General features: G+C 73.4%; 52 protein-coding genes and 3 tRNA genes (2 of these 55 cut by a window edge). 29 read left to right on the top strand and 26 right to left on the bottom strand.

The genetic code is table 11. The features are described from left to right. The 4 genes from ATL31_RS07865 to ATL31_RS07850 all read right to left on the bottom strand — a co-directional run. A protein-coding gene (locus ATL31_RS07865) for a purine-cytosine permease family protein (protein ID WP_101395281.1) crosses the window boundary here: on the bottom strand, positions 1-452 show its 5' end (the start). It extends 1,090 nt beyond the left edge of the window; 452 of the gene's 1,542 nt are visible here — the first part of the coding sequence; the start codon lies at positions 450-452; its stop codon lies off the left edge, out of view. A gap of 111 nt (positions 453-563) precedes the next feature. Continuing rightward, positions 564-752, bottom strand: coding sequence for a DUF3073 domain-containing protein (locus ATL31_RS07860; RefSeq protein WP_101395280.1), 189 nt, complete (start codon positions 750-752; stop codon positions 564-566). Between the two features lie 228 nt (positions 753-980). Beyond that, positions 981-2,090 carry a Glu/Leu/Phe/Val family dehydrogenase gene (locus tag ATL31_RS07855; protein WP_101395279.1) on the bottom strand — a complete coding sequence of 370 codons (1,110 nt, stop codon included), beginning with the start codon at positions 2,088-2,090 and terminating at the stop codon, positions 981-983. A gap of 26 nt (positions 2,091-2,116) precedes the next feature. After that, a complete protein-coding gene (locus ATL31_RS07850; RefSeq protein ID WP_101395278.1) occupies positions 2,117-2,743 on the bottom strand; it encodes a DUF1345 domain-containing protein in 627 nt (208 codons plus the stop codon). Between the two features lie 265 nt (positions 2,744-3,008). Between ATL31_RS07850 and fgd the strand changes: the two genes are divergently transcribed. From fgd to ATL31_RS07820, 6 genes are all read left to right on the top strand, one after another. Beyond that, entirely contained in the window at positions 3,009-4,046 is a 1,038-nt protein-coding gene (fgd, locus tag ATL31_RS07845) for a glucose-6-phosphate dehydrogenase (coenzyme-F420) (protein ID WP_101395277.1), read from the top strand. A gap of 23 nt (positions 4,047-4,069) precedes the next feature. Then, positions 4,070-5,206: a CaiB/BaiF CoA transferase family protein gene (locus ATL31_RS07840; RefSeq protein ID WP_101395276.1), complete on the top strand. Its 1,137-nt coding sequence runs from the start codon at positions 4,070-4,072 to the stop codon at positions 5,204-5,206. 87 nt (positions 5,207-5,293) lie between these two features. Further along, a complete protein-coding gene (locus ATL31_RS07835; RefSeq protein WP_101395275.1) occupies positions 5,294-6,055 on the top strand; it encodes an enoyl-CoA hydratase-related protein in 762 nt (253 codons plus the stop codon). Between the two features lie 92 nt (positions 6,056-6,147). Then, complete coding sequence (locus ATL31_RS07830; RefSeq protein WP_245862105.1) at positions 6,148-6,582, top strand: GNAT family N-acetyltransferase; 435 nt, start codon at positions 6,148-6,150, stop codon at positions 6,580-6,582. A gap of 165 nt (positions 6,583-6,747) precedes the next feature. Further along, on the top strand, positions 6,748-8,283 hold the full coding sequence (locus tag ATL31_RS07825) for an ATP-dependent DNA ligase (RefSeq protein WP_101395274.1): 1,536 nt from the start codon (positions 6,748-6,750) through the stop codon (positions 8,281-8,283). A 16-nt stretch (positions 8,284-8,299) separates the two neighbouring features. Further along, complete coding sequence (locus ATL31_RS07820) at positions 8,300-9,022, top strand: HpcH/HpaI aldolase family protein (RefSeq protein ID WP_101395273.1); 723 nt, start codon at positions 8,300-8,302, stop codon at positions 9,020-9,022. 73 nt (positions 9,023-9,095) lie between these two features. On the opposite strand, the gene ATL31_RS07815 is transcribed toward ATL31_RS07820, so the two are convergent. Then, entirely contained in the window at positions 9,096-10,283 is a 1,188-nt protein-coding gene (locus ATL31_RS07815) for an IS30 family transposase (protein ID WP_425440338.1), read from the bottom strand. Positions 10,284-10,413: 130 nt separating this feature from the next. Between ATL31_RS07815 and ATL31_RS07810 the strand changes: the two genes are divergently transcribed. Beyond that, positions 10,414-11,298 (top strand): alpha/beta hydrolase, encoded by an 885-nt coding sequence (locus ATL31_RS07810; RefSeq protein WP_211283985.1) that lies wholly within the window; start codon positions 10,414-10,416, stop codon positions 11,296-11,298. Between the two features lie 18 nt (positions 11,299-11,316). Here the strand turns inward: ATL31_RS07810 and ATL31_RS07805 are convergent, their stop codons facing one another. Beyond that, positions 11,317-12,285: an aldo/keto reductase gene (locus ATL31_RS07805; RefSeq protein ID WP_101395272.1), complete on the bottom strand. Its 969-nt coding sequence runs from the start codon at positions 12,283-12,285 to the stop codon at positions 11,317-11,319. 249 nt (positions 12,286-12,534) lie between these two features. On the opposite strand from ATL31_RS07805, the gene ATL31_RS07800 reads away from it, so the two are divergent. From ATL31_RS07800 to ATL31_RS07780, 5 genes are all read left to right on the top strand, one after another. Next, positions 12,535-13,860: an ABC transporter substrate-binding protein gene (locus tag ATL31_RS07800; protein WP_101395271.1), complete on the top strand. Its 1,326-nt coding sequence runs from the start codon at positions 12,535-12,537 to the stop codon at positions 13,858-13,860. A gap of 81 nt (positions 13,861-13,941) precedes the next feature. Further along, positions 13,942-14,832: a carbohydrate ABC transporter permease gene (locus ATL31_RS07795; protein ID WP_158239813.1), complete on the top strand. Its 891-nt coding sequence runs from the start codon at positions 13,942-13,944 to the stop codon at positions 14,830-14,832. Then, entirely contained in the window at positions 14,832-15,719 is an 888-nt protein-coding gene (locus tag ATL31_RS07790) for a carbohydrate ABC transporter permease (RefSeq protein ID WP_101395269.1), read from the top strand. The genes ATL31_RS07795 and ATL31_RS07790 overlap by 1 nt, the downstream gene beginning before the upstream one ends. 23 nt (positions 15,720-15,742) lie before the next feature. Then, positions 15,743-16,825 carry a lactonase family protein gene (locus tag ATL31_RS07785; RefSeq protein ID WP_101395268.1) on the top strand — a complete coding sequence of 361 codons (1,083 nt, stop codon included), beginning with the start codon at positions 15,743-15,745 and terminating at the stop codon, positions 16,823-16,825. Between the two features lie 153 nt (positions 16,826-16,978). Further along, the gene (locus ATL31_RS07780) at positions 16,979-17,788 is read left to right on the top strand and encodes a DeoR/GlpR family DNA-binding transcription regulator (RefSeq protein WP_101395267.1); all 810 of its coding nucleotides are present in this window, start codon (positions 16,979-16,981) and stop codon (positions 17,786-17,788) included. Here the strand turns inward: ATL31_RS07780 and ATL31_RS07775 are convergent. Next, positions 17,714-18,853, bottom strand: a complete 1,140-nt coding sequence (locus ATL31_RS07775) for a lysylphosphatidylglycerol synthase domain-containing protein (RefSeq protein WP_158239812.1) — start codon at positions 18,851-18,853, stop codon at positions 17,714-17,716. The two genes, ATL31_RS07780 and ATL31_RS07775, sit on opposite strands and share 75 nt — an antisense overlap. 278 nt (positions 18,854-19,131) lie before the next feature. On the opposite strand from ATL31_RS07775, the gene ATL31_RS07770 reads away from it, so the two are divergent. Further along, positions 19,132-20,667 carry a CehA/McbA family metallohydrolase domain-containing protein gene (locus tag ATL31_RS07770; RefSeq protein WP_211283984.1) on the top strand — a complete coding sequence of 512 codons (1,536 nt, stop codon included), beginning with the start codon at positions 19,132-19,134 and terminating at the stop codon, positions 20,665-20,667. 22 nt (positions 20,668-20,689) lie between these two features. Here ATL31_RS07770 and ATL31_RS07765 read toward each other — a convergent pair whose 3' ends face one another. The 5 genes from ATL31_RS07765 to ATL31_RS16430 form a co-directional block, all read right to left on the bottom strand. Next, a complete protein-coding gene (locus ATL31_RS07765) occupies positions 20,690-21,616 on the bottom strand; it encodes an alpha/beta hydrolase (RefSeq protein WP_101395265.1) in 927 nt (308 codons plus the stop codon). Between the two features lie 38 nt (positions 21,617-21,654). Continuing rightward, positions 21,655-22,518: an alpha/beta hydrolase fold domain-containing protein gene (locus ATL31_RS07760; RefSeq protein WP_158239811.1), complete on the bottom strand. Its 864-nt coding sequence runs from the start codon at positions 22,516-22,518 to the stop codon at positions 21,655-21,657. A gap of 64 nt (positions 22,519-22,582) precedes the next feature. Then, positions 22,583-23,422 carry an ATP-binding cassette domain-containing protein gene (locus ATL31_RS07755; RefSeq protein ID WP_101395263.1) on the bottom strand — a complete coding sequence of 280 codons (840 nt, stop codon included), beginning with the start codon at positions 23,420-23,422 and terminating at the stop codon, positions 22,583-22,585. Positions 23,423-23,427: 5 nt separating this feature from the next. Then, on the bottom strand, positions 23,428-24,399 hold the full coding sequence (locus ATL31_RS07750; protein WP_158239810.1) for an ABC transporter permease: 972 nt from the start codon (positions 24,397-24,399) through the stop codon (positions 23,428-23,430). Between the two features lie 149 nt (positions 24,400-24,548). Next, positions 24,549-25,517 carry a substrate-binding domain-containing protein gene (locus ATL31_RS16430; RefSeq protein WP_245862658.1) on the bottom strand — a complete coding sequence of 323 codons (969 nt, stop codon included), beginning with the start codon at positions 25,515-25,517 and terminating at the stop codon, positions 24,549-24,551. A gap of 286 nt (positions 25,518-25,803) precedes the next feature. On the opposite strand from ATL31_RS16430, the gene ATL31_RS07740 reads away from it, so the two are divergent. Then, positions 25,804-26,901 carry a PucR family transcriptional regulator gene (locus ATL31_RS07740; protein ID WP_101395261.1) on the top strand — a complete coding sequence of 366 codons (1,098 nt, stop codon included), beginning with the start codon at positions 25,804-25,806 and terminating at the stop codon, positions 26,899-26,901. A gap of 139 nt (positions 26,902-27,040) precedes the next feature. On the opposite strand, the gene ATL31_RS07735 is transcribed toward ATL31_RS07740, so the two are convergent. The 4 genes from ATL31_RS07735 to ATL31_RS07720 form a co-directional block, all read right to left on the bottom strand. Beyond that, positions 27,041-27,117, bottom strand: a tRNA-Phe gene (locus ATL31_RS07735). A 47-nt stretch (positions 27,118-27,164) separates the two neighbouring features. After that, positions 27,165-27,238: transfer RNA gene (locus ATL31_RS07730), tRNA-Asp, on the bottom strand. A 19-nt stretch (positions 27,239-27,257) separates the two neighbouring features. Further along, positions 27,258-27,330: transfer RNA gene (locus tag ATL31_RS07725), tRNA-Glu, on the bottom strand. Between the two features lie 125 nt (positions 27,331-27,455). Continuing rightward, entirely contained in the window at positions 27,456-28,508 is a 1,053-nt protein-coding gene (locus ATL31_RS07720) for a PHP domain-containing protein (RefSeq protein ID WP_101395260.1), read from the bottom strand. Between the two features lie 80 nt (positions 28,509-28,588). Here ATL31_RS07720 and ATL31_RS07715 point away from each other — a divergent pair, with 80 nt between their 5' ends. Then, positions 28,589-29,140, top strand: a complete 552-nt coding sequence (locus ATL31_RS07715; RefSeq protein WP_101395259.1) for a DUF1990 domain-containing protein — start codon at positions 28,589-28,591, stop codon at positions 29,138-29,140. Here the strand turns inward: ATL31_RS07715 and ATL31_RS07710 are convergent. Together ATL31_RS07710 and guaB1 are read right to left on the bottom strand one after the other, a co-directional pair. Then, entirely contained in the window at positions 29,121-30,344 is a 1,224-nt protein-coding gene (locus ATL31_RS07710; RefSeq protein WP_101395258.1) for a cysteine desulfurase-like protein, read from the bottom strand. The two genes, ATL31_RS07715 and ATL31_RS07710, sit on opposite strands and share 20 nt — an antisense overlap. A gap of 41 nt (positions 30,345-30,385) precedes the next feature. After that, a complete protein-coding gene (gene guaB1 / locus ATL31_RS07705) occupies positions 30,386-31,822 on the bottom strand; it encodes a GMP reductase (protein ID WP_101395257.1) in 1,437 nt (478 codons plus the stop codon). 225 nt (positions 31,823-32,047) lie between these two features. On the opposite strand from guaB1, the gene ATL31_RS07700 reads away from it, so the two are divergent. Together ATL31_RS07700 and ATL31_RS07695 are read left to right on the top strand one after the other, a co-directional pair. Then, on the top strand, positions 32,048-33,295 hold the full coding sequence (locus ATL31_RS07700; protein WP_342749483.1) for a DUF445 domain-containing protein: 1,248 nt from the start codon (positions 32,048-32,050) through the stop codon (positions 33,293-33,295). Between the two features lie 100 nt (positions 33,296-33,395). After that, on the top strand, positions 33,396-33,575 hold the full coding sequence (locus ATL31_RS07695) for a YegP family protein (protein ID WP_101395256.1): 180 nt from the start codon (positions 33,396-33,398) through the stop codon (positions 33,573-33,575). Positions 33,576-33,645: 70 nt separating this feature from the next. Here the strand turns inward: ATL31_RS07695 and ATL31_RS07690 are convergent, their stop codons facing one another. The 3 genes from ATL31_RS07690 to ATL31_RS07680 are packed head-to-tail and all read right to left on the bottom strand — an operon-like array spanning position 33,646 to position 36,833. Further along, positions 33,646-34,443, bottom strand: coding sequence for a DUF1295 domain-containing protein (locus tag ATL31_RS07690; protein WP_101395255.1), 798 nt, complete (start codon positions 34,441-34,443; stop codon positions 33,646-33,648). After that, entirely contained in the window at positions 34,443-35,744 is a 1,302-nt protein-coding gene (locus ATL31_RS07685) for an SAM-dependent methyltransferase (RefSeq protein ID WP_101395254.1), read from the bottom strand. Before ATL31_RS07685 ends, ATL31_RS07690 begins: the two co-directional genes overlap by 1 nt. A 45-nt stretch (positions 35,745-35,789) precedes the next feature. After that, a complete protein-coding gene (locus tag ATL31_RS07680) occupies positions 35,790-36,833 on the bottom strand; it encodes a MerR family transcriptional regulator (protein ID WP_281256277.1) in 1,044 nt (347 codons plus the stop codon). Between the two features lie 101 nt (positions 36,834-36,934). Here ATL31_RS07680 and ATL31_RS07675 point away from each other — a divergent pair, with 101 nt between their 5' ends. The 10 genes from ATL31_RS07675 to ATL31_RS07630 all read left to right on the top strand — a co-directional run bounded on the left by ATL31_RS07675 (position 36,935) and on the right by ATL31_RS07630 (position 47,109). Continuing rightward, entirely contained in the window at positions 36,935-38,221 is a 1,287-nt protein-coding gene (locus ATL31_RS07675; protein WP_101395252.1) for an NAD(P)/FAD-dependent oxidoreductase, read from the top strand. Further along, a complete protein-coding gene (locus tag ATL31_RS07670; RefSeq protein WP_245862100.1) occupies positions 38,218-38,973 on the top strand; it encodes a DUF1365 domain-containing protein in 756 nt (251 codons plus the stop codon). The genes ATL31_RS07675 and ATL31_RS07670 overlap by 4 nt, the downstream gene beginning before the upstream one ends. Beyond that, a complete protein-coding gene (locus ATL31_RS07665; protein ID WP_101395251.1) occupies positions 38,970-40,214 on the top strand; it encodes an SAM-dependent methyltransferase in 1,245 nt (414 codons plus the stop codon). Before ATL31_RS07670 ends, ATL31_RS07665 begins: the two co-directional genes overlap by 4 nt. Positions 40,215-40,221: 7 nt before the next feature. Beyond that, entirely contained in the window at positions 40,222-40,653 is a 432-nt protein-coding gene (locus tag ATL31_RS07660; protein WP_101395250.1) for an SRPBCC family protein, read from the top strand. Then, positions 40,650-41,675 (top strand): NAD(P)H-binding protein, encoded by a 1,026-nt coding sequence (locus ATL31_RS07655; protein WP_101395249.1) that lies wholly within the window; start codon positions 40,650-40,652, stop codon positions 41,673-41,675. The genes ATL31_RS07660 and ATL31_RS07655 overlap by 4 nt, the downstream gene beginning before the upstream one ends. A 59-nt stretch (positions 41,676-41,734) precedes the next feature. Beyond that, positions 41,735-42,448 (top strand): CPBP family intramembrane glutamic endopeptidase, encoded by a 714-nt coding sequence (locus tag ATL31_RS07650; protein ID WP_101397367.1) that lies wholly within the window; start codon positions 41,735-41,737, stop codon positions 42,446-42,448. 12 nt (positions 42,449-42,460) lie between these two features. Then, a complete protein-coding gene (locus ATL31_RS07645; protein ID WP_101395248.1) occupies positions 42,461-43,831 on the top strand; it encodes a cryptochrome/photolyase family protein in 1,371 nt (456 codons plus the stop codon). Positions 43,832-44,017: 186 nt separating this feature from the next. Next, positions 44,018-45,079 carry a TerC family protein gene (locus ATL31_RS07640; RefSeq protein WP_101395247.1) on the top strand — a complete coding sequence of 354 codons (1,062 nt, stop codon included), beginning with the start codon at positions 44,018-44,020 and terminating at the stop codon, positions 45,077-45,079. Positions 45,080-45,118: 39 nt separating this feature from the next. Next, the gene (locus ATL31_RS07635; RefSeq protein WP_101395246.1) at positions 45,119-45,946 is read left to right on the top strand and encodes a D-hexose-6-phosphate mutarotase; all 828 of its coding nucleotides are present in this window, start codon (positions 45,119-45,121) and stop codon (positions 45,944-45,946) included. Beyond that, positions 45,943-47,109: an AGE family epimerase/isomerase gene (locus tag ATL31_RS07630; protein WP_158239807.1), complete on the top strand. Its 1,167-nt coding sequence runs from the start codon at positions 45,943-45,945 to the stop codon at positions 47,107-47,109. The genes ATL31_RS07635 and ATL31_RS07630 overlap by 4 nt, the downstream gene beginning before the upstream one ends. A gap of 13 nt (positions 47,110-47,122) precedes the next feature. On the opposite strand, the gene ATL31_RS07625 is transcribed toward ATL31_RS07630, so the two are convergent. From ATL31_RS07625 to ATL31_RS07605, 5 genes are read right to left on the bottom strand one after another with little or no spacing between them, the layout of a single operon-like run. Continuing rightward, positions 47,123-48,061: a sulfotransferase family protein gene (locus ATL31_RS07625; protein WP_101395245.1), complete on the bottom strand. Its 939-nt coding sequence runs from the start codon at positions 48,059-48,061 to the stop codon at positions 47,123-47,125. After that, positions 48,058-49,632, bottom strand: a complete 1,575-nt coding sequence (locus tag ATL31_RS07620; protein ID WP_101395244.1) for an oligosaccharide flippase family protein — start codon at positions 49,630-49,632, stop codon at positions 48,058-48,060. Before ATL31_RS07620 ends, ATL31_RS07625 begins: the two co-directional genes overlap by 4 nt. After that, positions 49,629-51,098: an O-antigen ligase family protein gene (locus ATL31_RS07615; protein ID WP_101395243.1), complete on the bottom strand. Its 1,470-nt coding sequence runs from the start codon at positions 51,096-51,098 to the stop codon at positions 49,629-49,631. Before ATL31_RS07615 ends, ATL31_RS07620 begins: the two co-directional genes overlap by 4 nt. Next, positions 51,095-53,260 carry a glycosyltransferase gene (locus tag ATL31_RS17090; protein WP_101395242.1) on the bottom strand — a complete coding sequence of 722 codons (2,166 nt, stop codon included), beginning with the start codon at positions 53,258-53,260 and terminating at the stop codon, positions 51,095-51,097. The genes ATL31_RS07615 and ATL31_RS17090 overlap by 4 nt, the downstream gene beginning before the upstream one ends. Further along, the gene (locus ATL31_RS07605; RefSeq protein ID WP_158239806.1) at positions 53,257-54,309 is read right to left on the bottom strand and encodes a YveK family protein; all 1,053 of its coding nucleotides are present in this window, start codon (positions 54,307-54,309) and stop codon (positions 53,257-53,259) included. The genes ATL31_RS17090 and ATL31_RS07605 overlap by 4 nt, the downstream gene beginning before the upstream one ends. A gap of 182 nt (positions 54,310-54,491) precedes the next feature. On the opposite strand from ATL31_RS07605, the gene ATL31_RS07600 reads away from it, so the two are divergent. Both ATL31_RS07600 and ATL31_RS07595 read left to right on the top strand, forming a co-directional pair. After that, positions 54,492-55,400, top strand: coding sequence for an SdiA-regulated/phytase-like domain-containing protein (locus ATL31_RS07600; protein ID WP_101395240.1), 909 nt, complete (start codon positions 54,492-54,494; stop codon positions 55,398-55,400). Between the two features lie 11 nt (positions 55,401-55,411). Next, positions 55,412-55,646 carry the 5' portion of a cellulase family glycosylhydrolase gene (locus ATL31_RS07595; RefSeq protein ID WP_101395239.1) on the top strand. It continues 878 nt past the right edge of the window, so 235 of the gene's 1,113 nt are visible here — the first part of the coding sequence; it begins with the start codon at positions 55,412-55,414; its stop codon lies off the right edge, out of view.

Here is a 55,646-nt window from a genome sequence, read left to right as displayed (position 1 = left end):
GCGACGACCTTGGTGGCCGCGCCGCCGCTGAACCCGAGGCGCTGGAAGACCGTGGCGGTGGCGAGCACGGCGGTGATGGCCAGGAAGGTCTCCCAGCCGATCGAGGTCAGCCACGAGATGACGCCCGGCACCTTCTGGCCCACGACCCCGAAGGAGGCTCGCGACAGGATCATCGTGGGGGCCGAGCCGCGCTTGCCGGCGACGGCGACGACGCCGCACAGCAGGAAGGACACCACGATGCCGAGGACGGCGACCACCACCCCCTGCCCGACGGAGATGCCGAAGCCCAGCACGAAGGCCGCGTAGGAGATGCCGAAGACCGACACGTTGGCCGCGAACCACGGCCAGAAGAGGTCACGGGGCGACGCGGTGCGCTCGGCCTCGTCGATGATCTCGATGCCGGTGGTCTCGACGCCGAGGCGGCGGGTCTCGGCGGCAGTGGGCGTGCTCATGACCGGAGCATGTCAGACGGCGCGCAGGCATGACCACCAGGGTGCACAGGAGGTGCGGCCCGAGGGCACACCACGAGGAATGGCGGGAGCCGGAGGGGGTCCCGGCCGACGTCAGCGCCGGCCGGTGGCCCAGGAGTCGTAGTCGTCGTCGTCGTCCCGGTCGCGCTCGGCGGCGCCGCCACCGGGACTGGTCTGCGTGTGCAGTTCTCGCTCAAGTGCCGAGAGGTCGGTGTCCGGGCTGAAGTACTTCAGCTCGCGGGCGACCTTCGTCTGCTTGGCCTTGGCTCGGCCGCGCCCCATGGCGTGACCCCCTCGTGCGTCTGCCGGGGCGGCATCGCTGGTCGGAGGACCCCGGCGAAGGGGTCATCCGGCGTCGCGGAGCGGCTCCGGGAATGGTTGCAATCGTGATGGCAACGATACATGGCGGGGGGGCCGTCCGCTGACGCAGGGCGACGCCGGCACCACCGGCGTGGAGGCCGCGGGCGGCGCCCCGCCGGTTCTCCGCCGTGTGGCTCGGCCGGGGGCGTCTCACGTGGTGGACGGCAGCCAGGGGGTGCGCCCACCGGCGGCCATCCGGCGCTCGGCCAGCCGGTCGGCGGCCTCGGCCGGGGTGGTGCCCTCCGCCTCGGCCGCCCGCAGCACCTCGAGGGTGCTGTCGAAGATCGCGCGGGTGCGCCCGGCCGCGCGCTCCATGTCGAAGCCGTGCAGCTCGTCGCTGACCTGGATGACGCCACCGGCGTTGACCAGGAAGTCCGGGGTGTAGACGATGCCCCGGCCGGCCAGCCGCGCGGCGGTGCCCGCGTGGGCCAGCTGGTTGTTGGCCCCCCCGCACACCACGCGGGCGCGCAGGGCGTCGACGGTGGTGTCGTCGAGGGCGGCGCCCAGGGCGTTGGGGCTGAAGACGTCGAGGTCCTGGGCGGCCAGGGTGGCGGCGTCGGGGGCGGTCCCGACCTCCGGGTGGCGCCCGGTGACCCGGGCCACGGCGGCCGCGTCGACGTCGGTGACGACGACCTCGGCCCCGTCGTCGAGCAGGCGGTCGGCCAGCCGGGAGCCCACCTTGCCCACTCCGGCGATGCCGACGCGCCGCCCCGCCAGGGTGGGCTCGCCCCAGACGTGCTGGGCGGCGGCGCGCATCCCCTGGAAGACCCCGAGGGCGGTCAGCTCCGAGGAGTCGCCCGCCCCGCCGCGCTCGGGCGAGCGGCCGGTGGCCCACCGGGTCTCCTCGGCGACGACGTCCATGTCGGCGACGTAGGTGCCGACGTCGCAGGCGGTCACGTAGCGGCCGCCGAGCGACTCGACGAAGCGGCCGTAGGCGCGCAGCAGCTCGGGCGTCTTGTCCGTGGCGGGGTCGCCGAGGATGACGGCCTTGCCGCCGCCGTGGTCGAGACCGGCCAGCGCGTTCTTGTACGACATCGCGCGCGAGAGGCGCAGCGCGTCGCCCAGGGCCGCGGCCATCGAGGGGTAGGGGTGGAAGCGGGTGCCGCCGAGGCCTGGCCCGAGGGCGGTGGAGTGCAGCGCGATGACGGCTCGCAGCCCCGTGGCGGCGTCGGTGCAGAACACGACCTGCTCGTGGCCGCTCAGGGCGGCGAGATCGGTGAGGTCGGCGGCGGCGGCGGGGTCGCGGGGGTCGGAGGCCATGACCTCCACGCTAGACCGGCGCCGCCTCAGCCGCCGGAGGCGAGTCCCACGACGAGGTTGATCGTCGCCGCCACGATGACGGTGCCGAAGAGGTAGCTCAGCAGCGTGTGCCGCAGCACGATGCGCCGGACCTCGGAGGTCTGCAGGTCGGTGTCGGAGACCTGGTAGGTCATGCCGAGGGTGAAGGACAGGTACGCGAAGTCGGACAGCCGCGGCGGGTCGGACCCCTCGAACTGGATGCACCCGGGCTCGTTGACGAGGTAGTGGCGGGCGTAGCGCAGGGTGTAGACGCTGTGGATGGCCAGCCAGCTGGCGCCGACCGCGAGCATCGTCACGCCGGCCTCGAACGCCCGGCTCCCCCCGCTGCCGCCCAGCATCACGCCGATCGCGCCCAGGCTGGCGAAGGCCGCCAGGACCACGATCACGTCGGTCTCGGTGCGCCCCCCGTCCGCCCCCTCGAACAGGTCGGCGGTGGCCCCGGCGCTCATCCGGTGGCTCAGGACCAGCACGGGGACGCTGAACGCGACGGCACCGACGGACCATCCGAGCAGGACGTGGGCCGGCCACGAGGCGGCAGCGGGGAGCGGCACGAGCAGGGCGGTGAGCGCGAGCAGCAGCCCGGCCACGAGCAGATGACGTCGGGGGTGGCGCACGACGTCACGCTAGCCCCCGGTGGGCGCACCGGGGGCGGCATCCGGCGCGGCCGCGCAGCGGATTCGCAGCGAGCGCGTAGCGGCCTCCTCCACAGTGGTCGCATCGCGCCACCGGGGGACGGTGGTGCGGTACCCGGGCCATCGGGGGGCTGATGGCCCGGGAACGCACCACCGGCAGGCGGGGTGCGGACCGTTCGAGGGGGACGGTCCGTTCCCGTCGCGGTCGCCCCTCCCGTCGGCCCATCGGCTGTAGCAGGATGGAGCGATGACGACGTCGCAGCGACTCCGGGTCGGGTACAAGGCCTCCGCCGAGCAGTTCGACCCCGCCGGCCTGGCCGGCTTCGCGGTCCTGGCCGAGGAGCTCGGGCTCGACTCGGTCACCATCTCCGACCACTTCCAGCCGTGGCGCCTCGAGGGTGGCCACGCCCCCAACTCCATCGCCTGGATGTCGTGGGTGCTCGCGCGCACCGAGCGGATCATGCTCGGCACCTCGGTGATGACGCCGACCTTCCGCTACAACCCGCCGGTGGTCGCGCAGACCTTCGCCACGATGGCGTGCCTGGCTCCCGGCCGCGTCATGCTCGGGGTCGGCACCGGTGAGGCCCTGAACGAGATCGCGGTGGGCTCGGTCACCGAGGGCGAGTGGCCCGAGTTCAAGGAGCGCTTCGCCCGCCTGCGCGAGGCCGTCACGCTGATGCGGCGGCTCTGGACCGAGCCGCGGGTCACCTTCGAGGGCGAGTACTACCGCACCGAGGACGCCGCGATCTACGACCGCCCCGACCAGCCGGTGCCCGTCTACGTCGCCGCCGGCGGACCGATGGTGGCGCGCTACGCCGGGCGCCACGGCGACGGCTTCATCTGCACCTCCGGCAAGGGCGAGGAGCTCTACCGCGACCAGCTGGTGCCGGCGGTCGACGAGGGGCTCGACAAGGCCGGCCGCGGCCACGACGACATCGACCGGATGATCGAGATCAAGGTCTCCTACGACCCCGACCCCGAGCAGGCCCTCGAGAACACCCGCTTCTGGGCGCCGCTGTCGCTGAGCGCCGAGCAGAAGCACTCCATCCACTCACCCGAGGAGATGGAGCGCGCCGCCGACGAGCTGCCGATCGAGCAGGTCGCCAAGCGGTGGGTGGTCACCTCGAAGCCCGAGGACGTCGTCGAGGCGCTGCGGTTCTACACCGACCTCGGCTTCGACCACCTCGTGGTGCACGGGCCGGGCCACGACCAGGAGCGTTTCCTGCGCACCTTCACCGAACAGGTCGTGCCCGGGCTGCGCGAGCTCGTCCCCGCCGCGCGGTGAGCGGAGCCGGGGCCGACCCGAGGATGACGACCGGGCCGCTGGCCGGCGTCCGGGTGGCCGAGCTCGGCGGCATCGGGCCCGGGCCGTTCGCCGCGATGGTCCTGGCCGAGCTCGGCGCCGACGTGGTGCGCGTCGACCGGCCGGGGGAGCGCAACGTGCTGGCGCTCCAGGGCGGCCTGCGGCGCTCGCGGCCCAGCATCGCGGTCGACCTCAAGCATCCGGATGGCGTGGCGGTGGTGCGGCGGCTGCTCGAGGATGCCGACGTGCTCCTCGAGGGCTTCCGCCCCGGTGTGCTCGAGCGGCTCGGGCTCGACCCGGCCGCGCTGCTGACCGCCAACCCCCGCCTGGTCGTCGGCCGGATGACCGGCTGGGGGCAGGACGGGCCCTGGGCATCGCGGGCCGGGCACGACATCACGTACGCGGCGCTGTCGGGGACCCTGCACGCGCTCGGGCCGCGCGAGCGCCCGGTGGCGCCGGTGCCGCTGGTCGGCGACTTCGGCGGCGGCGCGATGTACCTCGTGGCCGGGGTGCTGGCGGCGCTGGTGTCGCGGGGCGTCACCGGGCGCGGGCAGGTCGTCGACGCCGCCATGGTCGACGGCAGCGCCCACCTGCTGTCGATGGTGCACGGGATGCTCGGCGCCGGCGCCTGGCGTGACGAGCGGGCCGCCAACCTGGTCGACGGGGGTGCGCCCTTCTACGACGTGTACGAGTGCGCCGACGGCCGCTTCGTGGCGGTCGGGGCCTTGGAGCCGCAGTTCTGGGCGGAGCTCGTGGCCGTGCTGGGCGTCGGGGGCGAGTTCGAGCAGGCCGACCGCGCCACCTGGCCGGCCCAGCGCGCGGCGTTCACCGCGGCCTTCGCGTCGCGCACCCGGGACGAGTGGGCGGCGGTCTTCGAGGGCACCGACGCGTGCGTGGCGCCGGTGCTGTCGCTGGCCGAGGCGTCGGCGCATCCCCACCTGGCGGCCCGGCGCACCTTCGTCGACGGTCCGGGCGGCACGCCGGTGCCGGCACCCACGCCGCGGTTCTCGGGCACCCCGCAGGCGGGGCCGGGCCCGGAGCCCGTGCCCGGGGCGGACACCACGACGTACCTGAGCGCGCGGGGTTTCACCGCCGCCGAGGTCGACGCGTTGCTGGCGTCGGGGGCGGTCGCCCAGGCCTGAGCCGGAGGTCCGTCCCGTCGGGGCGGTCCCGCGGACACCCGCGGCCGTGGCGCGCCGTGGCGGCATCCGGTGGGGTTGGATGTGGGCATGAGCAGCGAGCGGGTCCGCGTCGAGGCGGACGGCCCCATCGGACGGATCACCCTCAACGCCCCGGAGCGGCTCAACGCCGTCGACCCGGACATGTGCGCGGCCGTGGTCGAGGCCGTGCGCGCCTTCGACGCCGACCCGCAGGTGCGCGTCATCGCGCTCGGCGGCGAGGGCCGCGGGTTCTGCTCCGGCGCCCCGCTGACGGCCGAGGGCGCGCAGATGGGTGTGCTCGACGCCGGCGCCGAGCTGGTGCGGGCGCTCCTGGCCACCCGCACGCCGGTCGTCGCGCTGGTCCACGGGGTGGCGGCCGGCATCGGGGTGCCCATGGCCCTGGCCTGCGACTACGTGCTGGCCGCCGACGAAGCCCCGTTCGTGCTGGCCTTCGCCCGCATCGGCCTGATGCCCGACGGTGGCTCGACCGCGCTGGTGGCGGCGTCGGTGGGCCGGGCCCGCGCAATGCGCCTGGCCCTCACCGGTGAGAAGCTCGACGGCGCCACTGCGGCCGACTGGGGGCTGGTGGCCGAGTCGGTGCCGGCGGCGGGGTTCGCGGCCCGGGCCGACGCCCTGCTCGCGGCCTTCGCCGGCGGGGCCACCCTGGCGCTGGCCGAGACCAAGGCGGCCATCAACGCGGCGAGCGTCGACGTCGAGGGCGCGCTGGGTCGCGAGGACACCGGCCAGCGGATGCTCGGCGGAACGGCCGACCACCGCGAGGGCGCCGCGGCGTTCGTCGCCAAGCGCCCGGCGGAGTTCCGCGGCCACTGACCCTGCTTTCCCCGAACGTGTGTGAAGAACGTCGGCATACCGACGTTCTTCACACACGTTCGTGCGTGGTGGCGGTGCCTAGGGTGGAGGGCGTGCCCACCGTCCGTTGCGCCCCCACGCGCGAGCTGTCCGCCGAGACCCTGTACGCGCTGATGCGGCTGCGCCAGGACGTGTTCGTCCTCGAGCAGGCGTGCCTGTACCCCGACCTCGACGGGCGCGACCTCGAGGCGGCCACCGTGCAGTGGTGGGCCGAGGGGGCGGACGGGTCGGTCGTGGCGACGCTGCGGGTGCTCGACGACGGCGCCGGCGTGGCGCGCATCGGGCGGGTGGCGACGGCGGCGTCCGCGCGGGGGGCCGGGGTGGCGGCCGAGCTCATGGGCGGGGCGCTCGCGGCGGCGCGGGGCCCGGTGGTGCTCGACGCCCAGCCCTACCTCGAGGGGTGGTACGCCCGGTTCGGGTTCGCGCGCGACGGCGACGAGTTCGTCGAGGACGGCATCCCGCACGTGCCGATGCGCCTCGCTCGCTGAGGCCGGTCGCGGCCTCGGTGGGAGCGGGCCGGCGCGCGAGACAAGACCTGCTGCACGGGACCCCGGCTCGCAGCTCGTGTCTGGTGCGCTTTTCGGGGTCACCCCGAAAAGCCGAGGGGGGTCCGGGGGGAGCGGGCTGTCGGTGGGCGCGGGCAGGATGGCCGGATGGACGTCGCCCTCGCCGACCTCGTCGCGGTCTCCCACCAGGTCGCGGCCACCCGATCGCGCACGGCCAAGACCGAGGCCATCGCCGGGCTGGTCGCCCGGGCCGACGCCACCGAGGTCGGCACCGTCGTCGCGTTCCTCTCCGGGGTGCTCCCGCAGAGGCGCCTCGGGGTCGGGTACCGCTCCCTCGGGTCGCTGCCCGCGCCCGCGGCCGAGTCGTCGCTGACGGTGGCCGAGGTCGACGCCGCCTTCGACCGGCTCGCCGCCACGGCCGGCGCCGGCTCCACGGCATCCCGGCGAGGCGCCCTGGTCGAGCTGATGGCGCGCGCCACGGCCGACGAGCAGGCCTTCCTCCGCGCCCTGATGACGGGCAACCTCCGCCAGGGCGCTCTCGACGGCGTGGTGCTGGCCGCCCTCGCCCGGGCCTTCGACGTCCCCGACGCCGTGGTCCGCCGGGCCGTGATGCTCGCCGGCTCCACCCACGTCGTCGCCGGGCTCGCGGCCGAGGGGGGCCGGGCGGCGCTCGAGCAGGTCGGGCTGGTGGTCGGGCGCCCGCTGCGCCCGATGCTCGCCGGCTCGGCCAAGACCACCGCGGAGGCGGTCGAGGGGTTCGCCGGCGCCGAGATGCTGGTCGACGGCAAGCTCGACGGCATCCGCGTGCAGGTCCACCGGCGCGACGGGGCCGTCACCGTCTTCACCCGCAGCCTCGACGAGATCACCGACCGGGTGCCCGAGGTCGTCGAGGCGGTCGCGGCGCTGCCCGGCGGCGACCTCGTGCTCGACGGCGAGGCCATCGTCCTCCACGACGACGGGCGGCCGGCGCCGTTCCAGGTCACCGGGGCCCGCACGGCCAGCTCCGCCGACGTCGAGCGGCTCCGGGCCGAGGTGCCCCTGACCACCTACCTCTTCGACGTGCTGCACGCCGACGGTCGCGACCTGGTGGATGCCCCCGCGCTCGAGCGGCATGAGGTGCTCGAGGCGCTGGCGCCGCACCTGCTCGTCCCGCGGGTGCGCACCACGGACCCCGCCGAGGCCGCGTCCTTCTTCGGCGGCCTGGTCGCCGCCGGCCACGAGGGCGTCGTCGTCAAGGACGCGGCAGCGCCGTACGCCGCGGGCCGCCGGGGGAGCGGCTGGGTCAAGGTCAAGCCCACCCACACCCTCGACCTGGTCGTGCTGGCGGTCGAGCGCGGGTCGGGGCGGCGCCAGGGCTGGCTCTCGAACATCCACCTCGGCGCGCGCGACCCCGAGACCGGCGGCTTCGTGATGGTCGGGAAGACCTTCAAGGGGATGACGGACGAGATGCTCGCGTGGCAGACCGAGCGTTTCACCGCGCTGGCCGACGGCCCGGCCGACGGGTACGTGGTCACGGTGCGCCCCGAGCAGGTCGTCGAGATCGCGATCGACGGCATCCAGCGATCGTCGCGCTACCCGGGCGGCATCGCGCTGCGCTTCGCGCGGGTCCTGCGCTACCGCGACGACAAGACGGCCGACGAGGCCGACACCATCGACGCGGTGCGCGCGCTCGGGCCCGGCTGACCGGCAGGATGGCGGGATGGAGACCTCCCGCGGCATCTGGACCAGCACCACCGACGTCGACCTGCTGCTGAGGCTGGCCTCCGGCGGCTTCGACTGGCTGGCGCTCGACGCCCAGCACGGCCCCGTCGACCGGGCGGCCCTGCACGTCATCGGCCGCGCCCTGGCCGGGGCGCCCACACCGTTCCTGGTGCGGGTGCCCGCGGTCGACGCCGCCTGGATCGGGGCCGCCCTCGATGCCGGGGCCGCGGGCGTCATCGTCCCGTCGGTCGAGGGGGTGGCCGACGCCGGGCGGGCCGCCCTGGCCACCCGGTACCCGCCGCTGGGCGACCGCAGCTGGGGCCCCTTCGCGCCGCTCTGGGGCGGCACCACCACCACACCCGAGGAGGCCAACCAGGCGGTGCAGTGCTGGGTGATGGTCGAGACCTCCGGCGCGCTCGACGACGTCGACGTCATCGCGGCCACCCCCGGTGTCGACGGGCTGTTCGTCGGGCCGTTCGACCTGTCGCTCTCATTGGGCACCACCCCGGAGGCGCTGCTCGCCGACCACGACCCCACCGGCCCGCTCGCGCGGGTGGTCGCGGCCGCAGAGCGCCAGGGCATCCTCGTGGGCGGGTTCGCCGGTGCCCCCGAGCGGGCGCGGGCGCTCGTCTCCCACGGCATCCCGTTCGTCGCCGTCACCTCGGACGCGGGGGTGGTCGAGGCCGGCGTCCGGGCGGTGCTGGGCGACCTCGACGCCTGACACCCGGTCGAGAGGAGGCGACACGCAGAGCATCCGGCGGGCGGTCTCAATCGGTGAGCGCAACGGGTTGGTTTCAGGCTACTTCGGCGAGGGCTTCGGCTGGGGTACGCCATCCCAGGGTCATGCGGGGTCGGGCGTTGAGTCCGTCTGCGACGGTCTCGAGGTCTTCTTGGGTGTACACGGACAGGTCGGTGCCCTTGGGGAAGTACTGGCGAAGGAGCCCGTTGGTGTTCTCGTTGCTGCCGCGTTGCCAGGGCGAGGCGGGGTCGCAGAACCACACGCTCAGCCCGGTCTCGGCACGGACTCGTTGGTGGGAGCCGACCAGCTCGACGCCTTGGTCCCAGGTCAGGGAGCGGGCCAGGTGCTCGGGTAGGGCGGTGATCTGTTGCGCGATGGCGTCGGCGACGGATTCGGCGTCGTGCCGCCCTGGTAGGTGAAGCAGGATCACGAACCGGGTGGTGCGCTCGACCAGGGTCCCGATCGCCGAGGCGCTGTTCTTGCCGATGATCAGGTCACCTTCCCAGTGCCCGGGCACGGTGCGGGCGTCGACGTCCTTGGGTCGATTCGCGATCAGCAGCTCCCCGGGCACCCGGGGCCGTTTGGCGGCCTTGCGCGGGGCCCGACGGGCCCGACCGGTGCGAAGCGCGTGGTGCAGGTCAGCGCGCAGGTGGCCACGGCCTTGGACGTACAGCTCCTGGTAGAGCGTCTCGTGGGAGACCCGCATCGACTCATCATCGGGGAAGAGCACCTTGAGCCGGTTGCTGACCTGCTGAGGGCTCATCCGCTCGGTCCCGCCGATCCACGCCTGCACCGTCGCCGCGAGCACCCGGTGCCCGGACAGCTTGGTCGGTTTGGGCCGGCGGGCCCGCTGCTCAGCCTTCAGCTGCGCGATCCGCGCCGAGTACGGCCGCATCCGCACCGTCCCGGCGCTGGTGCGGCCCTTGGGGCGAAGGTTGCGCGCGATCTCCCGACTGATCGTCGACCGCGCCCGCCCGATCTCGCGCGCGATCTCCGCCTGGGTATGGCCCCGGGCGAGCATCTCCTCGATCGCCTCACGCTCCTCGAAGCTGAGCCGGTGGCCAGAGTCCGCAACCCGCATCCTGATCACGCCACCAGACTCGCGGACCCACCGCCCCGCGATGCTCGATCCGACCCCAGCCACAGCCGCGGACCGCAGCACGTCACCATCGAGCCGGTACTCACGCCAGAACGCGTCCTCAAACCGACGAGCCAACTTCAATGTCACAACACACCTCCACAGGTCGTGTTGCGTTCACCCCCTGAGGCCGCAGCGGTGGAAGCCTGCGTGTCGCCTCCTCTCGACCCGAGCGCGTCCATCCGGCGCCCTACCCGCGTCCATCCGGTGCCAGCTCCCGCCACGAACCACCCCCATGACCCTGCTCGACGACGCCCGTGCCTGGATGATGCAGAAGTCGGCGCCCCTCACCGTCCGGTACGGGGAGCCCCTGCGCTTCGCCGGCCGCGACCTGCCCGCCCCCGAGCGGCTGCGCGTCCCGACCCGGCACGGCGACGTCCGGGTGGACCTGTACCGGCCGCCGCGGGCCGGCACCGCGCCACCGGTCGTCGTGCACTTCCACGGCGGCGCCTTCGTGATGCGCTACCCCCAGATGGACGACTTCTGGTGCCGCTACCTCGCCGCCACCGCCGGGGTCGCCGTCGCCAACGTCGACTGGTCGGTGGCCCCGCAGGTGCGCTACCCCGTGGGGCAGGAGGAGGGGCACGACGTCGCCGCCGCCCTGGCCGCCCACGGCACCGAGTACGGCGTAGACGGCTCGCGGCTGGTGGTCTCGGGCTTCAGCGCCGGCGGCCAGGTCGCGGCCTCGGTGTGCCTCCAGGCCCGCGACCGCGCGTCCTTCACCCCGGTGCTGCAGGTGCTCGGTGTCCCCGCCCTCGACCTCGCCTCCGAGGTGCCCGAGGGCGCCGGGATGATCGACCCCGCCCTGCGCCGGATGGTGCGCCGGGTGTACTTCCCCGATGTCGAGCGGCGCCGGGAGCCTTACGCCTCACCGCTGTTGGCCGACGACCTCTCGGGCCTGCCGCCGACCATCGTGATGACCGGTGAACGCGACGCCCTGCGCCCGGACGGCGACACCTACGCGCGGCGGCTGCGCGAGGCCGGTCTCGAGGTCGTGCACGACGTCACGCCGGGTGCCGACCACTACTTCCTCACCGACGACCCGGTGCGGGCCCGCACGACGATGGCGATGGTGGCCACGCGCGTCCGGGCCGCCTGCGGCCTGACGACCGACGCCTGACCGCCCCCGACCGCCGGCTCAGAACCCGGTGTTCGGGCGCGGCGTGTAGTGCTCCTCGAGCGCGGCCACCTCGGCGTCGGTGAGCTGGATGTCGAGGGCGGCCACGGCATCCGTGAGGTGGTGCGGCTTGGTCGCGCCGACGATGGGCGCGTCGACGACCGGGTTGCGCAGCACCCAGGCCAGCCCCACGCTCGCCATCGCGACCCCGCGCTCGGCGGCGATCCGCTCGACGGCGCCCACGATGGCCGCGTCGGAGTCCTGGTACAGCCGCTTGCCGAACTCGTCGGTGCCCGAGCGGTCGGTCTGCTCGCCCCACGGCCGCGCCACCCGGCCACGCGCCAGCGGGCTCCACGGGATGGCGCCGACACCCTGGGCCGCGAGCAGCGGCAGCATCTCGCGCTCCTCCTCGCGCATCAGCAGGCTGTACTGGTCCTGCATCGAGACGAACCGGGTCCAGCCGTTCAGGTCGGCCGCGTGCTGCATCGACGCGAACTGCCAGGCCCACATCGACGACGCCCCGATGTAGCGGGCCTTGCCGGCGCGCACGATGTCGTGGAGCGCCTCCATCGTCTCCTCCATCGGCACCTCGGGGTCGAGGCGGTGGATCTGGTAGAGGTCGACGTAGTCGGTGTCGAGGCGCCGCAGCGAGGCGTCGACCTGCTCGAGGATGGCCTTGCGCGACAGCCCGGAGCCGCCGGGCCCGTCGTGCATCTTCCCGTGCACCTTGGTGGCCAGCACGATGTCCTCGCGCCGGCTGTAGCGCCGGATCGCCCGGCCCACGAACTCCTCGGACGTGCCCGCGCTGTAGACGTTCGCGGTGTCCCAGAACGTGATCCCCAGCTCGACGGCCTGCCGGAAGAACGCGCCGGAGGTCTCCTCGTCGAGCGCCCACGGGTGGTTCCCCCGCGACCCGTCGGCGTAGCTCATGCACCCCAGGGCGATGCGGCTCACGCGCAGGCCGGTGCTACCGAGACGGGTGTACTCCATGCGGATGCTCCTTGGGTCGGGTCGTTCCCTGCATCATGCGCCAGAGCCGGGGCCGCCGGGGCGCTGGGGGCCCCGGAGGTGGCCGACCGGGCCCGGAGCGGTCCGCCCCGAAGGGGGCCCGTCACCAGGGCGAGGGGCCGTTCCGCGAGCCTTCGAACGCCTGTGATAGTCCGCCAACATGCTATGTAAATAATCCAACAGTCATGGTAAGTTCGCGCCACTCAGTCAGGTGCACGAGAGGATCAAGCAATGAGGCTTCGAATCAGCGTTCTCACTGTGGGCGGAGTGGTCACCTGCCTCGGGCTGACCGCGTGCGCCGGCGGCGCGGCCCCGGCGTCCGACAGCGGCGGAGCGACCAATGCCGTGTCGTTCGAGTCGTGGAGCCCGATCCAGCAGACGACGGACCAGATGGTCGCCGCCGTCCAGGCGGCGAACAAGGGCGTCACCGTGAAGGCCACGATCTACAACGCGCCTGACTACCTCGTCGACCTCCAGACGCGCGCGGCGTCCAACACGATGCCCGACGTCGTGGGGCTGCAGTCCGGTGCCTACACCCAGCAGTTCCGCGCCAAGCTCATGCCGCTGCAGGACTGTGCAGCCAAGACCTGGGGCGCCGACTGGAAGACCAAGTTCTTCCCGATCGGGCTCACCGAAGCCCAGCTGGGCAACCCCAAGGGCGACACCAACTTCTACTCGCTGCCCCTGATGAACGAGACCGTGAACCTCTGGGCGAACACGGACATCCTCAAGGCGAACAACGCGACGATCCCGCAGACCTGGGACGAGCTCGTCGCGTTCTCCAAGAACCAGAAGGGCAAGGACTTCGCCCCGTTCCTGATGCCTGCTCTCCAGGGCTGGAACCGCAGCATCGTCTTCCTGCAGATCGTCAACAACGTGAACCCGGGACTCGTCTACAAGGCCGAGGGCGGGACGGACAAGTGGACCAACCCGGACATCGTCAAGGCGTTCGACTACTGGCAGAAGCTGTTCACCCAGAAGGTCTTCCAGGACGGCGCGATGGGCCTGACGGCCTACCCGGACGCCGGCAACCAGATCGAGGCGGGCAAGGCGGCGATCTTCCCGTTCGGCAGCTGGTGGATCCAGCAGTCCGACCCCACCCGGTCCGGCACGCCGCCGGTGTCCCAGGGCATGGCCGGCTGGAAGCCGTTCCTGTTCCCGACCATCCCGGGTGGCGCATCCCAGCCGCAGCTGGTCGGAGGCATGGACGTCGGCCTGGGCATGGCGAAGAACACCAAGAACCCCGAGCTCGCGTGCAAGGTGCTCACCGACTTCATCGCGGGCGCCGGTGCGCAGAAGATGATCAACACCTTCAACGACGTGCCGGCGGTGGTGGGGCTCACCCCCCAGAAGTTCACCGGCGACAACCAGAAGGCCATCTGGAACACGTTCATGACGGACTGGCTCCCCAACGTGAAGTACTCGCGCTACCTCGCGGACCCGAAGGTGGACCAGGCCGTGAACGATGCCCTCGCCGCCCTCGCGAGCGGGCAGACGACGCCCCAGGACGCCGCCGCATCGGTGCAGAAGGTGCAGGACCAGGTGAGCGCCGGGTAGCCGGGAGCCCTGCCCAGTTCCCACGCGCGGGCGTCCCGGCCCTTCGGGGCCGGGACGCCCATCACTGATCGGAGGTCCATGGTGAGGCGCTCCCTCAAGGAGAGCTCGGCGGGGCTGTTGTTCCTGCTGCCGGCGCTGTCACTGTTCGCGGTGTTCGTCGTGTACCCCATCGTGTACAACGTCCAGGCGAGCACCCTGAAGTGGGACGGCATCAACCCCGGAACCTCCGTGGGCCTGGGCAACTACGTCCAGCTCCTCCACGACCCCATCTTCATGATCACGCTGCGGAACTCGGCCCTGTGGATCCCCCTCACGCTGGTCCCACAGGCCGCCGTGGGGTTCCTCCTCGCCCTTGCCCTGAACCGGCGGCTACGGGCCAACACCCTCTACCGGGCGGTGTTCTTCGTTCCCGCCATCCTCTCCGCGGTCGTCGTCGGGATCGTCTGGTCGCACATCCTCGACCCGTTCTCAGGGCTGCTCGCAGCGCTGGGGAAGGTCACCGGGCTGACCTTCCTGAGCGCGAACTACCTCTCCGATCCGCACACGGCGATCTTCGGCGTGATCCTGGTGAACGTGTGGATGTGGACAGGGTTCTCGATGCTCTTCTACCTCGCCGGCCTGCAGCTCATCGACCGGAGCGTGCTCGAGGCGGCCCGCATCGACGGGGCGAGCGGGTTCCAGACGACGGTCCGCATCATCCTGCCCCTGCTCAAGCCGACCCATCTCTCGCTCCTGCTCCTGGGCATCATCGGCTCGCTGAAGACCTTCGAGCTGGTCTACGTGCTGACCGGGGGCGGCCCGAACCACGCCTCCGAGATGCTGCCGACGTACGCGTTCCAGCAGGCGTTCCCGCTCCAGAGCGTCGGTTACGCCTCGGCGATCAGCGTGGTCCTCCTGGTGATCGCGGTCGCGAGCTCCCTCATCATGGTCCGCGCCTTCGGCGCGGGCTTCATCTCCAGTGAGGAGAAGTGATGACCGCTGCATCCGGCACCACGCTCGCGAACGACGGGACGGTGGCGGGGAGCCGACCTCGGAGGCGCCGCCGGCCGTCGTCCGGCCGCTGGCTCCACTGGTTGCTCGCGCCGCTCGCCGTCCTGTGGCTGGTCCCGGTCCTGCTGGTCCTGGGGCTGTCGTTCCTGCCCTCCGCCAACCCCGCGACCGTCCTGCTCGGGACGTGGCCCGCGCAGCCCGACTTCTCGAACTACGGCATCATCTTCCAGGAGAGCCCGATCTTCCAGGACCTCGTGAACAGCCTGCTGATCACGGTCCCGTCGGTGGTGCTCGTGGTGGTGCTGGGCTCCATGGCCGCCTTCGCGTTCGCGCGGCTGCACGTTCCGTTGAAGGCGCTGCTCTTCGGCGTTCTCGTGCTCGCGCTGGTGCTCCCCATGCCGAGCATCATCGTCGCGACGTTCAAGATCCTCCAGGCGATCCACCTGTACAACTCGATCCTGGGGCTCGTGCTGGTCTACACGGCGCTGGGCCTGCCGTTCGCCATCATCATCGTGCGCACCGCGTTCCTGGCCATCCCTCGCGAGCTGTTCGAAGCCGCCGTGATCGACGGCGCGACCACGTGGCAGGTGTTCTGGCGCATCTACTTCCCGCTGGCCCGCCCGGCGCTGGCGGTCATCGTGATCTGGCAGACCATGATCGCGTGGAACGACTTCCTGTTGCCGCTGGTGGCGATCAGCGACAACGACAAGAAGCCCCTCACGCTGATTCCCCTCGCGTACCGGGGGACGTTCCTCAGCCAGCCCGGCGCGCTGTTCGCGGTGCTGGTCATCATCTCGATCCCGGTCATCATCATCTTCATGCTCATGCAGAGGTATCTCGTGAGCGGTCTCGCCGGGTCGATCAAGTAGCGAGTGGGGGTCGGGAGCGCGGTATGAACACGTCCACGCTGTACGTCGGGTCCTACACGAGTGCGCAGGATGGCCGCGGTTCCGGCGTGTCGGTTCGCGGCGTGGGGGCCGACGGCGCGCTGACCGGTGACCTGTCGACCGTCCCTCTGTCGAACCCGACGTTCCTGGCTCTCGGTATGGGCCTCCTGTTCGCGGTGGAGGAGGAGCCCGACGGACGTGTCGTCAGCCTCGCTCGGACGCAGGGGAAGCTGACGGTGGTCGGTAGCGCCCCGTCGGGGGGCGGGCTGCCGTGCCACCTCGTCGTGGACGACGCCCGTCGCCGACTCGTCCTGGTGAACTACCTGCCCGCCGGCATCGCCACCGTCGTCGTGGCGCCCGACGGCACGTTGGGGCCCACGGGCTCCACGGCCGCGCCGGGCGGAACAGGGCCGGTCCGCGAGCGACAGGAGTCCCCGCACTTCCACCAGGCCCTGCGCGTCCGGGACGGGTCCGAGGACTGGCTGGTCTCGGATCTGGGCGGCGACAGGGTCGTTCGGTTCGCCGTGCGCGGCGAGAGCGCGCCTCCCGCCCTCGTCGAGGTCTGTCGGCTCCCGGCCGGGTCGGGTCCCCGACACATGGGGTGGGTCGGCGACGCGCTGCTCGTCTCCGGCGAGCTGGACTCCCGTCTGCACGTCCTATCCCAGGCGTCAGGGGTGCTCGAGCACGTGGGAGCGGTGACGACGGGTGCAGAGCGCTCACGCGCGGGACGCCGTGTCGCGAACTTCCCGTCGCATCTCGTCGTCTCCCCCAACCAGGACTTCGCCTTCGTCGCGAACCGTGGATGGAACTCCATCGCGGTCTTCGACATCTCGCGGGTTCCCCGAGGGGGTATGCCGAGGCTGGTCGGGGAGGTCTCGTCCCGGGGGGAGTGGCCGCGCCACTTCACCTTCCACCGGGGATGCCTGTACGTGGCCAACCAGCGGTCGAACACCATCGCGGTCTTCGCCGCCGACGGCGACAGCGGCGTCATCGGCGACCTGGTCCAGGTCGCGCCGGCCGCTTCGCCCGTATGTCTCGTCTTCGCCGACGGGCCGTTCACCGACACCGGGTCAGGGGCGGCGCCCTGACCGACCGACGCGGTGCATTCCCGGCGCCGACAGAGGAGACAAATCTTTGCGAACAAAGCAACACTGCTGATGGAAAGTTAACACCTTTGTCGATAACGTATCGGCGACAGGGGCACCCTGGCAGAACAGCGACGACCGGAGGGAGCGCGGCACGTGACGAACCGTGGGCCGGCGGCGCGCCGGCAGCTGCTCAGCGACATCGTCGCCCGCCAGGGGTTCTGTACCGTCACCGAGCTCGCTGCTGCCGTGAATGTATCCGAGATGACGGTGCGTCGGGACATCGAGCAGCTCGCCTCGGACGAGCTGGTCCGCAAGGTCCACGGGGGCGTGACCGTCCTGACCCAGGAGGTCCTCAACCCGAGTGACTTCACGGCCCGGGCCACCGAGATGTTCGCCGAGAAGCAGGCGATCGCACGGGTCGCGCTGAACTTCCTCGTCCCGGGATCGACGATCTGCATCGACTCGGGGACCACGGCCCTCGAGCTCGCCCGGGCGCTGCCGGTGAACCAGGGCCTGTCGGTGGTCACCCACTCGGTACCCGTGGTCAACGCCCTGATGACCAAGCCCGGGGTCCGGGTCCATGTCTTCGGCGGCGAGCTGCACCCCGAGACCCAGGACTTCGCGGGGGAGGCCACCCTCGCTGCCATCGACGGCCAGCGCTTCGACGTCCTCTTCCTGGCCGCCGGAGGGGTCAACGAGAGAGGCGTCTTCTGCGCGTCCGACCACGAGGCACTGGTGAAGCGCTCACTGATCAAGGCGGCGCAGCGGATCGTGCTCATCGCCGACTCGGCCAAGTTCGACGGCCCGGCCATGGTGCGGGTGTGTGACCTCGACACCGTCGACCAGGCGATCGCCGACGAGGGGATCAGTGCGGAGCACGCAGACCTGCTACGAGGCGCCGGGGTGCCGCTGACCGTCGCGGCCGCCCAGGAACACTCGTTCGTCTACCTCGAAAGCAAGTGAGGCCACGGGCACTCCACGGCGGGGGAGTGCTGCGGGGTCGCCGTCCCGCCGTCCCGCCGCGGGCCGGCGGCGGGCGGAGAGCCACCAGCCGAGGATGACCAGGCCGCCCACCGGCACCTCCATCCCGATGACGAAGGCCCGGTAGAGGAGCACCCCCGCCGCCGCCGGTGCCGCCGGGGCGCCGAGCGCGGTGAGGGCCGCGGCCATCCCGACCTCGACCACCCCGGTGGCCCCAGGGGTGATGACGAGCATCGACAGCAGGCGCTCGACGACGAAGGCGGAGGCCACCAGCAGCGGGGCGGACGGCGCGCCCACGGCGGCCAGGCACGCCCACAGCAGCAGGGCCTGGAACAGGGCGTAGAGGACCTTGCCGCCCAGCATCCGGCCCCACCCGGTGCGCACGAGGTCGGCGCTCTCGGAACGGAAACGGGCTGCTCGCTCGCCCCAGCCCTCCGGGGCGCTCGGGAGCCGCGGATGCCGGGCGACGATGCGGTCGGCGACGCGCCCGGCCCGGCGCAGCGCCCGGTCGTCGCGCCCCACCAGGACGACGGCCGTGAGCAGGAGGACGAGCAGCGCCACGCCCAGCACGCCCGGGCCGACCAGGCGCGCCACGCCGGCGTCACCGGAGAGCGCGAACCAGCAGAGCATGACCCCGGGCAGCAGCAGCTTCACGGCGGTGTCGGCGAGGTTGGTCAGCAGCGCCCAGCGCCCGAAGGCGGCCGACCCGAAGCCCCAGGCCCGCACCATCCGCCAGTTCAGGGCGGTGCCGGCGGCGCCCCCCAGCGGCAGCAGGTTCGAGACGCAGGAGCCCGACAGGTTGAGGACCAGGGCGCGCCGGTGCGAAAGGCCCGGCAGCGCGGCGGTGAGCGAGGGGGTGTGGACCCAGAGCCCGGCGAGCCACAGCGCGGCCAGCAGCGCGAGCTGCACGGCGCTCGGTCGGCTCAGGGCGTCGACGACCGGCGCCCACGACGTGCCGGTGACCCGCGGGAGCGCCAGCGCCACGACCGCCGTGGCGGCGGCCGCGCCCGCGGCCCACCGCGCCGTCACGCCCCACATCCTCGTCATGCCCCCAGCCTGTCGTGTCGTCCAACGGCCGCGCATCAGGGGTGACCCGGGTCTCGACCCCGACCACGGTACTCAGGGTGCGGGTCGTGGTCGAGGACGCGCGCCACGCCCGGGGGAGGACCGGGCGGCCCCCGCCGGCTCATCCACGCCGGCCGACCCCGAGGGCAGGAGGCGCGGATGTTCGCCCACTCGTCCTTCTCAGTTCACCCACAGGTGTGCACCGGCGGGTGGGATGGAGCTCCCGCTTCCCGCCGACACCGACCAGGAGCCGAGTCCCCATGAGCCACGCCCACAACCACGCCCACCTGCACCCCCACCAGCCGCACGACAGCTGGGACGCGGTGGATGCCGACGCGCCCGAGGCGGGTCCGCCGTCGCGCCGCCAGCTGCTGAAGTACGGGGGAGTCGGGGCCACCCTGACGGCCGCCTCCGCCGTGGTCCCCGCCTCCGCCTTCGCCGCCGGTCACGGCCGGGGTCGCACGGGGGGCCGGGCCTGGCGGGCCGGCGACCACCACATCCACTCGGAGTACTCGGGCCGGTTCGACACCTCGAAGAACCCGCCGGTGTTCGCGAAAGGCGCCGACGCGGTGTACCCCATCGTGACGAACGCGATCATGGCCAAGAACTTCGGCCTGTCCTGGGTCATGTGCACCGACCACGGCGGCCCGACGCACTCGAAGGTCAACCTCGAGCTCGCCTACCCCGACCTGCTGCGCTCGCGGCGCCTGGTGCCGGAGGTCCTGCAGTTCTGGGGCATGGAGTTCGACGCGCCCCAGATGGACCACCACACCCTGATGATCCCGCGACGCGACGACGAGGCCCAGCTCCTCTACGAGCTCGAGTCGCGCTACGCCAAGCTCGACGCCTTCCCGTCGGACCCCTCGCGGGACACCGAGGCGAAGATGATCGAGTTCCTCAACCACACCCAGCGCATGTCCTCGCGACCGCTGGTCATCGCGCACCACGCGGCGCGCTCGGCCTCGGGGCTCGGCGTCTGGGGCCAGGACACCCCCCGCGAGTTCCGCAACAACCAGGACGTCGCGCCCGACGTGTACGTCGGCTTCGAGGGTGCCCCGGGCCACCAGGCGGGCCCCCTCAACGGCGACGCCCGCGGCGGGTACGGCAACTACCCCACGCACGGCGGGTACGACCAGATGACCGCGGTCGTCGGCGGCCTGTGGGACTCCCTGCTCGGCGAGGGCCGCAAGTGGTGGATCACCGCGACCTCCGACTCCCACGTCCACTGGACGCGGGGCGGCTCCGACTTCTGGCCGGGGGAGTACTCCAAGACCTACGTCAGCGCGCGCCAGGACTACGCCGACGTCATGGACGGCCTGCGCACCGGGCGGATCTTCGTCACCACCGGTGACCTCGTCACCAGCCTCGACGTCTCGGCCTCGCACGCGGGGCGGGCGGCCACCGTCGGCGAGACCGTCACGGTGAAGCGCGGCCGCGACAACGACGTCGAGGTCGAGATCCGCTTCCGCCCCCTCCAGGGCACCAACGGCAACGGGGACCGGCCGCAGGTGCGCCGCGTCGACGTGATCGCCGGTGACGTGACCGGGCCGGTCGCCGACCGCGACTCGGCGAGCAACCCCACGACCAAGGTCGTCGGCCGCTACGGGCCCAGCGACTTCCGCCGCCACGGCGAGGAGTGGGTGGTGCGCCACACCCTGCGCGACGTCACCACCAGGGGCTACGTCCGGGTGCGGGGCACCAGCACCGACGAGATGGAGCCGGCGGCCGACGGCCTCGAGTCGCCGTGGGACGACCTGTGGTTCTACTCCAACCCGGTGTTCATCGACGTCGCCTGACTGGCGGCCGACTGTCGGCCGGCTACTGCGCTTCGGGGTGGCAACGCCGCAGCGCGGCCACGTAGTCGGCGTACACGCGCTGGGAGACACCCGCCGTGGGGACGATGCTGTCGAACGAGTGGAAGGTCTCTGCGACGTGGTGCAGCTCCAGGGTGTTGCCGGCCAACAGCAGCCGTACCGCGTAGTCGACGCCCTCGTCCCGCAACGGGTCCTCCGCGGCGGTGAGGACGTAGGCGGGCGGTAGGCCGCTGAGGTCGGCCTCACGGCCAGGAGCCGCGTAGCGGGGCGGGGACCCGTGCTGCGGGCCGAGGTAGCGCTGCCACATCAGCTCCGCCTCGCGGCGGTCGAAGACGGCGGAGTCGGTGTACGTCTGCATCGACGCCGTCTGGAGTCGGTCGTCGATGACGGGACAGGCGAGGATCTGCTGTCTGATCGCGGGGCCGTGCTCGTCGCGGGCCTTGAGGCACACGCCGGCGGCCAGCGCGCCGCCGGCGCTCGACCCGCCCACCGCCAGTGCGCTCGCGTCACCACCGAACCGGTGCGCCTCGCGCGCCAGCCACTCGAGCGTCGCGTAGCAGTCGTCGAACCCGGCGGGGAAGTGGTGCTCGGGACTCAGCCGGTACTCGGGCGACACCACCAGCGCGTCGGCGTCCGCGGCCAGCCGCACGCACAGGTCGTCGTCGAGCTCGGCGAAGCCGTACGCGAAGGCACCCCCGTGCAGCCACAGCAGGCACGTGGTGAGGCCCTCACGCCGGCGAGGCCGGTACATCCGCACCCGCACGGGTGGCGCCGACGGGTGCTGAGGGTCGAGGTCGATGATCTCGACGCCGTCCGGCACCCTGACGCCGCTGTCGGCGTGCAGCCGTCGCAACCGCAGACGCTCGGAAGCGATGTCGTCCGGGTCGCCGCGCTCGAACATGATCAGCGCGGCGGCCAGTTCTGCGTCCATCGTGGTCCTCGTCGTGTCGTGGTGTGGTGTCGAGCCCGTCACCAGTCGGCGGCGACGGGTGACGGGCGTCCCAGGAACTCGGAGACTGTTGCACGAAGGCGCCGCGCCGGCTCGGACTCGGCCGCGAACCGGTCGAACGCGTGGAAGGTGCCGGCGAGGTTCACGACCTCCACCGACACCCCGGCCGAGAGCATGGCCATCGCCAGCTCCAGGCCCTCGTCGCGCAGAGGGTCGTGCTCGGTCGTCACGACCATCGTCAGGGGCAGCGCACCCAGGTGGGGATCGGTCAACGGGCTGCGCCAGAGGCTCGGCGTCGCGGTCGCCAGGTACCGGCCCCACATCAGGCGGGCCTGTTCACCGTCGAAGACCGGAGCCTTCGCGTACCGGGTCGTCGACCCGGCGCCGAGCCTGGTGTCGACGACCGGGTACGTGAGGAGCAGCCGATCGAGCGACAGCCCGGTGGCGACGGCGTCGAGGGCCGTACGGAGCGCCAGGGCGCCACCGGCGCTGGCGCCGGCGACCGCGGGGGCGGCCGCGACCCCGGCCTCGGACAGGCGGGCGACGAGCCAGGCGAGCGCCGCGGCGCAGTCCTCCTCGGCCGCGGGCCACGGGTGCTCGGGCGCGAGACGGTAGTCCGGTGAGACCACCAGCTGGTGGTGGGACGCGGCCAGGTCGCGGCAGATGTCGTCGTCGTCCTCGGGGGACCCCAGGACGAACGCTCCGCCGTGCACCCACAGCAGGCCGCCTCGCACCGGGTGCGACGGCTCGTACACCCGCAGCCGCACCCCGGAGCCACTCAGCCCGTGGTCGGTGATCGTGACGTCCTGGTCCGACTGACGCCGGAAGTGCCGGAACGACTCGGCGGTGGCGCGGCGCTGTCCGGCGACGTCGTTCGCGTCCACCGTCGGCAACGTCGAACGGACGGCCAGCAGCTCCGGGTCGTACCTGCGGACCGGGTGGGGCGCCTCAGACACCGATCGTCCCCGCTCCGTCATCGACGACGTTCCTCTCGGAGTCGGTCAGGAGCGCGTGCAGCTCCGCGCCGCCGGCCATCAGCTCGATGACGTCGGCGATGGACTTCTCGCCGCGGTCGAACTGCGCGATGGCCCGGCCACCTCTCAGCACGGTCGAATGATCCGCGGCCGCGTGGGCGTGGTAGGCGTTGTGGGTGATGAACAGGACGGCCGCTCCGCGATCGCGCACCGCCTGGATCAGGCGCAGGACGGTGGCCGACTCCCGGACGCCGAGAGCGGCCGTCGGCTCGTCCAGCACCAGCACGCGGGCCCCGAAGTGCACGGCGCGTCCGATCGCCAGCGCCTGACGCTCACCACCGGACAGGGTGCCGACGAGCTGCCGGCCGTCCCGCACCCGCGCGATGCCCAGCTGCTCGAGCTCGGCCAGCGCGGCCCGCTCCGCCGCTCGGTCGTCGATGCGCCGGAAGGGCCATCGCCCGATCGTGGGCTCGGCGCCCAGCACGAAGTTGCGCGCCACGCTCATCATCGGCAGCGTCGCCACCTCCTGGTAGACGGTGGCGATCCCTCGGTCGCGCGCATCGCGAGGACTGTTGAACGCCACCTCGTCGCCCTCGATCAGCACCTGCCCCGACGTCGGGCGCTCGACGCCGGTCAGCAGCTTGATCACGGTCGACTTCCCGGCCCCGTTCTCACCGAGGAGACAGTGCACCTGACCCGCGTACAAGGACAGGCTCAGGTCCTGGACCGCGGTGACGCCGGAGAACCGTTTGGTCACCTCGCGCAGCTCGACGACCGGAGCCGTCCCCACGCTGTTCGTGTTCGTGTTCGTCATCGTGATCACCCTCGTCCCAGAACGAAACCGCGCAGGCGGTGGTTGGCGAGCACGGCCAGCAGGAGCAGTGCGCCGATGAACAGCTGTGTCAGGTCGGCGTTCCACCCCAGGAGCAGCACGCCGGTGGAGATGATCCCGTAGGTCACGGCCCCGAACGCGGTACCCCACGTCGACCCGTACCCTCCGGTCAGCAGCACTCCACCGATGACCGCGGCGGCGATGCCCTGGAAGATGAACGCGCCGCCGAGGGTCACGTTGCCGTTGCTGAGGGACAGGGTCTGCACGATCCCCGTCACGGCCGCCGACAGCGACGTGGCCATGAACAGCACGATCTTGACGCGGTTCGTCGGTACCCCGACGAGGCGGGCGGCCTGCTCGTTGCCACCGGTGGCGTAGACCCAGTTCCCGAACACGGTGCGGGTCATCACCCAGGCGGTGATGAGGAGCAGCACGACCCACCACACGATGGCCACCCCGAAGCCGTTCCAGGACGACGCGAAGATCGCGGCCGGCACCCCGGACGCGTTGGCCGAGATGTTGGAGGACCCGGTCGCGAAGATGCTGACGGCCAAGGACAGCCCGAGCAGCATCATCATCGTCGCGAGGGTGACGATGAACGACGGGAGCCCGGTGCGGGCCACGATCAGCCCGTTCGCCGCCCCCACCGCGAGGGCGACGACGACGGCGGCGAGGACGCCGATCCACGCCGAGAGACCGTAGCCCCCGGTGGCGATGCCGACACAGATCGACGCCGCTCCGACCGTGGCGCCGACCGAGAGGTCGAACTCGCCCCCGATCATGAGGGCTCCGACGCTGACGGCCACGATCCCGAGCTCGGCCGCGGTGTTCAGCCAGTTCGCCGTCCCGGTGGCGTTCAGGAAGCCGTTCCCGCCCGCCAGGGCGGCGAAGAACACGAACACCACCAGGGCGGACACGGCGCCGCCGGCCTCGGGGCGGGTGAGCAGGATGCGTCCCACGCCCGGGCGGGGCCGCGTCGCCGCGGGGTTCCCGTCCGCTCCGGCGGTCCCGCCCGACAGCGCGGCAGGACTCGTCGCGGGGTCCTCTCGTCGTGCCTCGCCGACGCCTGAGGGAGGCCCGGCCTCGCCTCCCCTGTCAGGACGCCCGCTCACTTCGGACCGATCACGTTCGGGTACTTGTCGAAGACCGCCGAGATCTTGTCCACGTTCGTCTTGTCGACGATCTGCGGGCCGGTCTTGACGACCCCGACCGGAGCCAGGCCGTACTTGGCGTAGGTGTACGCGAAGACCGTTCCGAGGTACCCGTCGAGGTAGGGCTGCTCGTTCACGAGGAAGAGCATGTCGCCCGAGCGGACGGCGGCGATGGCCTGCTTGCCGACGCCCAACGAGGCGACGCCACCCGCGGGCCGGCCGGCCTGCTTCATGGCCTGCACGGCGGCGTAGCCGGTGAGGTTGTTCAGCGTCATCACGGCGTCGACGGACTTGTGGGTGGCCAGGTAGCCGCTGATGTCCCGAGCGCTCTTCGACTGGTCCGTACCGTCCCCGCTCGGCAGGGTGAAGGTCGAGGACGTCGCGCCCTGGGCGCCGAGACCGTCCGCGAGGCCCTTGCAGATGGCGTCGAGGTAGGGGTTGCCGGCGACGTTGATGACGCACAGGACGTCACGCTTGCCGGCGGCCGCGTACCGCTTGGCGGCCTCGTTCCCCACGTCCGGGCCGAACTGGCCGATGAACCCCTGGGCGCCGACCTTCTCCCAGCTGTCCTGGCCGGACTGGTTGACGAACACGGGGATCCCCTGAGAGACCGCCTTCTGGATGAGGGGGTCGACGACGTTGGTGATGAAGTCGCCCACGACGATGACGTCCGGCTTGGAGGCGATCGCGGCCTCCATCGTCTTGGACGAGCTCGCCTGGATGTCCGCCTCGTCGATGGGGATGTAGTTCAGCTCGATCGGCAGCTGGGCCGCCGCGTCCTGCGTGCCCTGGTAGAGCGGCGGGAAGAACGGGTCGTTGAGCGGCCCTGAGACGAAGGCGATCTTCACCTTGTCCTGCGGGGACCCGGCGTCGGCCGCCGTGCCCTTGGTGTCGGACGAACCACCGGAGCAGCCGGCCACTCCCATGGCCACCACCGCCAGGCACACTGTCAGTGCTGGCCGCCCACGTCGTCGGAAGCTGCGAGTCACGATGTCTCCTAACATTGGGGCCGGCCCACAGGGGCGGCCGCACCGGGTGGTGAAGCGAGGCGGGGTGGCCTCGGAGTACGCATGAGTCTGTGACCTGGGCGCCTGCCGAGTCACCCGCCGCGTGTCGACTCTTCCCGGCCCGTCATCCGCCACGTGCGCGGACCCCGGGAGTGCCTGAGACCGAAGCATTCCCCCGGGACGATCCATGTCGTAGCGTGCGCGCATGCGCGGCCTCCTCCTCAAGCTCTCGAACCTCGACCCGGACGTGGAGGCGTCGCTGCGGGTGATCGAGTACTTCGACCAGCTCCTGAGCCATGGCGCCTCGCTCGACGCCGTACTGCGGGCGACCGCCGCGCTGGGATGCTGTACCGCCGGCCTGCGGGACGAGAGCTCGGGGCGCACACTGCGGTTCGACGAAGGGGGCGCCGCGAGCCCGCCGATGACGCACCCGATCGCCTTCGAGGCGCCGGTCCTGGTCGATGACGCCGTCGTCGGCCACGTGTGGCTCGAGCGGCCGGGCGCCCAGCCGCTGGACGAGGTCCTCATCGAACGGCTCGCGGTGACGGCCGCCGCCCGGTGGCGTTCGCACACTCCCGGCGCCAACGCCGACCCCGCGCTGGTGGAGCTCGTCATCGCCTCGGCCGCCCAGGAGGAGGACCGCAGCCGGGCCCTGCGGCTGCTCGGGATGAACCCGGCCGCGCGCCTCACGGTGCTCGCCGTTTCCGTACCGGGGAGCGAGCCCACCGCCATCCTCCGGAGCGTCGTCGCGGCCGCCTCGGCCGGCGGCGCCCTCGCGCGGGGAAGCGTCCTGGGCGTCTCCGGGGTGGTGCTGCTGCAAGGGGGTAGCGACATCGAGGATCGGCTGCGCGGCCCCCTGCAGCAGGGTGCGGCGCCGGTCGGCATCGGCGTGGGGTGCACCGTGCCGGTGGCCCAGGCGCCCGCCTCGTGGGCGTCCGCGCGGGTGGCCCTCCGCTTCGCCCGGGTCTGGCGCCAGCGAGGAGGCATCGTCGAGCACGAGAAGCTGGGGGCGCTGGCCGCCCTGGCTCACGTGCCGCGTGACGTCGCCCTCGCGACACCCGACGTCCGCGCGCTCGCCGCGCTGGCGGCGACCGACAGCGGCGAGCAGGACATCGAGGTGCTGCTCGCGGTCACCTGGCACGGTTCGGCCCGGCAGGCCGCCGCTGCGCTCCACATGCACCACAGCTCGGTGACCAACCGGCTCCGCCACGTCGAGGCCGCCCTCGGGGTGGAGGTGGACAACCCGTCCGACCGGCTGCGGGCGCAGATGGCCGCGCTGCTCTGGCGGCTGAACGCGGCGTAGATACGTCGTCCGCGCCGCGCCGGTGACGGACGTCCTCGAGGGGGCGTCCCGTGAACTCCCGCGACGGCCCCGTCGGAGCCGGTGGCGCGGCCGGAGTGGCCTCGTCAGGTCCCTGGTGAGGGACGCGATCATCCGGGGATGGTGGCCAGGGGCGGGGTCGAACCGCCGACCTTCCGATTTTCAGTCGGACGCTCGTACCAACTGAGCTACCTGGCCGGACCTGCACGAGAGGGCCGGACGTATCCGGCCCTTCCATGAAGGAGCGACCCCGACGGGACTCGAACCCGCGACCTCCGCCGTGACAGGGCGGCGCGCTAACCAACTGCGCTACGGGGCCTTGGTGTGACGCAAGACCGTATCCCCAACGGGATTCGAACCCGTGCTACCGCCGTGAAAGGGCGGGGTCCTGGGCCGCTAGACGATGGGGACCCGACTCGTCGGACCCTCGTCGTCACGCAGACCGGGCTCGGATCCGTCGAGGACTCCGAAAGCATAGGGGACGCCGCGCGTGCCACCAAAACGGGGTCCGCCGCCCGAGCGCCCGGCCCCGTCGGTCAGCCCGGCGCCGCCCACTCCCGAACCCGGTCGACGTCCCACGTGGTGACGATGCGGTCGGTCGGGACGCCCAGGGCCTCGGCGCGCTCACAGCCGTACGCCTTCATGTCGAGCTGACCCGGGGCGTGAGCGTCGGAGTCGACCGAGAACAGGCAGCCGATCTCGAGGGCCAGGGCGACCAGCTCGTCGGGCGGGTCACAGCGCTCGGGCCGGCTGTTGATCTCCACCGCGGTGTCGTGCTCGACGCAGGCCTCGAACACGGCGCGGGCGTCGAAGTCGGACTGGGGGCGGACGCCCCGCGAGCCCTCGACCAGGCGGCCGGTGCAGTGCCCCAGCACGTTGACGCGGGGGTTGCTGACGGCGGCCACCATCCGCTTCGTCATGGGGCCCTCGTTCATCCGCAGCTTGCTGTGCACCGACGCGGTCACGAGGTCGAGCTGGCCGAGCATCTCGTCGGTCTGGTCGAGCGAGCCGTCGTCGAGGATGTCGACCTCGATGCCCTTGAGCAGCGTGAACTGCCCTGCCAGCGAACGGTTCACGCCGTCCACGATCTTCAGCTGCCGGCGCAGCCGCTCGACCGTGAGGCCGTTCGCGACCCGCAGCTGCGGGCTGTGGTCGGTCAGCACCATCCACTCGTGGCCGGTCTCGACGCCGGTGAGAACCATCTCGTCGATGGGGGAGCCGCCGTCGCTCCAGTCGGAGTGCAGGTGGCAGTCGCCGCGCAGCAGCCCGTAGAGCCCGCCGCCGCCCTCGACGAGGGGGCCACCGGCCTTCTCCTGCAGCGAGGCCAGGTACGCCGGCAGCTCGCCGGAGAGGGCCTCGGCGATGACGCCCGAGGTGGACTTCCCGATGCCGTCGAGCTCCTGGAGGGTGCCGGCGTCGGCCCGCGCCGCGAGCTCGGCTCCGTCCACGGTGCGCAGGGTCTTCACGGCGTTGCGGAACGCCTCCACCCGGTAGGTGCCGGCCCGGGTGCGCTCCAGCAGGAAGGCGATGCGGCGCAGGGCGTCGACCGGCTCGACCGGGGCCTGCAGGGGCTCGAGCAGCGCGACCATGGACCCGATGCTGTCACAGGCGACGGGGCCGGGCGTGGCCCCGGAGCGGCCACGTGGCGGCGCGGTGCGACGATGCCGGCATGGCCCGCCCGCTCGACCCGCCCCCCGCCGCTCTCACCTACCCCGACGTCGGCGCCACGGCGCGCGACGACCTCCTCCACCGGCCGCCCGCGGGCTTCCGGGCCGTGGACCGCTGGGCGGTCATCGGCACCGGCAGCGCCCTCTTCGAGCGGGCCGGTGACGACGTGCAGCAGTGGGGGATGCAGCGGGGCGCGGGCATCCGCATCCGCACGACGACGGCGGCGGAGGGCCGCCCGGTCGCCCCGGGCGACGAGGCGGCCCTGCGGATCGGCTGGTGGCCCGCCGACGTGCCGGTGCGGGTGGTCTACGTCGTCGACGAGCCCCGACGCCGCGGGTTCGCCTACGGGACGCTCCCCGGGCACCCCGAGAGCGGCGAGGAGCTGTTCGAGGTCGTCCTCGACCCCGACGGCACCGTGCGGGCCCACGTGCGCGCGTTCTCGCGACCCGGCATCCTGCTGTCGCGGTGGGGGGCTCCGGTCACCCACCGGGTGCAGGAGGTCTACACCCGGCGCTACCTGCGGGCGCTCCCGCTCAGCCGCGACGCCCGATGACGTCGGCGACCCCGGCCAGCAGCCGGTCGACGTCGCCGCGGTTGGTGTAGGGCGCCAGCCCCACGCGGACGCCGCCGCCGTCGCCGAGGCCGAGGTGCCGCGAGCACTCGAGCGCGTAGAAGCTGCTGGCCGGGGCGTTGACCCCGTGCTCGGCCAGCCCGCGGTAGACGTCCATCCCGTCGACGCCCTCGACGGTGAACAGCAGGGTGGGGGTGCGGTGGGCCGCGTTGGAGTGCACCGTGACGCCGGGCATCGCGCGCAGGGCCGGCTCGAGGACGGACAGCAGCGACTCCTCGTGGGCCTCCAGGGCGGCGAACGAGGTCTCGAGGCGCTCGCGGCGGCCGGCGGGCGTGACCGGGGTGTCGAGGTCCTCCATCCCGGCCAGGAAGTCGACGGCGGCGGTGGCCCCGGCCATCAGCTCGTAGGGGAGGGTGCCCAGCTCGAAGCGCTCGGGCACGGTGTCGGCCGAGGGGAGCAGCTTGTCGGGGTGGAGGGTCTCGAGCAGGGCCGGGTCGGCCGCCAGGACCCCGCAGTGCGGGCCGAGGAACTTGTAGGGCGAGCAGGTCCAGACGTCGGCGCCGAGGGCCCGCAGGTCGACCGAGGCGTGCGCGGTGGCGTGCACCCCGTCGACCCAGTGCAGCGCGCCCACCGCGTGCACGGCATCCGAGATGTGGCGGGTCGGGGGCCGGGTGCCGATGAGGTTCGAGGCCGCGGTCGTGGCCACCAGGCGGGTGCGCTCGGAGAGCACGGCCTCGATGTCGGCGACCGTCAGCTCGCCCGTGGCGGGGTCGAAGTCGGCCCAGCGCACGGTGGCGCCGGCGGTCTCGGCGGCCTGCACCCAGGGGCGGATGTTCGAGTCGTGGTCGAGCCGGGTCACCACGACCTCGTCGCCGGGGCCCCACTGCTTGGCCAGGGCGCGGGAGAGGTCGTAGGTCAGCGCGGTGGCGCTGCGGCCGAAGACGATGCCGCGCGGGTCGGCGCCCAGGAGGTCGGCCATGGCCTGGCGACAGTCGGCCACCACGGCCGAGGCCCGCCGCTCGGAGGCCGTGACAACACCCTTGTTGCTGATGGCGGCGGTGAGGGTGCCCGCGACGGCGGCGCCCACGACGTCCGGGGTCTGGCTGCCGCCCGGTCCGTCGAAGTGCGCCAGGCCCTCGGCCAGGGCGGGGAAGTGGGACCGGATGCGCTCGACGTCGAAGGCCATGCGCCCATCCTGGCGCACGCCGGGACCGGGCGGGCGCCGGGTCACCAGGAGGTGTGCAGCGGGCGACCCTCGGCGAAGCCGGCCGTCGACTGGATGCCGACCGTCGCGCGCTCGTGGAACTCCTCGAGCGTCCGGGCGCCGGCGTACGTGCACGAGCTGCGCAGGCCCGCGATGATCTCGTCGATGACGTCCTCGACGCTGGGGCGCGCCGGGTCGACGTACATCCGGGCGCTGCTGATGCCCTCCTCGAACATCGCCTTGCGGGCGCGGTCGTACGCCGAGTCGGTGGCGGTGCGGTTGCGGACCGCGCGGGCCGACGCCATCCCGAACGACTCCTTGTACTGGCGGCCCTTCTCGTCGGTGTAGAGGTCGCCGGGCGACTCGAGGGTGCCGGCGAACCACGAGCCGACCATCACGTTGGAGGCTCCGGCGGCCAGGGCCAGCGCCACGTCGCGCGGGTGCCGGACGCCGCCGTCGGCCCACACGTGCTTGCCGAGCTCGCGGGCCGCGGCGGCGCACTCGAGCACGGCCGAGAACTGCGGGCGACCGACGGCGGTCATCATCCGGGTGGTGCACATGGCGCCCGGGCCCACCCCGACCTTCACGATGTCGGCCCCGGCGGCGACGAGGTCGCGGGTGCCCTCGGCCGAGACGACGTTGCCCGCCACCAGCGGCACCCCGAGGTCGAGGGCGCGCAGGGTGGCCAGCACCTCGAGCATCTTCTCCTGGTGGCCGTGGGCGGTATCGATGACGAGCACGTCGGCGCCGGCCTCGGCCAGAGCGGTGGCCTTGGCGCTGACGTCACCGTTGATGCCGACGGCCGCGGCGACCCGCAGGTGGCCCTCGGCGTCGACGGCGGGGGAGTAGAGGCTGGCGCGCAGGGCGCCGGTGCGGGTGAGCAGCCCGACGAGCCGGCCGTCGGGCGCGACCACCGGGGCCAGGCGACGGCGGGCGTGCGAGAGGGTGTCGAAGGCCTCCTCGACGTCGACGCCGTCGGGGACCGTGACCATCTCGGTGACCATGACGTCGGAGAGCTGGGTGAAGCGGTCGACCCCGGTGAGGTCGGACTCGGTCACGACGCCCACCGGCCGCTCGCCGCGCACGACGACGGCGGCACCGTGGGCGCGCTTGTGCAGCAGGACCAGCGCCTCGCCCGCGGTGGTGGTCGGGTCGAGGGTGATCGGGGTGTCGTAGACCAGGTGCCGGGTCTTCTGCCAGGCGATGACCTCGGCCACGACCTCCACCGGGATGTCCTGGGGGATGACCGTGAGCGCGCCGCGGCGGGCGGTGGTCTCGGCCATCCGGCGCCCCGCGATGGCGGTCATGTTGGCGACGACGAGCGGGATGGTGGTGCCGGTGCCGTCGGAGGTCGACAGGTCGACGTCGAGCCGGCTCGTGACCGCCGACCGGTTCGGCACCATGAACACGTCGTCGTAGGTGAGGTCGTGCTGGGGCAGCAGGTCGTTGAGGAAGCGCACCGCCCCAGGGTAGGCGCGCGGCATCCGGGCGGGTGGCGGGGCGCGGGGCGTCGGGAGGCGCGCGGCGTCCGGCCGGGTGGCGGGGCGCGGGAGCGGGACGGCCCGGGCTCGAGGCAAGGCTTCCTGCACGGGACACGGCCTGCCAGGTCTTGTCTGGTGCACTTTTCGGGGTCACCCCGAAAAGCCGAGGACCCGGGGTGGGGCAGGATCGGGGCCGTGAGTCTCATGGCGCCCTCCCCGGCCGACGAGCGCCGCCGTACCGGGCTGCGCCGGATGCGCCTGCTCGCGCTCGCGCTGCTGGGCCTCGCGGCGGTGGTCTTCCTGGCCACCCTGCGTCTCGACCACGGCGGGGTCTGGGGCTACGTCAACACCGCCGCCGAGGCGGCCATGGTCGGCGCCCTGGCCGACTGGTTCGCCGTCACCGCCCTGTTCCGCCACCCGCTCGGCCTGCCGGTGCCGCACACCGCGATCATCCCGAAGCGCAAGAACGAGATCGGGCGCAGCCTCCAGGAGTTCGTCACCGAGAACTTCCTCACCGAGGACATCGCGCGCGAACGGCTCGCTGCCGCCCACGTCAGCGACCGCGTGGGCCGCTGGCTGGCCGACCCCGGCAACCGCGCCACCGTCCTCACCGAGGTCGTCCGGGTCGCCCGCGCCGGCCTGGGCCGGCTGCACGAGGACGAGGTGCGCCGGCTCGTCGAGGACTTCCTGGTCCCGCGCCTGGTCCGCGAACCGGTGAGCCCCATCGCCGGCGCCCTGCTCGAGGGCATCGTCACCGAGCGCACCCACCGCGGCCTGGTCGACCTCGGCCTCGAGGAGCTGCACGACTGGCTGCGCGAGAACCCCGGCACCTACGCCGACGTCCTGGGCTCGCGCGCCCCCTGGTGGAGCCCGCCGTGGCTCGACGACCGGGTCATCGGCTGGACCTACGAGCAGCTGCTGGCCTTCCTGCGCGAGATCCGCGGCGACGACCGGCACCCCGCCCGGCTGGCCCTGGACGACCTCCTGCGGCGTCTCGCCCAGGACCTCCAGCACGACGACGCCGTCATGGCCCGCGCCGAGGCCCTCAAGGAACGCCTGCTCACCCACCCCCAGGCCGCCGAGACCGCCGTGGGGCTGTGGCGCTCGTTCCGCACCGCGCTGGAGACGGCGATGGACGACGAGGGCTCCTACTTCCACGCCCGCGGCGACGAGCTGCTCGAGCACCTCGGCCGCCGGCTCAGTGACGACCCGGTGTGGAAGGAACGCCTCGAGGCGCGCCTCGGCGAGGCCGTCTCGTTCGTCGTCAACACCTACGGCAGCGAGCTGGCCGAGGTCATCTCGGTCACCGTCGACCGCTGGGACGGTCGCGAGGCCGCCGAGCGCATCGAGCTGCACGTGGGCCGTGACCTGCAGTTCATCCGGATCAACGGCACCGTCGTCGGGGCGCTGGCCGGGGTCGCCATCCACGCGGTCGCCCAGGCCCTCTCCTGACGCGCGGCGCGGCCGGATGGAGAGCGGCCGGCGACCCTTGGCAGGCGCCCCGCCCGGGTCTAGCGTGGCCCCACCACTGGGCCCGGCGAAGGGATCTGTCATGGCGGGCACGTTCGAGGTCTACGAGGACAAGGCCGGCAAGTTCCGGTTCCGTCTCAAGGCAGGCAACGGCCAGGTGATCGCCACCGGGGAGGCCTACGAGAGCAAGGCCAGCGCCATGAACGGCGTCGAGTCGGTCAGGAAGAACGCCGCGGACGCGACGGTCGACGACCAGACCTGAGGCCGCCTCCGGCCCTACCCCGCGTGCTCGATGGGTCACGTCGGGTACGGGCCTCCCCCGGCGCGTCGGGTCAGCGTTTCTTCGGCGGCAGCGGGAAGAACATGCTGGTGCGCTCCATGTACTCGGGGTACCCGGGCCGTTTGGCCATCTCGGACTCGAGCAGCCGGGCCCCGGTGGCGAACGCCAGGAAGTAGGTCATGACCACGGGCGAGAGCACCGTCAGCACGCCCGGCCACGCCTCGGCCGCGACGACCCACATCCCCCACCAGACGGCGGAGTCGCCGAAGTAGTTGGGATGCCGCGTCCAGGCCCAGAGGCCCCGGTCCATGACCGTGCCCTTGTTCGAGGAGTCGGCCTTGAACGCCTTGAGCTGTGCGTCACCCACCCCCTCGAAGGTCACCCCGACCAGCCAGACGACCACGCCGAGGGCCGCGACCCAGCCCAGCGCCGAGTCGGTGGCGGCGGCGACCTGCAGCGGTAGCGAGACGAACCAGGCCGCGACGCCCTGGGTGGCGAAGATGCGCATCAGCGCGTAGCGGAAGCGCTGCTCGGGCGGCACGGCCGACAGCAGCTTCTCGTAGCGGGGGTCCTCGCCCTGGCCCAGCGCCCGCCCGCGGATGTGCCACGCGAGCCGGCCGCCCCACAGGGTGACCAGCACCGCCAGCAGCAGCGAGCGCGCCGAGTGCTGCCCCACCAGGTAGGCGACCCAGCCGATGGCGACGAAGACCAGCCCCCAGGTGATGTCGACGACCGCGTACTTGCCGCGGCTGCGCGCCACGACGGCCGTGACGGCCATCGCGACCAGCGACGTCAGCGCCGAGGCCAGGAGCACCACCACGAGCGTCCCGCCCGAGAAGCCGGCGCCCATCAGCGCGCCGGGTCGGAGACGACGGGCGGGCCACCGGGGCGGCGCAGCAGCAGCTGGTCGACGCCCATCCGGTTGTCGCGGAAGGCCTGTGAGCCGCCGACCAGGTAGAGGCGCCAGACCCGCGCGCCCTCCTCGCCGATGAGCTCGACGGCGCGGTCCCAGTTCTCCTCGAGGGTGCGGTGCCAGGCGTCGACGGTCCACACGTAGTGCTCGCGCAGGGCGTGCACCCCGCGGACCTCGAAGCCGGCGTCCTGCAGGTAGTTCAGGGTCTCGCCGACCGGGCGCATCGTCATGTCGGGCGCGATGAACTGCTCGATGAAGGGGCCGCCGCCCGGGTGCACGCCGCGGCGCGACATCTGCTGCACCAGCACGTAGCCACCGGGCTTGACGCTGCGGTGGAGCACCGAGGCGTAGGTGGCGTAGTTCTTCTCGCCGACGTGCTCGCCCATCTCGAGGGACGCGACGGCGTCGTACGGGCCGGAGTCGATCTCGCGGTAGTCGCGCAGCTGGATCTGCACGCGGTCCTCGAGGCCGCGCTCGCGGATCCGCGCGTCGATGAAGGCCTTCTGCTCGGCGGCGATGGTGACACCGGTGACCTGCGCCCCGAAGTGCTCGGCGGCATACAGCGACAGCGAGCCCCAGCCGCACCCGATGTCGAGGAAGCGGGTGCCCTCGGTGAGGCCGACCTTGCGGCAGACGAGGTCGAGCTTGGCGGCCTGCGCGGCCTCGAGCGGCATGTCGGGGCCGTCGACGAAGAAGGCCGACGAGTACGCCATGTGGGGGTCGAGCAGGAACTGGTAGAAGTCGTTCGACAGGTCGTAGTGGTGGCTGATGGACGCGCGGTCGCGGGCCAGCGAGTGCAGGCGGCCCTTGATGACGGCCTGGGTGGCCGGCGGGGCCGGGGGCCGGGCCAGGGCGCCGGTGTCGCGGGCGAGGCGCACCAGGTCGGGCAGCAACCGGCCGACCCGGGCGGCGGTCAGCGGGGGGATGTCGCGGGCGGCCACGGTCTCGCGGACCAGGTCGAGCGCGTCGCCGATGTCGCCCTCGACCTCGAGCTCACCGGTGACGTAGGCCTGGGCCGCGCCCAGCTCGCCCGGGTGCCACAGCAGGCGGGTGAGCGCCTGCGGGGTGCGCAGCTCGACGAGGGTGCCGTCGGCCGGCCCGGCCTCGGACCCGTCCCAGGCGCGCAGGCGCACCGGCAAGGGCCCGGCGATGAGGGGGCGCAGCGCGGCCTCGATGCGCCCGGCGATCCCGGCGGAGCGGGCGGTCGGCGTCGTCGTGCCCTGGTCGGTCAGCGTCATGGGTGCTCCTGGCGTCGGGTGCGGGCGCGGCGAGGTGCCGCGAGGTCACGCAAGCGGTTCGGAGTCCGACCGTGCCTCGGATGGCGTGGCGTGGTCGGCGGGGTGGACGGCAGCGGCCGGGGCGGCGGTGCGGGCGCCCTGACGAGCGGCGGCCTCAGCGGCCCGCCGGCGGGTGCGGGCGGCCTCGGTGAGCAGCGCGACGTCGGCCACGATGTCGGGCCCGAGGTGGTTGCAGCCGATCTCGGTGAGGACCCGGGGGGTGGTGCCCCGGCCGGCGATCCACAGCGGGAACTGCTCGTGCAGGGCCTTGAGCTGGCGCGCGTGGGACCGGAAGCCGGACGGGCGGCGCGAGGCGAGCACCACCGCGTCGGGCTTGGTGAGCCGGCAGGCCGAGACCAGCGACGGGACGGGGGTGTCCTCGCCGAGGTAGCGGACCCGCCAGCCGGCGCGCCCCAGCAGCACCCCGAAGCTCATCAGGATGATGTCGTGGAACTCCCCGGGAGGGCAGGCCAGCACGGCCACCGGGCCGGTGCCGAGACCCCAGGTCATCGACAGGGCCCCCAGGCGCCGGCGCACGAGGCTGCTGGCGAAGTGCTCCTGGGCGATGCCGATGCGGCCGAGCTCCCACATCTCGCCGACCCGCACGAAGAACGGGACCAGCACGTCGACGACGGCGCTCTCGACCGACCGGTCGAGGAAGGCGGTGTCGAGGACGGCGTGGGCGCGGTCCTCGTCGAGGGCGGTGATGGCGTCGAGGAGCTGCGCGACGAGCAGCGGGGGGTCGAGCCGGAGCCGCGCCTCGGCGTCCTGCGGCGGCCGGGCCTCGTCGGGGCCGGGTTCGGCGGCGACACCGGTGGCGGCCGCGGTGCCGGCGCGCTCGGCCGCCAGCACCTGGCGGGCGGCCTCCATCGCGCTGACCCCCTGGTCGCGCAGGCTGAGGACCTCGCGGACCCGGCGCTCGTCGTCGGCGCCGTACAGGCGGTAGCCACCCTGCGAGCGGGTCGGCGTGAGGAGGGCGTAGCGCGACTCCCAGGCCCGCAGGACGTGGGTACTCACACCGACACGGGCGGCTAGCTCACCAATCCGCATCGACGGCGGAACCGAACGTCTCATGACCACGACGGTACGTCGTGGGAGTAGATTTGACAAACCTTTGACGAGTCTTTCCGAAAGGTTCTACGGTCGTGACCATGCCTGCCCTGTCCATCTCCGAGCGCTCCCCGGCGCGCGAGCGCGTCGTCGTCGTCGGGGCGGGGGTCTCGGGGCTCACGGCAGCCCATGTCCTGGCCACCCGGCACGACGTGACGCTGGTCGAGGCCGAGGACCGTCTGGGGGGCCACGCGCACACGCACACCGTGCCCACGGCCGCCGGTGACCTGCGGGTCGACAGCGGTTTCATCGTGCACAACGACCGCACCTACCCCTACCTGCGCCGCCTCTTCGGCGAGCTCGGCGTGCAGACGCACGACACCGAGATGTCGATGTCCATCCGCGACGAGGCCACCGGGCTCGAGTACGCGGGCGGCCGGGGGGTCAAGGGCTTCGTGGCCCGCCCCCGCCAGCTCCTCGACCGTGAGTACGTGGGGATGCTGCGGGCCGTCAAGCGCTTCCACACCGTCGCCCGCGCCTTCCTCGAGCAGAGCGACGACGAGGACACCACCACCTACGGCGAGTTCATCCGCGAGCACGGCTTCCCGGAGTCGTTCGTCCGCTACTACGCCATCCCCGTCGTGGCGTGCGTGTGGTCCAGCGGCGAGGGCGACGCGCTCGACTACCCGGCTCGCTACCTGTTCCGCTTCCTCGCCCACCACGGGATGCTCTCGGTGGGCGACTCCCCGCAGTGGATGACGGTCGTGGGCGGCTCGCGCACCTACGTCGACGCCCTGGCCGCCCGCCTCGCCGACGTGCGCAGCGGCGACGCCGTCACCGCGGTCACCCGCACCCACGACGGCGTCGAGGTGCGCACCGCCGCCGGCCGGCTCGACCGCTACGACCGCGTGGTGCTGGCCACCCACGCCGACGACGCCCTGCGCCTCCTGGCCGATGCCACCCCGGCCGAGAAGGAGGTCCTCGGCGCGTTCCGCTACAGCAGCAACGAGACCGTCCTGCACCGCGACGGCTCGCTGATGCCGCGGGCGCGCCTGGCGCGCTCGTCGTGGAACTACCTGCTCGGCGACGACCCCGCCCAGGGGGCCATCGTCACGTACTGGATGAACCGCCTCCAGGGCCTGCCCGCGAGCGAGCCGTTCTACGTGACGCTCAACGCCACGGAGCGCATCGACCCCGCTAGCGTCGTCGCCACCATGCGGTACACCCACCCCCTCTACGACCTCGCCGCGGTGCGCGCCCAGCGCCGCATCCCCGAGATCACCACCGAGCGCACCGCCTTCGCCGGCGCGTACCAGGGCTGGGGCTTCCACGAGGACGGCTGCCGCTCGGGCGTAGAGGCCGCCGCGGCCTTCGGGGTCACCTGGTGACCAGCACCGCCGACCTCCCCACCCTGCCCGCGCTCGTCGTGGGAACGGTGCACCACACCCGGTTCCGCCCGGTCAAGCACTCGTTCAGTCACCGGCACACGCAGTGGCTGGTCGACCTCGACGCGATGCCCCGCCTGCCGCGCTGGCTGCGCCCCGTGGCCGGCTTCCGCGGCGAGGACCACCTGTCGGCGAACCCCGGCATCCCTGCGCTCAAGGCCAACGTCCTGCGGGTGCTCGAGCGCGACGGCGTCGACACCACCCCCGGCGACCGGGTCGTGATGCTTGCCCACGCCCGCGTGCTGGGCCACGTCTTCGACCCCATGAGCGCCTTCTGGGTCTTCGCCCCCGGCGGCGCGCTGCGGGCCGTGCTGGTCGAGGTCCACAACACCTACGGCCAGCGCCACGCCTACGTGCTGCGCCCGGACGCCGGTGGCCGGGCCGACCTCCCCAAGGAGTTCTTCGTCTCGCCGTTCAACGACGTCGAGGGCGACTACGCCATCCGTCTCACCCTGACGCCCTCGAAGGTCGGCGTGGCCATCCGACTTCGCGTCCGCGACGAACCACTGGTGACCGCGACCGTGACCGGCGCGCCGAGGCGGGCGACCACCTCGGCGGTGGCCACGGCCGCGCTGCGGTACCCGCTGATGCCCCAGCGGGTGAGCGGGCTCATCCGGGTCCACGGCATCTGGCTGTGGCTGCGGAGGCTGCCCGTCCGCCCCCGTCCCGACCACAGCCTGGAGAGTGTGCGATGACCGCCGACACGCCCCGCCTCGAGCTCGCCGCCCCGCGGCTCGGCTTCCCCCGCATCCTCACTCGTGGCGCCGTCGCGAAGGCCATCACCGAGGTCGCCGTCAAGCCGATGCCGGTGCGGATGCGCTACCCCGACGGCACCGTGGTCGGCAACGGCGGCCCCGACAGCCCCGTCATCGAGGTCGTCCGCCCCCGCGCGATGTTCCGCCGCCTCGAGGCCCACCCGAAGATCGGCCTCGGCGAGGCCTACATGGCCGGCGACTGGAAGGCCGCCGAGGGCACCGACCTCGCGCAGGCCCTGATGCCCTTCGCGGCCCGGATGGGCGAGCTGGTCCCCAAGCCGCTGCTGGCCCTGCGCGGTGTCGTCGACCGCGCCATCCCCCAGGCCATGCGCAACACCCTCGAGGGCTCGCGGAGCAACATCAGCGCGCACTACGACCTCTCGAACGACCTGTTCGCCGCCTTCCTCGACCCTTCGATGTCGTACAGCTCGGCCCTCTTCGACCCGGCCCGGCCGCTGGCCGAGCAGGACCTGCACGAGGCCCAGGTACGCAAGGTCGAGGCCATCCTCGACGCCGCCGACGTCCGGGCGGGCAGCCGCGTGCTCGAGATCGGCACGGGGTGGGGCGAGCTCGCCCTACGCGCCGCCGCTCGCGGCGCCACGGTCACCTCGGTCACCCTCTCGGCCGAGCAGCGGGCCCTGGCCATGCAGCGGATCGAGGCCGCCGGCGTGTCCGACCGGGTCACCGTCCTGCTCCAGGACTACCGCGAGACCACTGGGCAGTTCGACAGCATCGTCAGCGTCGAGATGATCGAGGCCGTGGGCGAGGAGTACTGGGCGACCTACTTCCGCAAGATCGACGAGCTGCTGGCGCCCGGTGGGGCGGTGGCCGTGCAGGCCATCCTCATGGAGCACCACCGGCTGCTGGCCACCAAGCACAGCTTCGGGTGGATCCAGAAGTACATCTTCCCGGGCGGGCTGATCCCCTCGCTCCAGGCCATCCGTGACGTCTCGCGCGACTCCACCACGCTGCGCGTCGAGCGGGTGCACGGCTTCGGCGCCGACTACGCCGAGACCCTGCACCGCTGGCGGGAGACCTTCAACGCCAACTGGAGCGAGATCCAGCAGCACGGCTTCGACGAGACCTTCCGCAGGATGTGGGACTTCTACCTCGCGTACTGTGAGGCAGGCTTCGCGACCGGGTACTTGGACGTCGCACAGATCCGTCTCGCCAGAAGGTAGGCCTCCCATGACCACGACCGTCGAACGCACGATCCGTACGAGCGCGGCACCGGAGGTGGTCTTCCCGTACCTCGTCGACTTCCGCAACGCCACCGAGTGGGACGCGGGCACCGACTCCTGCGAGCGGGTGTCGGGTGACGGCGGGGTGGGCACGGTCTACAAGAACGTCTCGACCTTCGCCGGCAACTCCGTCGAGCTCGAGTACACGACCGAGAAGGTGGCCGAGCCCGAGTTCGTCATCGTCGGCCGCAACAGGTCCACGACCAGCCACGACACCATCACCGTCCGCCCTGACGGCACCGGCTCGTCGGTCACCTACCGGGCCGACTTCGACTTCTCCGGCCCGGCGCGCTTCCTCGGGCCGATCATGAAGCCCCTCCTGGAGCGCCTGGGCGACCGCACGGCCGCCCAGCTCAAGGAGACGCTGGACCGACGGTGAGCGGACGACGCGGCACCGGCCGGCGGGCCCTGGTCACCGGGGTCACCGGCTACATCGGCTCCCGCCTGGTGCCGGCCCTGCTCGAGGAGGGGTGGACGGTGCGGGTGCTCACCCGCGACGCCGGCAAGCTCCGCGACCGCTGGTGGCTCGCCGACGCCGAGGTCGTCGAGGGCGACGCCACGTCGCGCTCGACGCTCGCGCAGGCGCTCGCCGACGTCGACGTGGCCTACTACCTCCTGCACTCGATGGACGCCGACGGCGGGTTCGTCGAGCGCGACCGTGAGATGGCCTCCGGCTTCGGCCGGGCGGCGTTCGAGGCCGAGGTCGGCCGCATCGTCTACCTCTCGGGGCTGCACCCCGCCGAGGGGCCGCTCAGCGACCACCTCGCCTCCCGCGTCGAGGTGGGCGACCTGCTGATGGCCAGCGGCGTGCCGACCGCGGTCCTGCAGGCCGCCATCATCCTGGGGTCGGGCTCGGCGTCGTTCGAGATGCTGCGCCACCTGACCACCCGGCTGCCGTTCATGATCACGCCCAAGTGGCTCGACAACCGCATCCAGCCGATCGCGGTCCGTGACGTCCTGCACTACCTGGTGGGGGCGGCCGACCTGCCGCCGGGGGTCACCCGCACCTTCGACATCGGCGGGCCCGAGGTCCTCACCTACCGCGAGATGATCATGCGGTTCGCGCGCCTGGCCGGGCTGATGCCCCGCACCATCGTCACCGTCCCCGTGCTCACGCCGCGGCTCGCCTCGCAGTGGGTCGGTTTCGTCACCCCGGTGCCCACCGGGCTGGCCAAACCGTTGGTCGAGAGCCTGCTGCACGAGGTCGTCTGTGAGGAGCACGACATCGACGACCTGGTGGGTGCTCCCGCCGGTGGCCCGCTCGGCTACGACCGGGGCGTCACCGACGCGATCGCCGGCGACGACGCCGACCCGCGCCCGGAGCCCGGCACCGTCGACCCTGCCCGGGTGAACGCGGCCGACCCCTCGTGGGCCGGAGGCGGCCGCGGCTCGTCGTCGTGACGGCCGGTGGTCGCGCCCCCGGGGGTCCGCGGGCGTCGGGCGGGTGGCGCCTCCACCCCGTGACCGAGCTGCGCTCGTTCGTCCGGGCGGCGCTCGTCGACCCCGTCCCGCGGGACCACACCGAGCCCGACTGGGCCTTCCGGCGCCGGCGCGTGGTGGTGGTGGTGACCCTGCTGGTCGGGGCGGCGCTGCTCACCTGGGCGCTGCGCATCGAGCCCGGCGACCCGATGTTCTACGTCGCCACCTTCGCCCTGGCGGCGGCCTGGGCCGTGGGGGCGCTCGTCTCCGGCCCCCTGCACCTCGGGCGCGGCCACACCCGGCACGGCGACGTCGAGAGCCGGGCCGTGGTGCAGTCCCTGGCCCTCGGGGTGATGCTGCTGGGGCTGTTCCTCGCCGGGGCGGTGGTGGTGGCCCGCATCCCGTTCCTGCGCGACCCCGTGCTGACCCTGCTCGACCACGCGCGGTACGGGTCGCTGGCCGTGGTCGCGGTCGTCACCATCGTCAACGGGGTGGCCGAGGAGCTGTACTTCCGCGGCGCCCTGTACGCCGGCGTCGGGCGCAGACACGCCGTGGCCGTCACCACCATCGTCTACGCGCTGGTCACCGCCACCTCGGGCATCCCGCTGCTGGTCTTCGCGGCGGCGCTGGTCGGGGTCGTCGTGGGGCTCCAGCGGCGGGTCACCGGCGGCATCCTCGGCCCCATCGTCACCCACCTCACCTGGTCGCTCGGGATGCTCTTCCTGCTCCCGGTCGTCCTCGACCGTCTCAGCTGACAAGGAGGCACCGTGACCGCCGTGCTCTGGCTGCGCCGCGACCTGCGCCGCCGCGACCACCCGGCCCTGCTCGCCGCGCGTGACGCCGCCGGGGGCGCCGACCTGGTGATCGCGTTCGTCGTCGATCCGCGGCTCTGGGACGGCGGCGGCCCCGTGCGGCGGGCCTGGCTGGCCGCCAACCTGCGCGCCCTCGACGAGTCCCTGGGAGGTGCGCTCACCCTGCTGCACGGGGACCCTCGCGCGGTGCTGCCGGCGCTGGCCCAGCGGGTCTCGGCCTCGTCGCTGCACGTCTCACGCGAGACCACCCCCTCGGGGAGTCGGCGCGACGACGCGGTCCGGGAGGCGCTGGGCGCGACCGGGGTCGACTGGGTCGAGACCGGCACGCCCTACGCCGTCGGCCCCGGCCTCGTCACCAACGGCTCCGACGAGCCGTACAAGGTCTTCACGCCGTTCGCGCGGGCCTGGCGCCGGCACGGGTGGCCCGACCCCGCGCCCACCCCGCGCGAGCTCCCGCTGCGGCACGCCCGCAACGACGCCGACGCCACCGCGGCCCTCGACGCCGCGCTCTCCGCGCCCGACCTGCCCGCGCTCCCACCCGCCGGCGAGGACGCGGCGCTGCGTCGCTTCCGGGCCTTCCGCGACGACCACCTGGCGGGCTACGACGACGACCGCGACCGACCGGCCCTCGACGCCACCTCGCGGATGTCGCCCTACCTCAAGCTGGGGGTCGTGCACCCGCGCACCCTGCTGGCGCAGCTGGGCGAGCGCAGCGGCACGGGCGCCGACTCCTTCCGCACCGAGCTGGCCTGGCGCGAGTTCTACGCCGACGTGCTGCACCACAACCCGCGGAGCGCGTGGCACGACCTGCGCCCGGCCCTGCAGGGCATGCGCTACGACGCGCCCGAGGACGCCATCGAGGCCTGGAAGCGGGGCGAGACCGGCTATCCCGTGGTCGACGCCGGGATGCGCCAGCTGCTGGCCGAGGGGTGGATGCACAACCGCGTCCGGATGATCACGGCCAGCTTCCTCACCAAGGACCTGCACGTCTGGTGGCCGGTGGGGGCGCGGCACTTCCTCGACCACCTGGCCGACGGCGACCTCGCGTCCAACAACCACGGCTGGCAGTGGGTCGCCGGCACGGGCACGGACGCCTCGCCGTACTTCCGGGTGTTCAACCCGGTGACGCAGGGCGAGAAGTTCGACCCCGACGGCGAGTACGTGCGCCGGTGGGTGCCCGAGCTGCGGCACCTGCCCGGCAAGGCGGCGCATCAGCCGTGGGAGCACGCCGACGGCTACACGCACGGCTACCCGGAGCGGGTCGTCGACCACGCGGCCGAGCGCCAGGAGGCCCTCGACCGGCTGGCTGCCGTCAAGGGGCGCTGACGCGCAGGGTCCTCGCCGCGCGGGCTTGGGGAATCCGGAACCTGAGGGTATCCTGAGGGCACGAGGGGAGTACTTCCCAAGCTCGTTCCGGTCAGTACGAGGGCCCCATGGCCCTCCCGGTACGGCGCCGCCCGAGAGGCGGTGAAGGAGACCTCAGGACAGCACCACCATGCCCTGAGGAGCCCCATGTCGACCCTGCCCACCCTGCTCACGGCGGCCCAGCCGGCCGCCACCCAGGACTCCGTCGGGACCCCGCTGCTCTGGGGGATCACCATCGGCGGCGTCCTGCTGCTCTTCGTCCTCGACTTCGTCATCACCCGGAAGCCGCACGAGGTCTCGATGAAGGAGGCCGTCGGCTGGTCGTCCTTCTACATCGCGCTGCCGCTGGCGTTCGGGGTCTTCGTCTGGAGCCGGTACGGCGGCGACCGCGGCATCGAGTACTACACCGGCTACCTCGTCGAGAAGTCGCTCTCGGTCGACAACCTGTTCGTCTTCATGCTGCTGCTCACCGCCTTCGCGGTGCCCAAGGAGCTCCAGCAGCGAGTGCTGCTGGTCGGGGTCGCCGGCGCGCTGGTGCTGCGCGGCGTCTTCATCGCCCTCGGCGCGCAGATGATCGCCTCCTTCTCGTGGACCTTCCTCCTGTTCGGCGCCGTCCTGCTGGTCACGGCCGTCAAGGTGCTGCGCGACGCCCTGTCGCACGAGGACGCCGCCGTCGACATCGGCAGCCTGCGCACCGTCAGGCTGCTGCGCCGCTTCCGGCCGGTCGTCGACGACTACCGCGGCCCGCGGATGACGGTGCTGGAGAGCGGCCGGCGTGCCCTCACCCCTCTTGCGCTGGTCACCGTCGCCATCCTCGGCACCGACATCGTCTTCGCGGTCGACTCCGTGCCGGCGGTCTTCGGCATCACCGGCGACGCGTACCTGGTGTTCGCCACCAACGCGTTCGCCCTGCTCGGCCTGCGCGCGCTGTACTTCGTCCTCGAGGGCCTGCTCGGCGCGCTGGCGCACCTGGGTTTCGGCCTCGCGGCCATCCTGGCGTTCATCGGCGTCAAGCTCGTCCTGCACTGGGCCCACGGCGTCTGGCCGGCCACCCCCGAGGTGCCCACCCTGGCCTCGCTGGGCGTGATCATCGGCATCCTGGCCCTGGTCACGGTGACCAGCCTGGTGGCCAAGCGCCGGGCGGAGGCTCGTGACGCGGACGACGGTGCGCCGCCGCGTCGGGAGACGGTCGGGTCCGAGGTCTCCTGAGCCGTTCAGCCGGGCCGCCGGCGCCGGTAGGTTGGGTGCGTGAACGCGTCCACCACCTCCCGTCGGGTCGACGGGCCTGCCGGCACGGCGGAGGTGCTGGACACCGGGGCGCTGGTGCTGCGCTGGGCCCCGGCCGGGCGCGACCCGGTCCTGTTCGCCCACCCGGGCGTCGGGTCCGACCCCGCAGGCCCGCCGCACGCCGGGGTCCCGGTGTGCTGGCCCTGGTTCGGCCCCGGGCCGGAGCCCGACGCGCCGGCGCACGGCATCGCCCGCGCTGCGGTCTGGCGGTACCTGGGTACCACCTCCGACGGCGACGTCACCGTCGTCGCGCACCGGCTCACCCCCGACGAGGCCACGAGCCCTTGGTGGCCGCACCCGTACCGGCTCGACCTCGAGGCCACCTTCGGGTCAGCGCTCACCCTGCGCCTGACCACCGCCAACCTGGGCGACGAGCCGTTCGTCGTGGGCGAGGCCCTGCACGCCTACCTCGCCGTCGGCGACGTGCGCGAGGTCCGCGTGGGTGGGCTCGACGGCGCGGCCTTCCACGACAAGGTCGCGGGCGAGGACCGGGTGCAGGAGGGCGACCTCGTCCTCACCGGCGAGACCGACCGCGTGTACCGCTCCACCGCACCGGTGGTCGTCAGCGACCCGGTGCTGCGGCGGCGGCTGGTCGTCGAGGCCGAGGGTGCGGCCGACCGCGTCGTCTGGAACCCCTGGGCCGGCAAGGCCGCCGGCATCGACGACATCGGGGGGCACTGGTCGCGCTTCGTCTGCGTGGAGGCCGCCAACGCCCTCGCCGACGTGGTCACCGTGGCCCCCGGCGCCACCCACACGCTCACCTACCGGCTCTCCGTGGAGGATCTGTGACGTCCTGGCTCGACACCCCCGCCCACCGCACCTGGCTCGAGGGCGGCCTGGCCGACCTCGTCGCGTTCTCGCTGCGCTCCATCCGGCCCGAGGGCGGCTTCCACCACCTCGACGGTGCCGGCGACCCGCTGCCGGGGCGCTCGCCGCAGCTGTTCCTGACGGCGCGGATGGGGTACGTCGCGGCCATCGCGGTGCGGCACGGCATCCCTGGTGCGGGCGAGCTGCTCGACCACGCGATGACCTCGCTCACCGGCCTGCACGCCGACCCCGAGCACGGCGGATGGCTCAGCGAGCCCGGCAGCGTCACCCGCAAGATGACCTACGACCACGTTCACGTCGGGCTGGCCGCGGCCACCGCGCTCGAGGTCGGGCACCCCGCGGCGGCCGGCCTCCTCGCGCAGGTGGCCGAGGTCGTCGACGCCCATCTCTGGGACGACGACGCGCAGGCCCTGCGCGAGTCGTTCGCCCCCGACTGGAGCGACTCCGAGGACTACCGCGGGGCCAACGCCAACATGCACGGCCTCGAGGCCTTCCTCGCCATGGGCACCGCGCTGCAGGAGGCCCGCTGGCACGAGCGCGGGCTCGCGATCGCCGCGCGCCTCATCGACGGCGCGGCGCGTGACCACGGCTGGCTGCTGCCCGAGCACTACACCCCCGACTGGCAGGTCGTGCTCGACTACAACCGCGACGAGCCGATGCACCCGTTCCGGCCGTACGGCGCGACCTTCGGGCACTCGCTCGAGTGGGCCCGCTTCCTGCTACAGCTCGACGACTCGCCCTTGGTCGCGTCACCGCCGTGGCTGGCGGAGGCCGCCGAGGCGCTCACCCGGCGAGCCCTCGACGGCGGCTGGGACCTCGACGGGCGCCCGGGGCTGGTCTACACGGTCGACTGGGACGGCACGCCCGTGGCCGACGTGCGGCTGCACTGGCCGGTGTGCGAAGGCATCCAGATCGCGGCCTACCTGCTGCGACGCACCGGCGACGAGCACTGGGAGGGCTGGTACCGCCGGCTCTGGGACCACGCGGCCCGCTACTGGGTCGACGACGCGGGTACCTGGCGCAACGAGCTCGACGACCGGATGCACGAGGCCGGCCGCATCTGGCCCGGGCGCCCCGACGTCTACCACTGCGGCGGCGCGCTGGCCACGCCCCTCGAGGTCTGAGCGGGCCGCGCGGTCAGAACCAGCCGAGGTCGCGCCCGAGGATCTCCTCGGTGGCGCGCACGTGCGGCCGGTAGTAGTCCTCGAGCCGCGCCCGCGCCTCCTCGGGGAGCGAGGACCGCGGCAGCTTGTTGTACTGCGGGAACGCGTCGGCGCCGTGCAGCCGCAGCCCCAGGTGGGCGCACACCTTGGCCAGCTCGGCGGCGGGGTCGGCGTAGAAGTCCTCGGCCCGCAGCACCAGGAGCCGGTGCGGTGGGAACAGGTCGGTCAGCACGCGCAGCTGCTCGTCGTAGTGACCTCGGGCCAGGTAGGACGACAGGTCGTGGTGATGGCTGTAGTAGCGCGGGGCGTCGCTGACGATGCGCTCGGCCTCGCCGCCCAGGCGTCCCGGCTCGGCCTCGAGGGCGGCGTCGAACGACAGCGTCTCGGTGTGCCCAGCGACCCGCTCGTGGTAGTGGCTCCAGATGCGCTCGACCGGGTTGCGCAGGCTCACGACGAGGCGGACGTCCGGCAGGTCGGCGGCGATCCGCTGCGGCGCCAGCGGGTGGAACATGTAGTAGGGGGAGGCCTCGCCCGCCAGCGCCCGGTGCCCCGTGCGCCGCTCGTGGCGCGCGCGCTCGGCCTCGGTGGGGAAGTGCGAGCGGTACCAGCGGCGGCCACGGTCGTAGTGGATGTCGAAGTAGTGCGGCGACTTGATCTCCTGCGCGGCCGGGAACATCGGCAGCACGTCGGGGTGGTCCACGAGGTAGTTCCAGAGCGAGGTGGTGCCACCGCGCTTGGTGCCGACCACGAGGAAGTCGGGGTCGGTGCGCCGCGACGCGGTCGCGAGGCCGGCGGCCCGGGTGGCCTGCCGGGCCAGCGCCTTGACGGGCGTGGGCACCTTCTTCTTGACCGAGCGCAGCCGGCTCGGCACCTCCTCCTGGCGCACGGGCTTCGGGGGGTTCGGGGTGCTCATCGCGGGCTCTTCTCGGAGGAGGGGGCCCCGCGACGCCGCAGGGCCCGGACGAACTGGTCGAGGTGCACGTGGCGCCGCAGCACCATCAGCAGGGCGAGGTGCGCCAGCAGCGACAGGGCCGCGACGCCCACGACCACGTACTCGCCGGCGCCCGACAGGGTGGCGACCCCGAGGGGGAGGCCGACCGTGACGGTGGCGACCGCTGCCGAGACCAGCGCCGGGCGGCCGACCGCCCAGATGCCGAGCCGGGCCCGCGTGATGGCCACGTAGAGGGCGCTCTCGACGACGAGCGCCGCCCCCCAGGCGATGGCCGCGCCGAACGCCCCCAGCTCGGGGACGAGGGCGAAGATCAGGACCAGGTTCGTGACGAGCGCGGCCACCGAGACGAGGAGGCCGAGGGTGCTCCACCCGGCCATCAGGACCAGCGACTGGGCGGGCCCGACGAGCGAGGGGACCAGCATCGCGATGGCCACCGTGGTGAGGGCGGCGCTGCCCGCCCCGAAGTCGTCGCCGAACAGGCGCAGCACGGTGGGGCTGGCCGCGGCCAGCACGAGGTAGCCCGGCCACGCCAGCGCGGCGATCCATCCGGAGCCGGTCTGGTGCAGGCGCCGCACGCCGTCGACGTCGTGGCTCGTGAGCAGGGCCGCGATGTTGGGGGAGATGACGATGCGGACGGCCTGCCACACCAGCATGCCGGCGACGGCCAGGCGGTTGACCGCCCCGAAGAGACCGGCCTCGGAGGCTCCGGCCAGCCGGCCCACCAACGTCACGCCGATGCTCAGGCTGACGATCTCGAGGGCCTGCGCCACCGCCCGCGGCAGCGTGTAGGCCCACAGCGCGCGCGACGACGACTCGTCGGGCGCGTCGAGGGCCTCCGGGTCCAGCGACGGCGTCACGGCCTCGGCGGCGTCGAGCCGTCGGCGCAGGATGACGACCGTGACGACGATGCCCGCCGCCACCGGCAGCACCCAGGCGACGGTGACCCCGAGCACCCCGGGCACGACGAGGGCTGCGGCACCGACCAGGACCACGCGCAGGGTGGGCTTGAGGACCTGGTCGACGAGGACCAGCGTGCGGATGTCGCCCAGGCCCCGCAGCAGCGCCAGGAGGATGACGGTCATGGTCTGCGCCGGGATGAGGAGCGCGAGGACGACGACCCCCGCGACGGCTCCGGGGGTCGACACGGAGCGGCCGAGGGCGGCCCGCGCGACCTCGGGCGCCAGGGCGATGACGACGGCGGCGGTGACCAGGGTGAGGGCCAGCACCGGGACGCCCAGGCGGCGCACGACCGAGCGCACGTCGCGCCCCCGCCCGAGCGCCACCAGCCGGGCCGCCACCCGCACCGACGTGGTGTCGGAACCCAGCTTGAGCATGGTCGTGGCGATGGTGAAGAGGGAGGTGATGACGAAGACGACACCGGCGCCCGCGGTGCCCAGGCTGCGACCCGCCACGACCGTGAACGCGAAGCCCATGACGGCCGAGACCACCGCGCCGACCCCGGTCAGCGCACCCGCCCGGGCGACCTGGCGCGTGACGGGGTTGCGCGCCGCGACGTCCGAGGGGGTGCTCACGGGCGGTCCACGCCCGTCCGCGCGGCGCCGCGAGGGCCCGGCGCCGACCCGCCGTCGTGGGCCCTCGCGGCCGTGCCCAGGACGAGCCCGAGCATGGTCCACGCGACCGGGATGAGGAACGGGTTGGTGTAGTTGACGTCGATGAGCCCGTGCACGGCCACCCCGCCCATCAGGGCCGCGAGGACCGCCAGAGTGGTGCGCTCGCGCACGGCCCGCGGGTCGCCGACACGACGTAGGCGGCCCAGTGCCCGCAGCACCACGACCATCGCCGTCAGCGTGACGAGGGCGAGGGCCAGGACCCCCACCAGGCCCGTCTCGGCCGCGAGGTCGAGGGGCACCGAGTGGGCGTGGATGTAGGGTCGGCGCACCAGGAGGGCGCCCGGCTCCTGGGCCAGCTGGGCGAACGTGCCAGGGCCGTGCCCGAGGAAGGGGCGCTCGAGCCAGAGACGGAAGGCCTCGGCGTAGATGACCGGGCGGTCGTCCTGCGGGTTGGGGGCGCCGGAGGTCAGGGATGCCAGCCGCTCGGCCAGCAGCCCGAACGGGGGGATGGCCAGCGCGGTGGCGACGGCGGCCACCACCGAGGCGCCGGCGACCACCGGGACGAGGCGGCGCAGGAGCCGGGGCGCGAGCACGCAGGCGAGGACCACCATCGCGCCGGCGCCGATCCAGGAGCCGCGCGAGAACGACAGGCCCAGGGCCGCCGTGCCGGCCAGGACCCCGACGATGCCGATGACCCGGTCGAGACGCCGCTCGGCCGCCACCGTGAGGGCCAGCGCGGCACCGATGCAGTAGAGGGAGAACTCACCGAAGTCGTTGGGCTGGGCGAAGACGCCCTGGGCCCGGTCACTGACGATCGCGCCGCCGAAGCGGGCCGAGCCCCGCGCCGCCTCCGGCAGGTTGGGCAGGACGACCGTGAGCGAGGCGAGGGTCCACAGCCGCAGGACCTCTCGCAGGTACGCGTGGGAGTGGCGCGCCACCGCCGCGGCGGCGACGCAGACCAACAGCCCGAGGACGTGGTTGACCGACACCTTGAGGCCGCGGAACGGGTCGATCGAGGTGAGGGTCGTGATGAGCAGGGCGACGACGAAGACCAGGCCCGCCAGCACCGTGCGTGGGGGAGCGGGCAGCTGGCCGCGCAGTCCGGCCAGCACGATGACGGCGATGACCGCGACCAGGAGCAGGTGGATGACCTGGGCCCCCTGGCCGCCGGGGATCTCGTGCAGCGCCACCGGGGCGGCGAGGAGCGGCACCGAGATGGCGATCGAGGCTCGCCGGGTGACGACGGCGACGGCGACGACGAGGCCGAGGCCGGCCAGCGCCACGACGGGGCCCTGCCAGGCGATGACCACCACCAGAGCCACGGCGAGGAAGACCGCGGCACCGGTGACCGCGCCGGTCGATAGTGTCGGCCGGCGTCCGCCGCCGGGCGCCGGCGCCGGCGCTCTGGTGGGGGTGAGGGTGCTCATGCCCGCGTCCTCTCACGACGCCGCTGCAGCAGACCCTCGGCGCAGCCGCGCGCCTTCATGAGGTCACGGTAGGCCGCCACGGCGGGCACGAGCACCATGGTCGGCAGCGGGCGCGGTCCGCGGGCGGCCCGCGCGAGCGGGAGCGACAGGTAGGTGGCCAGCCCCGAGACGGCCAGCCGCCGCCCGGTCGGGTGCAGGGCCAGGACGGGGAGAGACGCGAAGACCAGGGCCCGGGCGAGGTTGCGCCCCACCAGGACCCGGTCGCCCGAGAGGCCGTCGCCGCGCCCGTAGCCGCGGAACATCCGGCCGTTGGCGGCGAGGGTCGGCCGCTGGGCCCAGGTGACCTCGGCGTCGAGCGACAGCACGGGCCGGGCGCCGGCGTCGACGGCGGCCATCCCGAAGCGCACGTCCTCGGCGGTCGCCAGGTGCTCGGGGAAGCCCCCCGCCGCCTCGGCCGCGTCGCGGGTGAAGGCCACCGACCGGCCGGTGCAGAGGCGCGCGTCGTAGGCCCGCCCCAGGAACCGCCCATAGGTACGGACCAGCGGGGTGCGGCGACGCTGCTCGGCGGGGCGGGGGTAGGCGACCGCGGCCAGGGCGCGCGACCAGTCGGAGCCGTCGTCGCCGGCGCGGTAGACCCCGGTGACGAGGTCGTAGCGGCCGGTGCCGGCGGCGCGCCGGAAGCCGTCGAGCCAGCCGGGCTCCGGGCGGCATCCGACGTCGGTGCAGGCCACCCATGCGGTACGCGCACGCCGGATGCCGATGTTGCGCCCCGCGGAGATCCCGGCGCCCGGTGCGCTGCTCGCCTCGACCCGAGGCTCGCGGGACTCCCACTCCTGCAGGCGTTCCCACGTGCCGTCGGTGGAGCCGCCGTCGACCACGACCAGGCGGTCGTCGTGGCGCAGCTGCGGGACGAGCAGCTCGAGCAGCTCGTCGACCCCGGTGGCCTCGTTCAGGACGGTGGTGACGACGGTGACCGCCGGGCCGTCGGCCTCCCCCGCGCCGGGGCGGGTGGCGGCCTCGCGCAGGACGGTGACGATGGTGTCGGCGACCTCGGGCGCCCGGGGGTGGACGGCCCCGACGGCACCGGCCTCGGCGGCCACGGCCGCTCGGGCGTCGGTCTCGGCCAGCCGATGCAGCGCGGCGGCGACGTCGACCGGGTCGGTGGCGTCGACGAGCGCGCAGCCGCGGGCGGTGGCGGCGTCGCGGGCCGGGGGGACGGTGCGCGGGTCGGTGACCACGGGCGTGCCGGCCGCGAGGGCCTCGATCATGACGAGGGGGTGGCCCTCGGCCGACGGGTACCCCGGGACGCCGGCCCGCGTGAGCAGGGCGACGGCGTCGAAGCCGGCGGCCAGACGGCCGGCGCCGTCGACGGAGCCGAGCCAGGTGACGCGGTCCTCGACGCCCGCCTCACGGGCGAGGGCCGCGAGGCGGGCCTGCTCGCCGGGGGCTCCGGGGTCGTCGACGCCGGCGACGACGAGCCGCCAGCGGGTGGCCCCGGGTCGGGCGAGGGCGCGGATGGCGGTGTCGAGCCCCTTGTAGGGGGCGAGGCGGGTCGTCATCCCGAGGAGGAGGTGGTCGCCGTCGGGCACACCCAGCGCGTGCAGCCGCTCCAGCGCCTCGGCCCGGGGGAGCGGTTCGGCCAGCAGGGGCGGAGCGACGACGAGGGCGCCCGGGTGCTCGACGTCGGCACCGCCCCGCGGGGTGACGGTGACGGTGCGGGTGGCCAGCCGGTGCACGACACGGCCGAGGGTGGGGTCGAAGCTCGGGTCGTGCCGGACCCAGACCAGCGGGACCCCGGCGGCCCACGCCACGGGCCCGACGGCGACCGCGGCCTTGATGCCGTTGGCGAGCACGACGTCGGGGTCGGCCCGGCGCAGCACTGTGCGCAGGGAGCCGCCGGCGCTCAGGAGGTCCAGGGGGCGGGGGCCGGTGGGCCGCACCGTGACCCTCGCGCCGCGTGACGCGAGCTCCTCCACCAGTGGCCCGTCGTCGAGGACGACCGCGTCGACCGACAGCCGCCTCCCGGCGGCGCCGAGGATCGACAGCAGCCAGGCCTCGGCGCCGCCGACGAAGCCCTTCGGCGCCACGACCAGCACGCGGAGGGGCGCCCGGTCGCCGGCGTCCGGCCCCGGGGGGACCCGATGGCCGGAGGACGTGCTCATCGGTTCTTGCGCGCCTTCGTGGTGCGGCGGCGGGGACCACGGGGAGCGCCCTGGCCGGGGCGCGAGGCCGAGCCGTTCAGACCGGGAAGGTGCGCGACGGCGGTCTCGTCGGCCTCGTCGGTCCCATCCGCCTCATGGTGAGCCTGCTGGGCCCCCTCGCCGTCGGTCGCGGAGTCGGTCGGGGCGGTGGCCGCGTCGTCCGCCTGGTCGGCGGCCTCGTCCTGCGCTGCGGCTGAGGAGTTCTCGTCGGTGGCGACCGCCTCGTCCTGGTGGTGGCCGACGGCCTGGTGCGGGGCGGTGGCGGCGGCCAGGCGCCGGGCCACGGCATCGTCGGTGGGTTGCGGCGCGGCCTCGGAGGCCGTGGCCGTGGGAGCGACGGGCCTGGCCTCGACGGGGGTCGTCGCCGCGGCGACGACCGGGGCGGCGACCACGGCACCGGCGTCCACCGGGTGGGTCGCGCTGTCGTGGAGACCGGTACCGCGACGGCGGCCGAGGTAGGTGGGGGCCGCCCAGGCGGCGGTGGCGGCGCCGGCTCCGAGCAGCAGGGCGACCAGGATGGTCGCGACGAGGAGGATCGTGCGCGGCGGCCCCGACGGCTGCAGCGGCACGGCGGCGCGGGCGAGCACCTGGCCGTAGACCACGGGGTCGCTCACGGTGCGCGCGGCCATCGACGTGGCCAGCGCGTTGGAAGCCCGGGCCGCCCGGTCGGGGTCGGTGGTCTCGAAGTCGATCCGGATGGTGCCGGTGGCCGGCAGCTGGGTGACGGTGAGGCCGTCCTTGAGGACCGCTGGGGACTCGCCGATCCCGTCGGCCACCTCACGCAGCGTCGACGGCGCCGACAGGTACGCGACGTAGCCGGCCGCGGCCGCCTGGACCGAGTCCGAGCTCGCGATGCTGCCGTTCTCGGTCGGGCGCGAGCCGAACAGCACGACCGACTGGGCCGTGTACTGGTCGGGGAGCCCGGCGGCGTACACCTGGCCGACGATGGCCACGACGAGGGCGAGGAGCAGACCGACAGCGGCGCTCGTGAGGATGCGGCGGCGCACCATGATGGGGTCCCCTTCTTGACCGCCGGGCATCGGACCCCTGCGGCCCACGTCGGCAGGTCGTTACGATGACACGGTAGGGCCTGCCGTCTGCGCCGTTGTTCGTTTCGTGGACGATGGCCCTTTCGTCGCCAGCCCCGGCCGTCCGGCCCGGTCGGCGTGGCCCGTCCGTCGAGGAGATCCAGATGCGCGTCGCCGTCGCCGCTGCCGTGGCGCTGCTCGTCGCCGTCGGTGTCCTCGTGGACGTGGGCCTCACCAGCGGCGCCGCCGACCCCGCCACGGTCGTGCGCACCACCTACGGCGCGGGCGCCCCGCTGTGCTCGGTCACCGACGCGCGGCTGGGCGGCATCAGCGGCATGGCCGTCACCGACGACCAGCTCTGGGTGGTCGACGACCGCGGAGCCGTGGTCTACCGGCTCGACGACCGGTGCCGCGTCGCCGCCACCTTCGACCTGGCCCCGGTCCTCAAGAAGAGGGGCGTCGTGCTCTCCGACGTCGAGGACCTGGTGCTCGGGCCCGAGGGGCGCCTCTGGCTGGCCGATGTCGGGGGCAACCGGGCCTCGCGCTCCGGGGTGCAGCTCGTGGGCTGGGTGCCGGGCACCGACGACGTGCGGCGCGTCGTGCTCGACTACCCGAGCGGCACCTACGACGCCGAGGCGGTCCTCATCGGTAGTGACGGCCGGGCCGTCGTCGTCACGAAGGTCGGGTTCGGTCCCGCGACGGTCTTCGCCACCGACACGCCACTGGTCGACGGCGCCACCATCCCGCTCGTGCGGCGCGGCACGGTCGACGTCGACCCCACGGGCGCCGGAGGCACGGCCGCGCGGCTCGTCACGGGCGCGGCGGTCGCACGCTCGGGCGTGTTCGTCGTGCTGCGCACGTATGCCGCCGCGTGGGAGTACGACGTCCCCGACGGCGACATCGCGGAGGCGCTGGTCGGCGGGACGCCGCGCCGGGTGGCGCTGCCCGAGAGCCGGCAGGGCGAGGCGATCGCCTACGACACCGCCGGTACGGCGCTCCTCGCGACCACCGAGGGACTGCCCGCCGCGGTCGACCGGGTTCCCGTGACCCGGGTCCGCGTGCCCGCCTCGTGAGGCACCGTCACGTGGCCGCCATCGCCGTCGCGCTGGCCGTGGTGCTCGGCGTCGCGGGCGTGGTCTCGGTCACCGGCACCGGAGGTACCCGCATCACGTCCGGCCCGACCAGCAGCGGGCCGATGCGCCCCATCGACGGCACGCCGCCCGTCATCGGCGTGCAGTACACCGCGCTCTTCGACGGGGTGCAGACCGCCGACCGCGAGCAGATGGCCGAAGGCGTGGCGGCGACCGGCGCCGGCTGGG

This window comes from Phycicoccus duodecadis, from assembly GCF_002846495.1.
GTDB classification, from domain to species: Bacteria; Actinomycetota; Actinomycetes; order Actinomycetales; family Dermatophilaceae; genus Phycicoccus; species Phycicoccus duodecadis.
The sequence above is the reverse complement of the archived record's forward strand: the minus strand, read 5'-3'. Positions and strand labels throughout refer to the sequence as shown.

What these genes read in the sequence shown, in the direction of transcription:
- ATL31_RS07860 (WP_101395280.1), bottom strand. Translation starts at nt 752, where the DNA reads ATGGGGCGCGGCCGAGCCAAGGCCAAGCAGACGAAGGTCGCCCGCGAG.
- ATL31_RS07855 (WP_101395279.1), bottom strand. Translation starts at nt 2,090, where the DNA reads ATGGCCTCCGACCCCCGCGACCCCGCCGCCGCCGCCGACCTCACCGAT.
- fgd (WP_101395277.1), top strand. Translation starts at nt 3,009, where the DNA reads ATGACGACGTCGCAGCGACTCCGGGTCGGGTACAAGGCCTCCGCCGAG.
- ATL31_RS07840 (WP_101395276.1), top strand. Translation starts at nt 4,070, where the DNA reads ATGACGACCGGGCCGCTGGCCGGCGTCCGGGTGGCCGAGCTCGGCGGC.
- ATL31_RS07835 (WP_101395275.1), top strand. Translation starts at nt 5,294, where the DNA reads ATGAGCAGCGAGCGGGTCCGCGTCGAGGCGGACGGCCCCATCGGACGG.
- ATL31_RS07825 (WP_101395274.1), top strand. Translation starts at nt 6,748, where the DNA reads ATGGACGTCGCCCTCGCCGACCTCGTCGCGGTCTCCCACCAGGTCGCG.
- ATL31_RS07820 (WP_101395273.1), top strand. Translation starts at nt 8,300, where the DNA reads ATGGAGACCTCCCGCGGCATCTGGACCAGCACCACCGACGTCGACCTG.
- ATL31_RS07810 (WP_211283985.1), top strand. Translation starts at nt 10,414, where the DNA reads ATGACCCTGCTCGACGACGCCCGTGCCTGGATGATGCAGAAGTCGGCG.
- ATL31_RS07805 (WP_101395272.1), bottom strand. Translation starts at nt 12,285, where the DNA reads ATGGAGTACACCCGTCTCGGTAGCACCGGCCTGCGCGTGAGCCGCATC.
- ATL31_RS07800 (WP_101395271.1), top strand. Translation starts at nt 12,535, where the DNA reads ATGAGGCTTCGAATCAGCGTTCTCACTGTGGGCGGAGTGGTCACCTGC.
- ATL31_RS07790 (WP_101395269.1), top strand. Translation starts at nt 14,832, where the DNA reads ATGACCGCTGCATCCGGCACCACGCTCGCGAACGACGGGACGGTGGCG.
- ATL31_RS07785 (WP_101395268.1), top strand. Translation starts at nt 15,743, where the DNA reads ATGAACACGTCCACGCTGTACGTCGGGTCCTACACGAGTGCGCAGGAT.
- ATL31_RS07775 (WP_158239812.1), bottom strand. Translation starts at nt 18,853, where the DNA reads ATGACGAGGATGTGGGGCGTGACGGCGCGGTGGGCCGCGGGCGCGGCC.
- ATL31_RS07770 (WP_211283984.1), top strand. Translation starts at nt 19,132, where the DNA reads ATGAGCCACGCCCACAACCACGCCCACCTGCACCCCCACCAGCCGCAC.
- ATL31_RS07765 (WP_101395265.1), bottom strand. Translation starts at nt 21,616, where the DNA reads ATGGACGCAGAACTGGCCGCCGCGCTGATCATGTTCGAGCGCGGCGAC.
- ATL31_RS07755 (WP_101395263.1), bottom strand. Translation starts at nt 23,422, where the DNA reads ATGACGAACACGAACACGAACAGCGTGGGGACGGCTCCGGTCGTCGAG.
- ATL31_RS16430 (WP_245862658.1), bottom strand. Translation starts at nt 25,517, where the DNA reads ATGGGAGTGGCCGGCTGCTCCGGTGGTTCGTCCGACACCAAGGGCACG.
- ATL31_RS07740 (WP_101395261.1), top strand. Translation starts at nt 25,804, where the DNA reads ATGCGCGGCCTCCTCCTCAAGCTCTCGAACCTCGACCCGGACGTGGAG.
- ATL31_RS07720 (WP_101395260.1), bottom strand. Translation starts at nt 28,508, where the DNA reads ATGGTCGCGCTGCTCGAGCCCCTGCAGGCCCCGGTCGAGCCGGTCGAC.
- ATL31_RS07715 (WP_101395259.1), top strand. Translation starts at nt 28,589, where the DNA reads ATGGCCCGCCCGCTCGACCCGCCCCCCGCCGCTCTCACCTACCCCGAC.
- ATL31_RS07710 (WP_101395258.1), bottom strand. Translation starts at nt 30,344, where the DNA reads ATGGCCTTCGACGTCGAGCGCATCCGGTCCCACTTCCCCGCCCTGGCC.
- ATL31_RS07700 (WP_342749483.1), top strand. Translation starts at nt 32,048, where the DNA reads ATGGCGCCCTCCCCGGCCGACGAGCGCCGCCGTACCGGGCTGCGCCGG.
- ATL31_RS07695 (WP_101395256.1), top strand. Translation starts at nt 33,396, where the DNA reads ATGGCGGGCACGTTCGAGGTCTACGAGGACAAGGCCGGCAAGTTCCGG.
- ATL31_RS07690 (WP_101395255.1), bottom strand. Translation starts at nt 34,443, where the DNA reads ATGGGCGCCGGCTTCTCGGGCGGGACGCTCGTGGTGGTGCTCCTGGCC.
- ATL31_RS07685 (WP_101395254.1), bottom strand. Translation starts at nt 35,744, where the DNA reads ATGACGCTGACCGACCAGGGCACGACGACGCCGACCGCCCGCTCCGCC.
- ATL31_RS07680 (WP_281256277.1), bottom strand. Translation starts at nt 36,833, where the DNA reads ATGCGGATTGGTGAGCTAGCCGCCCGTGTCGGTGTGAGTACCCACGTC.
- ATL31_RS07675 (WP_101395252.1), top strand. Translation starts at nt 36,935, where the DNA reads ATGCCTGCCCTGTCCATCTCCGAGCGCTCCCCGGCGCGCGAGCGCGTC.
- ATL31_RS07665 (WP_101395251.1), top strand. Translation starts at nt 38,970, where the DNA reads ATGACCGCCGACACGCCCCGCCTCGAGCTCGCCGCCCCGCGGCTCGGC.
- ATL31_RS07660 (WP_101395250.1), top strand. Translation starts at nt 40,222, where the DNA reads ATGACCACGACCGTCGAACGCACGATCCGTACGAGCGCGGCACCGGAG.
- ATL31_RS07640 (WP_101395247.1), top strand. Translation starts at nt 44,018, where the DNA reads ATGTCGACCCTGCCCACCCTGCTCACGGCGGCCCAGCCGGCCGCCACC.
- ATL31_RS07625 (WP_101395245.1), bottom strand. Translation starts at nt 48,061, where the DNA reads ATGAGCACCCCGAACCCCCCGAAGCCCGTGCGCCAGGAGGAGGTGCCG.
- ATL31_RS07615 (WP_101395243.1), bottom strand. Translation starts at nt 51,098, where the DNA reads ATGAGCACCCTCACCCCCACCAGAGCGCCGGCGCCGGCGCCCGGCGGC.
- ATL31_RS17090 (WP_101395242.1), bottom strand. Translation starts at nt 53,260, where the DNA reads ATGAGCACGTCCTCCGGCCATCGGGTCCCCCCGGGGCCGGACGCCGGC.
- ATL31_RS07605 (WP_158239806.1), bottom strand. Translation starts at nt 54,309, where the DNA reads ATGGTGCGCCGCCGCATCCTCACGAGCGCCGCTGTCGGTCTGCTCCTC.
- ATL31_RS07600 (WP_101395240.1), top strand. Translation starts at nt 54,492, where the DNA reads ATGCGCGTCGCCGTCGCCGCTGCCGTGGCGCTGCTCGTCGCCGTCGGT.